We start from the raw sequence: 57,671 nt of genomic DNA, 5'->3' as shown, positions 1-57,671 counted from the left end.
CTGAAGCTCGCCTTTCCCCTGGATGTGCACGCGGACCGTGCCGCATCCGAGATCCAGTTCGGTCACATCTACCGGGCCACGCACGCGAACACGTCGTGGGATGCGGCGCGCTTCGAGACCTGCGCCCACCGCTGGGTGCACGTCGCGGAGCCGGGCTTCGGTGTGGCGGTTGCCAACGACTCCACCTACGGTCATGACATCACCCGGCGCAGCCTGCCCGGCGGTGGCACCACGACCACCGTGCGCGAGTCGTTGCTGCGCGCTCCCACCTTCCCCGACCCGGCTGCGGATCAGGGCGTGCACGTGCTGCGCACCTCGGTCGGCATCACGCCGGATGTGCTCGGTGCCGCGCAATTGGGCTACCGCATCAACCTGCCCCTCCGCGAGGTGGCCGCATCCGCGGGTGCGGGTTCCGCGGCGGAACCGATCGTGGTCAGCGAGTGCCCGTCGATCGTGGTGGAGGCGGTGAAGCTCGCCGAGGACCGGTCCGGCGATCTGATCGTGCGTCTGTACGAGGCGAGCGGTGGGCGGGGACGCGGCGCAGTGCGGTTCGGGTTCCCGGTGACGAGCGTGGTCGAGGCCGATCTGCTGGAGCGGCCCGTCGACGCCGTCGCCGTGCAGTCCACCACCGACGACGGGGTGGAGCTGATGCTCCGGGCCTTCCAGCTCGTCACGCTTCGCGTGTCGCGGGCCGAGAGGGGGTAGCGCTGCGCGGTTCGCCCGGCCGGGCGCGTCGCCCGGCTGAGCGAATCCGGGCTTCGGGATTACCGGATTCAGTTCGGCGCGGCCGTCACGCTTCGGAGCGGAAGAAGTCGATGGCGGCCGTGCGGAAGTCGCGCGATGTGGGTGCGTTGAAGTGATTGCGCCCGGGTATCTCGAAGAAGGTGCCGGTCGGGGTCGCATCCGCCAGGTCCCGTGACGCTTCGAGGATGCGATCCTCGCTTCCCGTGGCGAAGAGCACCGGTTGAGTGGGCGCGTTCGCGGCGCTCGGCTGCGGCCCGTCGCGCATGCCCTCGACCAGCGCGACGAGTGCCTCGAGGTCATTGCTCGGCAGGCTTCGGGCCATGGTGAGGAAAGCGCCGGTGAGTCGGTCGCCCACTTCGGCGCCGTCGCGGAGGTGGGCCTTCGCCTCCTCCACCGAGAAGCGCTTGAGCGGGTCTCCGTCGGGGATGCCCCCGAGCACCGCGCGGGAGATCCGGTGCGGGGCGATGTGGGCGATCCGCCAGCCGACCCGGGCGCCGAGCGAGTAGCCCACGTAGCGCACCTCGTCGAGCAGGTAGGCGTCGAGCACCTGCAGCACGTCGGAGGCGAGGATCGCCATCGAGTAGGCGTCGGGGGAGTGCGGCTTGTCGCTCTCGCCGTGGCCCCGTTGGTCGATCGCGATCACCCGGTAGCCGGCGCGGGTGAGGTCGCGGGTCCAGCCCGTCGAGTGCCAGTTGGCGAGTGCGGTGGAGGCGAAGCCGTGCACCGCGAGCACGGTCGGAGCGCCGGGATCACCGAACTCGTAGGTGGCGATCTGCAATCCGTCGGTCGAGTAGACGGCACGGGATTCGGGTGCGGAGGCGGCGGGAAGCATCCCGCCATTATGGCGATGTCGCGCGGAGCCTGTATTCGCCCGCGGCTGCGGAGTAACGTGTGCCGCACATGAGGACGAGGAGGTCCCCGCATGCCGTTCTTCATCATCGAGCGGAACTTCGCCGAAGAGGTGCAGGTGCCGCTGGAAGCCGCTGAGGACATCAACCTGATCAATGACGAGGAGAACGTGCGCTGGTTGTACTCGTTCCTTTCGCTGGATCATCGGAAGACCTACTGCTTGTACGAAGCCCCGTCGGTCGAAGCGATCCGGGCGGCGGCGGACCACGCCGGTATCCCCGCCGATTCGATCACCGAGGTAGCGGGACGGGTGCTGCCGTCCGGCACCCTGGCGGCGCTGGGGTAACCGCTCGACGTCGGGCAGCGGGCATCTAGGCCAGTCCGCGCTCCCGCGCGTAGGCGGCTGCCCGGGTGCGGTTCGCCGCCCCCGTCTTGGCGAGGATGCTGCGCACGTGGTTCGCGGCGGTGTGCTCGCTCACGGAGAGGCGGCGCGCGATCTCCCGGTTGCTCATCCCGGCCGCGACCAGGCGGATCACCTCCGCCTCCCGTGCCGTGAGCCCGTCGGGGAACGACCCCGCGGACAGACCCGCCGCATCGAGCGACCGCAACACTCGGACCAGCCCGGCCGGAGCCGCAATCGCGCGGGCGCGATCCGCGTACGCGGCGGCACGGTGCGACGCCGGCTCCCGGCGGTGCAGATGCACCGCCGTCGCGGCCAGGGTATGCGCCACGTGCAGTGCAGCATCGCTGCGCTCATCGAGCTCGAGGGCGGCGTCGAAGCGCTCGAGCGCGTTCTCCGTGCCGCACAGGGAATCGATCTGCCCGAGGTACCTGTCGGCGCTGCCGAAGAGCGCGATGTAGTAGCCGGAGAGGAGATTGAGACCGCTGTACTCCGCCATCCACGGTCGCAGTCGCGCCGCGGTCTCGGCGTCGGAGAGCCATAGGGCAGCCTCCACCAGGAAGACCAGCCGAGCGGGCCAGTCGGCCGACTCGTGTGCCCCCGGTTCATCGTGCTCGAGGAGCCAGTGCAGTACGCGCCGGGCGGGATCCACCATGCCCAACTCCGTGTAGAGCGCCAATAGACCGGGGGCCCACCGTGTCGTCGGGGATTCCGACCCCGACACCAGAGCACGGATCGATTCCAGTCGCCCCGATTCGCGCCGCACCATGAAGCTCTGAAGGCTGTTCGCGCCGGACGTGGCATCCGACTTGAAGGTCGCCTCGGCCGCCTGCACCCGTGCGATGGCGCTGCGCGCGTCGTCGAGGCGCCCCGCGGCGAACACCCGCCCGTAGCGCACGCACTCGATCCAGTAGTCCCAGTACGACCCCCACCGCCGACGGACTTCGACGAGGTCCCGTTCGCCCTGATCCCGTCCGTTCCGATCTCCGACGATGTAGTACGCCGCGCTCCGGAAGTTCGCGGACGCACCGAAGGCCTCCGCGCCGGTCGGTCGCGCGAGATCGGCCAGTTCCTCAGCGCGCCGGATGCGCTCGACCAGCCCCACGGGTCGGAGCGAGTGGCATACGCTCGCGCGCAGCACCCGGGCGAGAACGCGATCGTCCCCGATCCGCCTCGCCGACTCGATGGCCGCGGCTACCAGAGCCTCCGCGTCGCGCGCGGCGCCCGTGAACGCCGTGGCGCGGGACAGGGCGGCGATCGCCTCGAGGTAGAGCGGGTCGGAGTCATCCACCGGCACCCCGGCGAGGGCGTTCGTGAGCGCTTCGACCGCCGGCTTCCCCGGCAGCCCGGGGCGCCACGATGCCTCCTCGAAACCGATCGCCGCGGCGAGGCGCTGGCGCTCGTTCCCGAACTGCATCACCAGTTCGTTGAGTCGCCGCGCCCGGGCGAAGTCGGCGGTGAAGGTCCAGCTCCGGGCCGCTCGCAGGCGAAGGGCATCCCGTTCGGTCGGATCCCCGGTTATATCGGCGGCGCGCTCGAACAGGTCCCCGGCGTCCTCGTACGCGAGCCTGCCTTCGGCGATCTCCGCGGATCGCGTCAGATAGGTGACGGCCGCATCCGAGAAGCCGAGCGCGCGCGCTGACACGTAGTGGTGGGCGAGGCGTTGGGCGAGACGTGGCGCGGTCGGGAACATGGTCTCGAGCGTCTGGGCGATTCGCGCATGCAACCGAATGGTCTCGGCGCCGGGGATCGTGTCGAGGAATGCCTGACGCGCGATGGCATGGGGGAACCGATGCAGTTCGCCGCCCGCACGAGGCGCGTCGACCAAGCCGGCATCGGTCGCGGTGTCGATCGCCCCGAGAGCGGCTGATTCGTCGAGCTCCGTGACTGCGAGAACCTCTCGAAGATCGAATCTCTGGCCGAGCAGTGCCGCGAGCTGCAGAACCGAGATTGCGTGGCCATCCAGCGCGTCGATGCGCGAGCGCATGACGTCCCGGATCGACGCCGGAACCTCCAGGATGCGACTCGGCTCGTCGCCGGAGGGGGAGCGCCCGAGGTCGACGACCAGACGCCACGTCTCCCGCAGCAAGAAGGGATTGCCTCCGGTCAACGCGTGCAACACCTTCGCCGGGCCGGCCGCCGCGGCCATGTCGATGTCCGAGCAGCGGGAGACGTAGTCGGCTATGTCGGTCGGGCTCAGGGGGCCGAGCTCCATCCGGCGCACGCCTTCGAATCGGCGGAGATCGGTGAGCGCGTCCGACAATGCGTCCGATCGGTCGGGTGGAGTGTGGCGGAACGTACCGAGCACCAGCATCCGCGAGTCCTGCGCGGCCGCGATCAGCCTCGTCAGCAATCGTGTCGCCGTCACGTCCGCCCAGTGCAGATCCTCGATGATGAGCACCATCGGATGGATCCGAGCGGCGGCTCGAATGACATCGTTCACCGCGTCGTAGAGGCGGCTCGGACCGTTCCCTTCCAGCGCTGCTGCGCCGTGTCGCGCGAAGGCGCGCTCGAGCAGGATCAGGGACTCCTCGAGGTCGGGATCCGCGTCACCAGCGCGCATGATGTCGACCAGGCGACGGATCGGGTCATCGAACGGCTCGAACGGCTCGCCGTACTCGGGGGTGCAGGAGCCGAAGAGCACGAGGGCCCCGCACGCGTGCAACGCCGTTCCCACCGTGCTGACCAGCCGGGACTTTCCCACGCCGGGTTCGCCGCTGATGAAGACCGCTCGACTGGCCCCGGCGAGCACATCCGCCCATGCGGACTCGAGTTCGGCCTTCTCGTGCCGTCGCGCAACGAAGGGTGGCTGGCCCGAGCGGGACCACCTCGGGGGCAGAGCTGGAGCGGACCATTCCCGCATCCCTTCACGGTAGTGCCGCACGGACTAGTTGAGAAGAACTCAGGGATAGTCAATTCGCGTCATGCGGTGGCGTGGCACGGGCGATCACGCTGTCGTACAGAGCCGCAAATTTCTCCTCGGACCGGATGGGTGGGCGCCGCCCTTCCGAGCATGCGGCCGATGTCGGCGCCGGGATACCGATCGAGGAAACCTCATGAAACTCGTACGGAAACGGTCCATATCGGCGGCTCTCACCGTGGGGTTCGCCGCTGCGCTCGCGGTCTCACCGGCGTCCACGGTGACGGCGGCACCGCGCCTGGTGACCGATCAACGTCAGCTCGTACCGGCGTATTTCTCCCCGGCCGGCCCGCGCTGGGCGAACATGTGTCAGCGGCTGAGCATGAAGCCCGGACCGTCGACGGCGATCATGAACCCGGCATCCGGACCCGGTGACGCCGTCGACGTCGACTACCGGAACGCCATCGACACGTGTCACGCTCTCGGACAACGGGTGATCGGTTACGTGACGACCGACTACACAGGGGTGTCGCTCGACCGGGTGAAAGATCAGATCGACGCGTACTACTCGTTCTACCCGGAGATCGATGGGATCTTCCTCGACGCCATGAGCAACACTCTCGATCGAGGAACGGACTACAGGTTCGACGCGAAGACCCTCACCGTGAGGGAGTACTACCGCCTCCTGCGCGATCACATCACATCGAAGCCGAAGGCCGCATCTTGGTCGTCGTCGTCGTCGTCGACCACTGCGTCGACCACCGACCGGCCGCTGAAGAACTACATCGTCGGCAATGCGGGGGCCGGAGCCGGTGCCGGTGGGTCAGCCCCGTGGCAACTGTCGATGCCCGTCGTGGACAACCTGGTCGTGTTCGAGGGCTCCATGTCGGAGTACCGCGACTGGACTCCGCCCGATTGGCTGTGGGACTACCCGGCGGCGAAGATCAGCCAACTCGTCTACGGCGCGGCGCCCATCCAGTTGGGTCCGACGTCCTTTGGGGTGGCTCGCGATCTGTCGCGCCAACGCAACGCCGGACACGTGTACATCACCGCGGACACTTTGCCGAACCCGTACGACACCCTGACGACCTACTGGCCGAAGCCGGTGGCCACCCCGCCGAAGCACATCTGCTGCATGAGAATGCAGTGACCCGGCGGCCCCTCCGACGCGTTCCTGGCCTTGTCGAGGGGACGTGCCCACACGGTCCCCTTCGCCTGTCGAAGGGGCGCACCCCCACGGTCCCTGAGCCCGTCGAAGGGACGCCACCCCACGGTCCCTGAGCTCGTCGAAGGGACGCACCCCACACGGTCCCTGAGCGCGTCGGAGGGACGCCACCCCACGGTCCCTGAGCTCGTCGAAGGGACGCCCCGAACGGTCCCTGAGTCTGTCGGAGGGACGCGACCTCACGGTCGCTGAGCTCGTCGAAGGGACGCGACCTCACGGTCCCTGAGCTCGTGGCAGGGACGCCACCACACGGTCCCAAGCTCGCTGAAGAAGGGTTCCCACACGGTCCCTGAGCCTGTCGAAGGGACGCAACCACTCGGTCCCTGAGCCTGTCGAGGGGACGCAACCACTCGGTCCCTGAGCCCGTCGCAGGAACCCGACCACTCGGTCCCTGAGCCTGTCGAAGGGACATAGGCGCCGTCGACCGCCCCCTCTTCTCCTCCACAAGCTCGACGGCGAAAAGCCCACTGACCGGCTCGAACCTTCGGGCGAAAATGTCGTAGGTGTGTGCGATAGTACGTGCATGAATCCCTCGCCCACGAAGGCCTCGGGCCGGCAGCAATCGTCCATTGATGGTGATCCGGTCGCGCGGATTCGGACGCTTGCGGACGAGTGCGCGAACGCACTCCCGTGCACCACCGTCCCAGATCTTTCCGACGAGGACACGGTGGCGCTGGTGGCCGAGGTCGAGCGTCTCGGCCGTCGCGTCGACGCCTTACGGGTCGTCCTGGCCGGCGAGGTCGCGGACCGGTCCCGGCCCAATCGCGGTGCGCGCGGGCTGGCTGTGTCCCGCGGTTGTCGGACTCCGGCAGACCTGATCGAGCAACTGACGCAGGTGTCCGGCACGACAGCTCGCCGGCGGGTAGTACTGGCCGGTGATGTGCGTCGTGACTCGTTCCCGGGCGGCGACCGCACCGAAGCACGATTCGATCTCGTGGCTCAGGCCGTCGAAGACGGCACTATAGGCATCGACGCGGCCACGGTGATCACCAAGGGACTCACCTCGCTTCTCGCCCACGGGTCTCTCGACGAGTTGGGAAAGGCGAAGACCGAGTTGGTCGCCGCGGCCACCGGCACGGGCCCTGACAGCACGGTGCCGGTGTCGGCGGACTCGGTGCGGGTGATGGTGTGCGTGTGGCAGGCGAAGCTCGACCCGGACGGCCTTGATCCGGCGGAGGACCGGTCGATGGCGGTGCGGGACTTCCGGTTCGGTCCGGAACGCAACGGGCTGCTGCATGGCTCGTTCCGGCTCATGGCGGAAGCCGGGGGTCGGGTGAAGACTCTGTTCGACGCGTACCTGACCCCGACCACCGCGCCCGCATTCATGACCGAAGAAGAACGGGCAACCGCCGAAGCGGAAGGCGGGAAGGATTCCCGGACGCCGGCTCAGCAGCGGCATGACATCTTCGTCGCGATCATCGACGCCATGGCCCGCAGCGGCCAGGCACCCACAATCGGCGGTGCCGCACCCACCGTTCTGGTGTCCGTCCGGGCGGAGGATCTTGCGTCCGGGCAGGGTGCCGGCTGGTCGGATCGGGTGGAGGGTCCGGTGTCGATGCGGACGGTGCGGCAGATGGTGTGCACCGGTGGCATCCAAAAGGTCGTCCTTAGCCAGGAAGGGCGGATCGTGCGCCTGGGGTCACCGGAGCGGTGCTTCACCCCACCGCAACGACGCGCGATCTCCCTCCGAGACGGCGGGTGCATCATTCCCGGCTGCACCATCCCCGCCGGCTGGTGCGAGATCCACCACGTGATCCCTGATAAGGATGGCGGGCCGACGCATCCGGACAATGGTGTGCTGTTGTGCTGGTTCCATCACCGCACCATCGACACTTCCGAGTGGCAGATCCGTATGCGACACGGCGTCCCGGAAGTGAAACCACCACCCTGGATCGAGTACTTCGGCACGTGGCGACCCGCCACCAAGTCCCGCACCCGACTCCTCGACCGGCTCGACGCCCCACCCGAGTAGAAGCCCACAGCGGAGCGTCGTCACGACCGGACCGGTGCGGATCGCGTCCCGTCGACAAGCTCAGGGACCGTGTGAGGTTGCGTTCCCGTCGGGATACGCAGCGGGCGTGGCGATCGCGAGTAACGGTCGCTGAGCCTGTCGAAGCGACGGGACCGCGCAGCAAGCGCCCCTTCGACAAGCTCAGGGACCGTATGCGTGCGTCCCTTGCGGTTGCGTCCCTTCGACAGGCTCAGAAACCGTGTGAGGTGCGTGCTCCTCGACGACTCAGCGGGCGTGGCGATCGCGAGTTACGGTCGCTGAGCCTGTCGAAGCGAAGCGAAGCGACGGGACGGCGCGGCGAGCGTCCCTTCGACAAGCTCAGGGACCGTATCCGCATAGGCCGCCTCGACCACCCCGGGAACGGCCGTCGCCCGAGGAGTTGGGGGCGGGGGTGGCGTGGTGGGGCTCGGGGGTCGGTGGGCATCTATGGGCGGAGCCCCAGCACGCCACCTCCGCACCCCCACACGACCGCAACCGGTCACATCCCTTCGACAAGCTCAGGGACCGTGCGGCTCAGGGACGCACCCCGCCGTCCCTTCGACAAGCTCAGGGACCGTGCGGCTCAGGGACCGTCGGGCGCGTCCCTTCGACAAGCGAGGGGACGGCGGGGTCGCGTCCCTTCGACGGGCTCAGGGACCGTGCGGGGCGGCGCGCATCTCCGCCTTATGGCTGATGGACACCGCGCGATGGTGGGCATACGCTGGCGTGCGCCTATTTCCCGCACCGGCGATATGCCGGATCCCGGGCGACGGTCGAGCCGCGCGAGCAGCGCCCCGTCATCCGCATCGTCATCCACATCCGAGCACCGAATACCGCCGACCACGCTCACCCCAGCACGCACACGCACGCGCACGCGCACGATTCGAGGAACACCGCTCCATGCTCATCTCCCTGGTCCGCCAGTACTCGCGGCCCTACAAGCCGTTCATCGTCGCAGTGGTGGTGCTGCAGCTCGCGGCCACCATCGCGGCGCTCTACCTGCCCAGCCTGAACGCGGAGATCATCGATCGCGGTGTGGCCCGGGGCGACACCGAGCTGATCTGGGACATCGGCATGGTGATGCTCGGCGTGAGCCTCGTGCAGGTGGCGGCGGCCATCGCGGCCGTGTACTTCGGCTCGAAGGCCGCCATGGCCGTGGGCCGCGACGTGCGACGCGCCGTCTTCCACAAGGTGTCGAGCTTTTCGGCGCAGGAGGTGAACGAGTTCGGCGCACCCAGCCTCATCACCCGCGGCACCAATGACGTGCAGCAGGTGCAGATGCTTGTGCTGATGGGCCTCAACTTCATGGTCGCCGCACCGATCATGTGCGTGGGCGGCATCATCATGGCGCTCCGCGAGGACCTCGAACTGTCCTGGCTCGTGTGGGTGTCGGTGCCCGCACTGTTCGTGGTCGTCGGCTTTCTGGTCTGGAAGCTGATGCCGCTGTTCCGCACCATGCAGACCAAGATCGACAACATCAACGGCGTGCTGCGCGAGCAGATCACCGGCATCCGCGTGGTCCGCGCGTTCGTGCGCGAACCGTACGAGGCGCAGCGCTTCGGGAAGGCGAACCGGGAACTCACCGACGTGTCCCTCGCCGTCGGGTCCCTATTCGTGCTGATGTTCCCGCTGATCGGGATGATCCTGCACCTGGCCACGGCCGCCGTGCTGTGGTTCGGCGGCCTCCGGGTCGACGCGGGGGAGATGGAGGTGGGCGCGCTCACCGCCTTCCTGCAGTACCTGCTGCAGATCCTCGTCGCGGTGATGATGGGCACCTTCATGGCGATGATGATCCCGCGCGCATCCGTCTGCGCCGAGCGCATCGGCGAGGTTCTCGGAGTGACTCCGGCGATCTCCGAGCCGGAGCGGCCGGAGCAGCCCACGCGGCAGGCCGGCGTCGTGGAATACCGCAACGTGACCTTCGCCTATCCCGGGGCCGAGGCGCCGGTGCTCGACAACGTGAGCTTCACCGCGCGACCCGGGCAGACCACGGCGATCGTCGGCAGCACCGGGGCGGGGAAGAGCACGCTCATCTCCATGCTGCCCCGACTGTTCGACGTGGGCAGCGGTGAGGTCCTGCTCGACGGCGTGCCCGTGACCCGGATGGCGCACGCCGACATCACCGACCGCGTCGCGTCGGTGCCGCAGCGGCCCTACCTGTTCTCCGGCACCATCGCCCACAATCTGCGCTTCGGCAACCCGGATGCGACGGACGGCGACCTCTGGGAGGCACTCACCGTGGCGCAGGGAGCGGACTTCGTGCGCGCGAAGGACAACGGCCTCGACGCCCCGATCTCGCAGGGCGGGACCAACGTGTCCGGCGGCCAGCGCCAACGGTTGTGCATCGCGCGGGCGCTCGTCGCCAAGCCGCAGGTGTACCTCTTCGACGACTCCTTCTCCGCGCTCGACGTGACCACCGATGCGCGGCTGCGCGCAGCCCTGAAGACCACGACGCAGAACGCCACGGTGATCATCGTGGCCCAGCGCGTGACCACCATCCTCGACGCCGACCAGATCCTCGTCATGGATCACGGACAGATCGTGGCACGCGGCACGCACGACGAATTGCTGGAAACGTCGCCCACCTATCAAGAGATCGTGCAGTCGCAGGCAGCGGCGGAGGAAGTGGCATGAGCACCGACAAGCCGCGCGCGAACAAGGCGGGCACGAGGAAGGAACGAACGCGACGCTCCGGAGCGCAGGTGGCACCGGTCGCGGCGCCGACGCCCGGTGCGGCGGCGGATGCCGAGGCGCAGGTTCTCGACGAGGAGTTCACCCCCACGGAGGCCGACGGCGACATGTTCGGCGGCGTGCCGGCCAAGAAGGCCAAGCACTTCTGGCCGTCGGCCAAGCGGCTCTTCGGGCTGCTCGCCCCGGAAAAAGCCGCCATCTCAGTTGTCCTGGTCATGGTGGTCGTCGCCGTCGTGCTGAACGTGATCGCCCCGCGCGTGCTCGGCAACGCCATGGACGTGATCTTCAATGGCATCATCAGCCGCGACCTGCCGTCGGGCCTTACCCAGGAGCAGGTCATCGACCGCCTTCGCGCGCAAGGTCAGGACCAGTTCGCCGACCTGCTGACGGGCATGGAGTTCATCCCCGGAGCGGGCATCGACTTCGGGGTGCTCGGCCGACTGATCCTCGTCGTTCTCGGCATGTACCTCGTGTCGTCGTTGTTCATGTGGCTGCAGGGCTACGTGCTCAACAAGATCGTCATGCGAGTGGTGTTCACCCTCCGCCGCGCGACCGAGGAGAAGCTCAACCGACTTCCGCTCGGCTACTTCGACACGCGCCAGCGCGGGGACATGCTCTCCCGCGTGACCAACGACGTGGACAACGTGCAGCAGGCCCTGCAGCAGGCGTTCGCGCAGCTCATCATGTCGGCGCTCAGCCTTATCGGCATCACCGTGATGATGTTCATCGTGTCGTGGCAGCTCGCGCTGATCGCGCTGATCGCACTGCCCCTCTCCGCGATCGGTGCTGGGATCATCGGCGTCCGCAGCCAAAAGCTGTTCGCCGCGCAGTGGAAGAACACCGGACAGCTGAACGGCCACATCGAGGAGTCGTTCAGCGGCTACGACCTCGTGCGCGTCTTCGGCCGCGAGAAGGAGTCGCTCGCCCAGTTCGACGAGAAGAACGAGGAGTTGTACCGGGCTTCGTTCGGCGCGCAGTTCGTGTCGGGCATGATCATGCCCGTCATGCAGTTCATCTCCTATCTGTCCTACGTGGGCATCGCCGTGGTCGGCGGGCTCCGCGTGGCGTCCGGGTCGATGACCCTCGGCGACGCGACCGCGTTCATCCAGTACTCCCGCGAGTTCAATCAGCCGCTCAGTCAGATGGCCGGGATGGCCAACATGCTGCAGTCCGGCGTCGCCTCCGCCGAGCGCGTGTTCGAGCTCCTCGACGCCGACGAACAGGACCCCGACACGGCCACCGAGACGCTGCCGGCGAAGACCGACGGTCACGTGGCATTCGAGAACGTGAGCTTCCGGTACACGCCCGACAAGCCGCTCATCGACGACCTCACCTTCGCCGCACGGCCGGGCGAGACCGTGGCCATCGTCGGTCCGACCGGCGCGGGCAAGACCACGCTCGTGAACCTGGTGATGCGCTTCTACGAGCTGAACTCGGGGCGGATCACGGTGGACAACGTGGACATCACGCACCTCAGCCGCGCCGAGCTCCGCTCGAAGGTGGGCATGGTGCTGCAGGATGCCTGGCTGTTCGGCGGATCGATCTACGACAACATCCGCTACGGCAACCTCGATGCCACCGAGGAGCAGGTGATGGAGGCGGCGAAGGCCACCTACGTCGACCGGTTCGTGCGTGCCCTGCCCGACGGCTACGACACGCTGATCGACGAGGACGGCAACAACGTCAGCGCGGGAGAGAAGCAACTCATCACCATCGCCCGGGCGTTCCTGGCAAACCCGTCCCTACTCATCCTCGACGAGGCGACGAGCTCGGTGGACACCCGCACCGAGTTGCTGGTGCAGCACGCCATGGCAGCGCTCCGCACCGACCGCACGAGCTTCGTGATCGCGCACCGGTTGTCCACCATCCGCGACGCCGACATCATCCTCATGATGGAGGACGGGCGGATCGTCGAGCAGGGGTCGCACACCGAACTCCTCGAGGCGCAGGGCGCGTACTACCGGCTGTACATGTCGCAGTTCGCGGCGGCGCGCGTCGAGTAGCGGGGGACGTTCTTAACCTCCCGTTCACCTCGGCAGTCGATCGTACGGAGCGGCCCACCCGAGACGAAAGTTCCATGATCGATTCCCCGCAGAGCATCCTCGATCGTTCGCAGGCGGCACCCTCCGCCCGCACCCTGATCGACATCCTGCGCGAGTCGGCCGAGGCGCATCCCGAGGCATCGGCCATCGAGGACGCGGACGGAGCCCTCAGCTACGGCGAAATGATGGCGCGGGTGGCGCAGGTGGCGACGGAGCTGCGCAAGGCGGGAGTCGGTCGGGGCCACCGCGTCGGCGTCCGGATGCCCTCGGGCACGCGACGGTTGTACCTCGCCATCCTCGGCATTCTCGCCGCGGGGGCCGCCTATGTGCCCGTGGACGCCGACGACCCCGACGAGCGCGCCCGGCTGGTGTTCGGGGAGGCCCGCGTGATCGGCACGATCACCGGTTCCGGGGTGTACACCGCCGCCGACGGCGCCGAACGGCGGCTGTTCGCCGGACCTGCGCCCCACCCTTCGGTAGCCACCCCGCTGGACGGGGCGCCCGACCCCACGGACGACGCCTGGGTGATCTTCACGTCGGGATCCACGGGAACGCCGAAGGGCGTCGCCGTGTCGCACCGATCCGCCGCGGCGTTCGTCGATGCGGAGGCACGACTGTTCCTCAGAGAGGAACCCATCGCCCCCGGTGACCGGGTGCTCGCCGGTCTGTCCGTCGCCTTCGATGCCTCGTGCGAGGAGATGTGGCTCGCGTGGCGGCACGGCGCCTGTCTGGTGCCGGCACCGCGGAGTCTCGTGCGAAGCGGTATGGACCTCGGGCCGTGGCTCACCACGCGCGGCATCACTATCGTCTCGACCGTTCCCACCCTCGCGGCACTGTGGCCGGCGGAGTCGCTCGAGAACGTGCGGATGCTCATCTTCGGTGGTGAGGCGTGCCCGCCCGAGCTCGGGGAGCGGCTGGCCCGCGACGGCCGGGAGGTGTGGAACACCTACGGGCCGACCGAGGCGACGGTGGTCGCGTGCGCCGCCCGCCTGGGTGGCGCCGGCCCGGTGCGGATCGGCCTTCCACTCGACGGCTGGACCCTCGCGGTGGTGGACGAGAACGGCCGCCGCGTCGCCGAGGGGGAGTCCGGTGAGCTCATCATCGGCGGGGTCGGACTGGCTCGGTACCTCGATGCGGCGAAGGATGCGGAGAAGTACGCGCCATTCCCGACCCTCGGCTGGGAGCGCGCGTACCGCAGCGGTGACCTCGTGCGCTACGAGAGCGCCGGTCTGATCTTCTCCGGGCGCGCCGACGACCAGGTGAAGGTCGGCGGCCGACGGATCGAGCTGGGCGAGATCGAATCGGCCCTGCAAGCGTTGCCCGGGGTGTCCGGCGCCGCGGTGGCCGTGCAGACCACGCCCGCCGGCAACCAGGTGCTCGTGGGCTACGTCGTCCCGACGGAACGGGGGGACTGGGACCGCGACGCCGCCGTGGAGCACCTACGGGGAGTACTGCCCGCCGCACTCGTCCCCGTGCTCGCCCGCATCGACGACCTGCCCACGCGCACGTCCGGCAAGGTGGATCGCGCGGCGCTTCCCTGGCCACTGGCGGGAGCCGCTGAGACCGACACCGAACTCCCCGGCCGCCTGCGGCCTCTGGCGGACATGTGGTCGGCTGTGCTCGGCATGCCGGTGACGAGCGCGGACGCGAACTTCTTCGATCTGGGTGGCGGCTCGCTGTCCGCCGCTCAACTCGTCGCACGCATCCGTTCCGTCGACCCCGAGTTCACGGTCGCCCACGTGTACGCGCACCCGCGGCTCGAGGCGATGGCCGACGCCATCGCCGGCCGCACGCCGTCCGCGACCCAGCCGCGCAGCCCCGCGCCCCGCGCCACACCGGTTGCGACCCAGTGGATCCTGACGCTGCTCGGCGTTCCCCTGCTCGCCCTGACCGGGATGCGCTGGCTGGTCTACCTGCTCACCGCCAGCAGCATCCTCGCGCCGCTCGGCGGCTTCGACGCCCTCCCGACGGTACCGATCGGCGTGCTCCTCACGGGCATCCTCCTCTTCGCGACGCCGTTCGGCCGGATGGCGATCTCGGCTCTGGCCGCTCGTCTCCTCCTCCGGCGCCTCGAGCCCGGAAACTACCCGCGCGGAGGCTCCTGGCACCTGCGCATCTGGTTGGCCGAACAGATCGCGCAGCAGATCGGCGCCGTGGGACTCGCCGGTGCCCCATGGATCACCTACTACGCGCGCGCGCTCGGTGCACGCATCGGCGAAGACGTGGACCTGCACACGCTGCCGCCCGTCACGGGCATGCTCCGGATCGGCCGGGGTGCCTCGGTGGAGCCGGAGGTGGACCTCTCTGGGTACTGGATCGACGGCGACACGGTCCGCGTTGGAGCGGTACGCATCGGTGCCGGGTCGACGGTCGGGGCGCGCAGCACCCTGCTGCCCGGAACGAGGATCGGCAAGAACGCCGAGATCGCTCCCGGGTCGGCCGTGTTCGGCCGGGTACCCGCCGGCCAGCGGTGGGCCGGGTCGCCGGCCGTGCGGGTGGGACGCGCCCGGGTGTGGTGGCCCGCCGCCCGCCCGCCGCGGCGCACGCGCTGGGTCTACGGGTACGCCGTCTCCTCGGTGCTCCTCGCCGTGCTGCCGATCGTGGCGTTCGCGGTCGGTGGCGCCCTTCTCGCCGGAGCGGCGCGCGGTGCCGATGACCTCGTGGAGTTCTGGTGGCGTTCCCTCGCCGCCCTTGTCCCGGCCGTCCTCGCCACCGGCGTCGTCCTGGCCGGCTCCGTCGTGATCATCGTTCGCCTCCTCGGTCTCGGCGTGATCGAGGGCATGCATCCGGTGCGCAGCCGCGTCGGCTGGCAACTGTGGACCACCGAGCGCCTGCTCGACCTCGCGCGCAGCGCGCTGTTCCCCCTGTACTCGGGGCTCTTCACCCCCGTGTGGCTGCGGATGCTCGGAGCCACCATCGGCCGGGATGTCGAGGCGTCCACGGTGCTGCTCATCCCGGCCATGACCACGGTGAAGAATGGGGCATTCCTCGCCGACGACACGCTGGTCGCCTCATACGAGCTGGGCGGCGGATGGATGCGCGTGGCCCGCGCCGAGATCGGTGCCCGCGCATTCCTCGGCAACTCGGGCATGGCCGGTCCGGGGCACCGCGTGCCGAAAGACGGTCTCGTGGCGGTGCTGTCGGCGGCACCGCTCAAGTCGAAGGCCGGCTCATCCTGGCTGGGGTCCCCGCCCGTGCGTCTCCGCCGGACGGTCAACGCGGGTGATGCCCGCAGGACGACGAACCCGCCCCCACGGTTGCGGGTGGCGCGCATCCTCTGGGAGCTCGGCCGCGCGATCCCCGTGTTCGTCACCTGCGCCATCGGGCTCGGCGTGCTGCTCGTCCTCGGCGCCATCACGTCGGCATGGGGACTGCTCGCGGCCATCCCCCTCAGCGGCGTCGTGCTGCTCGCCGCCGGGGCCGTCGCGGCGGCCGTCTCCACGGCCGCGAAGTGGGTGCTCATCGGTCGGGTGCGCGTGGGCGAGCATCCGCTCTGGTCGAGCTTCATCTGGCGCAGCGAGGTGTCGGACACCTTCACCGAGATGGTCGCGGCGCCCTGGTTCGCGTCATCGGCGGGCGGCACACCCGCCCTGGTGTGGTGGCTCCGCAGCCTCGGCGCGCGCATCGGCCGCGGCGTGTGGTGCGAGAGCCACTGGCTGCCCGAGGCGGATCTCGTCACCCTCGGCGACGCGGCCACGGTGAACCGCGGGTGCGTCGTGCAGACGCATCTGTTCCATGATCGAATCATGAGTATGGACACCGTCACCCTCGACGCCGGAGCTACGCTCGGCCCGCACAGCGTCATCCTGCCGGCGGCCCGCATCGCCGCCCAGGCTACGGTGGGGCCGGTGTCCCTCGTGATGCGCGGCGAACTCGTGCCGGAGGCCAGCCGCTGGAGCGGCAACCCCATCGGCCCGTGGCGCGAGGTCACCATCGGCGACTACGCATCGAAGGTGCCCGCGACCACGGGCCGTTCGTGACGCCGGAGGCATCCGGAGACGCGTACACCCCCGAGGTCGGTACCGGCGCATACCGGGTCGAGCACTACGACCTCGACCTCGACTACCGGGTGTCGCGGAACCGTCTCTCCGCCACCGCGACGATCACGGCGGTGGCGGTCGTGCAGCTTCGGAAGTTCTCCCTCGATCTCGCCGGGCTGCGCGTCAGTTCGGTGCGCGTGAATGGCGACCCCGCCCCGAAGTACTCCCACCTCGGCTCGACGCTATCCGTGACTCCCCCCGACACCATCGCGGCGGGGGATCGATTCGCCGTCACCGTGGCGTACGCGGGCGCCCCGTCCCCCCGGCGCACGCCGTGGGGTGAGCTGGGCTGGGAGGAGCTCAGCGACGGCGTGCTCGTCGCCTCCCAGCCGTCGGGCTCGTGCACCTGGTTCCCCTGCAACGACCGGCCCGGCGACAAGGCGACCTTCCGCATCCGGGTCACCGTCGACGCCCCGTACACGGTCGTCTGCAGCGGCCATCTGGTCTCCCGCACGAAGGTCTCCGGCCGCCGATCGTGGGTGTACGAGCAGGAGGTCCCCACGTCGCCGTACCTGGCGACCGTGCAGATCGGCCGGTACGCGACGACCACCATGCGGGCGGGATCCGTGATCGCCACGGTCGCGTATCCGCCGGCCCTCGAGGCGCGCGTCCGTTCCGACTTCGCCGTCGTTCCCGGCATGATGGCGTTGTTCGAGCAGCTCTTCGGACCGTACCCGTTCGGCAAGTACCACCTCGTCGTCACGGATGACGCACTAGAGATACCGCTCGAGGCACAGGCGATGGCGGTCTTCGGTTCGAATCACATCGACGGTGCCGGGTCGACGGAGCGGCTGATCGCTCACGAGCTGGCGCACCAGTGGTTCGGCAACAGTGTGGGCCTCACCGAGTGGCGGCACATCTGGCTCAACGAGGGATTCGCCTGCTACGCCGAGTGGCTCTGGTCGGAGCACAGCGGTGGCGCGTCGGCCGATGCGCTCGCCCGCGGCCATCACGCCCGACTCGCCCGGCTCGGTCAGGACATCCGCATCGGGGAGCCTGGAGCGCGCCTCATGTTCGATGACCGCGTCTACAAGCGGGGAGCGCTGACCCTGCATGCCGTGCGTCGCCGGCTCGGCGACCCGGCATTCTTCGACCTGCTGACCCGATGGTGCGATCGGCACCGGCACGGCACCGTCACGACGGCGGACTTCGTGGCGGAATCGGGCCTCGGGTCGGGCTTCTTCCAGCCGTGGCTGTTCTCGGCCGCCATGCCCGCCCTTCCCTGAGCCACGGTCAACGGTCGCGATCGGCGCGTGGAGTCCTCGACCACCACGTCCACGTCGATGATCGGCTTCGCCGCGAGCCCCGGCACCGACGTGGATCCGACGTGGTGCACCTCGAGCGCCCGCGGTCCGAGCGCCGCGGTCAGCAGGCGGCGAAGGCGATCGAACTGCTCCGGCCACGAGGCGTCGTACGGCACCACCCCTCCCACGTGCACCTGGCGGGATGCGAGCCGGAAGCGACGCCGATCGAGCGTGGCGGCGGGATCGTACGGCCGCCAGAGCGGATGCGTGCGCATGCGGGGCAGGGCGCTCAGCGGCCCACGTACGACGCGAGGTGCTCGCCCGTGAGCGTGGACCGGGCGGCCACCAGCTCGGCCGGGGTGCCCTCGAACACGATCCGACCACCGTCGCGGCCGGCGCCCGGCCCGAGGTCGATGAGCCAGTCGGAATGCGCCATCACCGCCTGGTGATGCTCCACGACGATCACCGACTTGCCCGAATCGACGAGCCGGTCGAGAAGACCGAGCAGTTGCTCGACGTCGGCGAGGTGGAGTCCGGTGGTCGGCTCGTCGAGCACGTACACGCCGCCCTTCTCGGCGAGGTGGGTCGCCAGCTTCAGCCGCTGGCGCTCACCACCCGACAGTGTCGTGAGCGGTTGACCCAGACTCAGATACCCGAGGCCGACGTCGGACAGGCGCTGCAGGATGGCGTGCGCTGCCGGGGTCCGCGCGTCACCCGCGCCGAAGAACTCGGTCGCCTCCGTCACCGACATTGCGAGCACCTCGCTGATGTCCCGGCCACCGAGCGTGTACTCGAGGACCGACGCGTCGAACCGCTTGCCCTCGCACACCTCGCAGGGGGAGGCGACACTCGCCATGATCCCGAGGTCGGTGTAGATGACGCCCGCTCCGTTGCAGTTCGGGCAGGCGCCCTCGGAGTTCGAGCTGAACAGTGCCGGCTTCACGCCGTTCGCCTTCGCGAAGGCCTTGCGGATCGGTTCGAGCATGCCGGTGTAGGTGGCCGGGTTGCTCCGGCGCGAACCACGGATCGCGCCCTGGTCGATCGACACCACGCCCGCATCCTCGGGCATCGACCCGTGCACGAGCGAACTCTTGCCCGAGCCGGCGACACCGGTGATCACGACGAGCACTCCCAGGGGAATGTCCACGTCGACGTCCCGCAGGTTGTGGGCGGACGCGCCGCGGATCTGCAGCGTTCCGGTGGGCTCCCGCACCGCGTCCTTCAGCGCCACCCGGTCGTGCAGGTGACGCCCGGTCAGGGTGTCGCTCGCGCGGAGGCCGTCGAGGGTCCCTTCGTAACAGATGGTGCCGCCCGCCGCTCCCGCGCCCGGCCCGAGGTCGACCACGTGATCGGCGATGGCGATCATCTCGGGCTTGTGCTCGACGACGAGCACGGTGTTGCCCTTGTCCCGCAGCCGCAGGAGGAGCTCGTTCATCCGCTGGATGTCGTGGGGGTGGAGTCCGATGGTCGGTTCGTCGAACACGTAGGTGACGTCGGTGAGCGAAGACCCGAGGTGACGGATGAGCTTGGTGCGCTGCGCTTCACCGCCCGACAGCGTGCCGGCCGGGCGGTCGAGCGACAGGTAACCGAGCCCGATTTCGACGAATGAATCGAGAGTGTGCTGCAGCGCGGCGAGAAGCGGTGCCACCGACGGCTCGTGCACCCCCCGCACCCACTCGGCGAGGTCGCTGATCTGCATGGCGCAGGCATCCGCGATGCTGATGCCGGCGATGCGCGACGACCGGGCGCCCTCGTTCAGGCGGGTGCCCTCGCAGTCGGGGCAGGTCGTGAAGGTCACGGCGCGCTCGACGAAGGCGCGGATGTGCGGCTGCATCGCCTCCTTGTCCTTCGACAGGAACGACTTCGAGATCTTCGGGATCAGACCCTCGTAGGTCATGTTCATGGACTGCAACGCGACCTTCGTCGGCTCCTTGTAGAGGAAGTCGTTCAACTCCTTCTTCGTGTAGTCCCGGATCGGCTTCGTCGGATCGAGGAACCCCGACTCGCTGAAGATGCGCACCATCCAGCCGTCCGCCGTGTAGCCCGGAATGGTGAGCGCACCGTCGACGAGAGACTTCGAGTCGTCGTAGAGCTGGGTGAGGTCGATGTCGTTCACCGTTCCCATGCCCTCGCACCGCGGGCACATCCCGCCGGTGATCGAGAAGCTCCGCCGCTCCTTCGTGGTCTTCCCGGCTCGCTCCATCGTCACCGCGCCCGCGCCGCTGATCGACGCCACGTTGAAGGAGAACGCCTGCGGCGGCCCGACGTGCGGCTGCCCGAGCCGGCTGAAGAGGATGCGCAGCATCGCGTTGGCGTCGGTGGCCGTGCCGACCGTGGAGCGGGAGTTGGCGCCCATCCGTTCCTGGTCGATGATGATCGCGGTGGTCAGCCCGCCGAGCACGTCGACATCGGGTCGGGCGAGCGTGGGCATGAAGCCCTGCAGGAAGGCGCTGTAGGTCTCGTTGATCATGCGCTGCGACTCCGCGGCGATCGTGCTGAACACCAGCGAACTCTTGCCGGAGCCGGACACGCCGGTGAACACCGTGAGCCGGCGCTTCGGGATCTCGAGGCTGACGTCCTTGAGATTGTTCTCCCGGGCACCCTGCACGCGGATGACATCGTGAGTGTCGGCGGCGTGCATCCCGGGGAGCCGGGCTTCCGTCGTCGTGGCCGTGCTCATGGGATCTCCATCCGTCCTGCGGGGCTGCCTCAGCGACAGGCCGGTGCAAATCTAGTGGACGCTCCGCGCCGTCCTCTAGAGCCACGGATCACGGGCCCGGCGGAGTCCGTATCATCGGACCTATGCTCGATGCCCGAGCGTCCGCGCCGGGAAGGCTGAGGAGCACACCATGAAGGTCGTCGTCACGGGATCACGCGGCAAGGTCGGGCGCGCGGCCACCCAGGCGCTCGTCGACGCGGGGCACGATGTGCTCGGGGTCGATCTGGTGCCCCCGGTGTTCGACGCCGGGGTCGTGGTGCCCGGTCGGTACAAGCAAGCGGACCTGACCGATGCCGGATCGGCGTTCGCGATCGTGGCCGGTGCCGATGCGGTCGTGCACATCGCCGCCATCCCGCAACCCCTCGGCCACCCCGCCCACGTCGTGATGCACACCAACGTCATGTCGACCTTCAACATGATCGAGGCCGCCGTGCGCTTCGGTGTCAAGCGCTTCGTGAACATCTCGAGCGAGAGCATCGTCGGCAACTTCTTCCCCGAGCGCCCCTTCTCTCCGGACTACGTGCCGGTGGACGAGGAGCACCCGATCTACCCGCAGGACGTGTACGCGCTCTCCAAGGCGTTCGGCGAGCAGATGATGGACGCCGCCGTCCGCCGGTCCGACATCGCGGCTATCACCATCCGGCCGGCCACCGTGCACAACGAGGACAACTACGAGACGAACCTCGGCCCCCTGGTGCGCGACCCCTCGATCGTCAACGGCAACTTCCGGAGCTACATCGACGTCTACGACCTCGCGGACGCCATCGTGCTGGCCACCACGTCCGACCTGCCGGGCCACGAGGTCTTCTACATCGCCAACCCGGACAACGCCGGCGGCCACGATTTCGCGGAGGTCCTCCGCGCGTACTACAGCGACTCCATCGAGTTGCGCGAGCTCGACCGGGTGGACGCCTCCGGCATCTCGACGAGAAAAGCCCGGGAGCTGCTCGGCTGGGAGGCCACCCGCTCGTGGAGCGACTACCTCGACCGGGACGGACGCGCCCTGTCATCCTGAGCACGACCCCTCGACCGAATACGGCCAGAACAGAATAGGACCGACATGCCCAACATCACCGTTCAACTCCTCCGCGGCCGTTCGGTCGAACAGCGCCGGGAGTTCGCACGCCTCGTCACGCAGACCGCCGTGGACGTGCTCGGCGCCCGCCCCCAGGACGTGCGGATGGTGTTCGACGAGATCGACCCCGACATCGTGGCGAACGGCGGTGTACTCGCCAGTGAGGACGACTCCCGTGCGGAGGTCGTCGCCCGCCACGCGGCCGACCCCAGCTGAGCCCCACGGTCCCTGAGCCGCCCACGGTCCCTGAGCCTGTCGAAGGGACGGTGCGGCCCCACGGTCCCTGAGCCTGTCGAAGGGACGGTGCGGCCCCACGGTCCCTGAGCCTGTCGAAGGGACGTTGCCGCCCTCACGGTCCCTGAGCCTGTCGAAGGGACGGTGCGGCCCCACGGTCCCTGAGCCTGTCGAAGGGACGTTGCCGCCCTCACGGTCCCTGAGCCCCATTCGTCAGCGGCCGGGGGTAGAGTCGCCGAGGTGACACGACCAGCCATTGCCACGGTCGGTGAGCTCCGCGCCTCCGGCCATGTTCAGAGAAGTCTCCGCGGCGAGATCCGCGACAACCTGCTGTCCGCGCTTCGCGAGGGGCGCGACCCGTGGCCCGGCCTGCACGGCTTCGACGCCACCGTCATCCCGCAACTGGAACGAGCTCTGCTCGCCGGACACGACATCGTGCTGCTCGGCGAGCGCGGCCAGGGCAAGACCCGCCTGCTGCGCACGATGAACGGCCTGCTCGACGAGTGGTCGCCGGTCATCGAGGGGTCGGAGCTCGGCGAGCACCCCTTCGAGCCCATCACCGCGACGAGCATCCGCCGCGCGGTGCAGTTCGGCGATGACCTCCCGATCACCTGGCGCCACCGCGACGCGCGGTACGCCGAGAAGCTCGCGACCCCGGACACCAGCGTGGCCGACCTGATCGGTGACGTCGATCCGATGAAGGTTGCCGAGGGGCGAAGCCTCGGCGACCCGGAGACGATCCACTTCGGCCTCATCCCGCGGAGCCACCGCGGCATCGTCGCCATCAACGAGCTGCCCGACCTCGCCGAACGCATCCAGGTCGCGATGCTCAACGTGATGGAGGAGCGGGACATCCAGATTCGCGGTTACGTGCTGCGCCTCCCGCTCGACGTGCTGGTCGTGGCCAGTGCAAACCCCGAGGACTACACCAACCGCGGCCGCATTATCACCCCGCTGAAGGACCGCTTCGGGGCCGAGATCCGTACGCACTACCCGACGGAACTGGCCGACGAGGTGGCGATCATCCGGCAGGAGTCCGACCTCGTCGCCGACGTGCCCGACTACCTGGTGGAGATCCTCGCGCGCTTCACTCGGGCCCTGCGCGAATCCAGCGCCGTCGACCAGCGCAGCGGCGTGAGCGCGCGGTTCGCCATCGCGGGAGCCGAGACCATCGCCGCGGCGGCGATCCATCGCGCAACCCGCCAGGGCGAGGAGCATGCGGTGGCCCGCCCGGTGGATCTCGAGACCGCCGTCGACGTGCTGGGGGGCAAGATCGAATTCGAGTCGGGGGAGGAGGGGCGCGAGGACGAGATCCTCGACCACCTGCTGCGCACCGCGACCGCCGAGACCGTTCGTGCTCACCTCCGGGGCGTTGACCTCGCCGCCCTCACCACCGCCATCGAGACCGGCGTGATGATCACCACCGGTGAGCAGGTGACTGCCCGCGAGTTCCTCACCGGACTCCCGCCGCTCGGCGAGTCCGACCTGTACGACGTGGTTTGCGAGCGGCTGGATGCCACGAACGACGGGCAGCGGGCCGGAGCCATCGAGCTGGCCCTCGAGGGCCTCTACCTCATGCGCAAGATCAGCAAGGAGAGCGGCGGAGGCGAAACCATCTATGGCTAGAGCCAATCGCCGGCTCACCCGGGCGTCCCGGTACGGCAGGTATGCGGGCGGACCGGATCCGCTCGCGCCGCCTGTCGACCTGACCGAGGCGCTCGACGCCATCGGCGAGGACGTGATGGCGGGCTCGTCGCCGGAGCGCGCCATGCGGGAGTTCCTGCGCCGCGGCGGCCGTGACCAGGCCGGGCTGGACGACCTGGCCCGGCGGGTGGCGGAGCGTCGACGGGAACTCACCCGCGAGCACAACCTCGACGGCACCCTCCAGGAGATCACCGAGCTGTTGCAGAAGGCCGTGCTGGCCGAGCGCGGCCAACTGGCCCGCGACGTCGACATGGACGACGCCGACCGCATGCTGGCGGAGATGCAACTGGACACCCTCCCGACGTCGCCCGCGGCGGCGGTGCAGGATCTGGCCGGGTATGACTGGCGCAGCACCGAGGCGCGCGCGAACTACGAGCGAATCAAGGATCTGCTCGGCCGCGAGATGCTCGACCAGCGCTTCGCCGGCATGAAGAACGCGCTCGAGAACGCCACGGACGAGGATCGCGCGGCCATCATCGTGATGCTCGGCGACCTCAACGACCTGCTCGAGGCGCACAAGCGCGGCGACGACACCCACGAGCAATTCGATGAGTTCATGGCCCAGCACGGCGACTACTTCCCCGAGCGGCCGGGGTCCGTGGAGGAGCTGCTCGACTCGCTGGCCGCCCGCGCCGCCGCGGCGCAGCGGATGCGCAACTCGATGACGGAGGAGCAGCGCGCCGAGCTCGACGCGCTGGCGCAGCAGGCGTTTGGTTCCCCCGAGCTCATGCAGTCCCTCGCCGAGCTCGACGGAAACCTCCGCTCGCTCCGCCCGGGCGAGGACTGGGGCGGTGCGGAGTCGATGGACGGCGAGAACGGTCTCGGTCTGGGCGACGGCACCGGCGTCTTCCAGGACATCGCCGAGCTGGACGAGCTCGCGGAACAGCTGTCGCAGTCGTACAGCGGCTCGCGGCTCGACGATCTCGATCTCGATGCCCTCACCCGTCAGCTCGGCGACGACGCGGCTGTCGACGCGCGCACGCTTCAACGGCTGGAGCAGGCGCTCCGTGACTCGGGCACCCTGCGGCGCGGTTCCGATGGTCAGCTCACGCTGACCCCGAAGGCGATGCGTCAACTGGGTAAGTCGCTGTTGCGCGATGTCGCGAAGCGGATGTCGGGCCGCCAGGGCAACCGCGACCTGCGGCAGGCCGGTGCGGCCGGCGAACGCTCCGGCGCCACCCGGGAGTGGGCCTTCGGCGACACCGAGCCGTGGGATGTACCGCGCACCATCACGAATGCGCTGGGCCGGACAGCCGGGCGCAGGGCGGGCGGGGCGGGTGTGCGGATCGAGATCGGCGACGTGGAGATCCAGGAGACGGAGGCGCGCACGCAGGCCTGCGTGGCGCTCCTCGTCGACACCTCGTTCTCGATGGCGATGGATGGGCGCTGGGTGCCTATGAAGCGCACGGCGCTGGCGCTGCACACCCTCATCCGCACGCGCTTCCGCGGCGACGACCTCCAGCTCATCGCTTTCGGGCGCTCCGCCTCCGTCATGGGCATCGAGCAGCTCACCGGGCTCGACGCGGTGTACGAAAAGGGCACCAACCTGCACCACGCGCTGCTGCTCGCCAACCGGCACTTCCGCAAGCATCCCTCCGCCCAGCCGGTGCTCCTCATCGTCACCGACGGGGAACCCACATCGCATCTGGAGTCGAGCGGCGATGTCTTCTTCAGTTACCCGCCGCATCCGGCGACCGTCGCCTATGCGGTGCGGGAACTCGATTCGTCGATGCGGTTGGGCGCACAGACCACGTTCTTCCGTCTCGGCGAGGATCCGGGTCTCGCCCGCTTCGTCGACTCGATCGCGAAGCGGGTAGGCGGCACCGTCGTGTCGCCGGAGCTCGACGAACTCGGTGCCGCGGTGGTCGGGTCCTACCTCGGCTCACGCCAGGGCGCCGGTGGCTTCGGTTCGCCGGGGAGCGGATTCGGGGACATGTTCGGCGGCGGCCGCGGTTACTGGACCGGCTGACCGCGCGGGGGTCGGATCAGAACGGTCGGATCAGAACAGGGGCCAGGGCACCGCGGGCATCTCGCCGCGCGGAGCCGGGAATCGCCCCTCCGACCGCAGACGGTCGCATCGTCCCGCGAGGGCGGCGATCTCCCGGTCGCTGATCAACGCGGAGAGCGCTGTGCCGAGATCCGCGGCCAACCCCTCGCGCACCCGGCCCACCCCCTCGAGCTCCTCTGCGGTGAGGGGCTCGCCCAACCAGCCCCACAGCACGGTGCGCAACTTGTGCTCCACGTGGAAGGTGAGGCCGTGGTCAACACCGTGCCGGTGCCCGTTCGGCATGGGCAGCACGTGGGCGCCCTTCCGGTCGGCGTTGTTCACGACCACATCGAAGACCGCCATGCGGCGGAGTGCCGGAGTGTCCTCGTGGATGAGGGCGACCAGGCGGTCCTCCTCGTCGCTGCCGTCGAAGACGTGGCGCCAGCCCTCGTCGGGCACGGCATCCACCGGCACCAGATCCACCGCGTCCTGCTCGGGGTCGAACTCCTGCCAGAGCTGCACCATCCCCACGCCGAGAGGTCCGTCTCGCAGCCACGTCCGTGGAACCACGTCCCAGCCGAACGCCTCGGACACGAGGTACGCGGCGGCCTCACGGCTGGCGAGGTCGCCATCGGGGAAGTCCCACAGGGGGCGCTCACCCGCGACGGGCTTGTAGACGACCACCGTGTCCCCGATGCGTCCCACGAACGTGGCATTGGAGGCCGTCGTGATGCGACCCACCAGCTCGAGCTCGCCGGTCGTCAGGTCGCCGTCGGCGTCCGTCATCCGACGTCGCCGGACAACGGGCAGGTGTGGCCGTCCGGATCCATGGGGTCGCCGCACCGCGGGCAGAGCGGTCGACCCGATCCGACCACCTCGAGCGTGCGCTTCGCGAACGCTCGAGCGGTGCCGACCGGCATTCGCACCCGCAGCACCTCAGCGGGACCATCGTCATCGTCGTCACCCAGATAGTCCGTGTCGTCGTCATCGTCGACTATCGGGTACGCCTCGACCACGACCTGCGCGGTGGACGGATCCCAGCCGAGGCTCATGGCACCGGTGCGGAACTGCGTGTCGAGCGGCTGTTCGAGCGGGTCGTTGTCAACGAGTTCGACCGGTGTCGTGGCCGGGATGCTGAACGCGTTGCTCTCGTTGGTCATGAGCTCGTTGAGGATCTCGTCGATCTTCACCGCAAGAACGGCCGACTGCTCCTTCTCGAGGGCGACGCTGATGATCTGGGCCCGGTTGCGCACCTGCAGGTAGAACGCACGAGACCCGGGCGAGCCGACGGTGCCGACGACGACCCGGTCGGGCCAGGAGAAATCATGGACGATGGTGGGCATGATTCCAGTCTAGGAACGCGGTGGAACCGGTGCCTGAGTGCCCGCCCCGCCGCCGACGGGCGCGTCGCCCGTGCTCGGCGCGGCTCGGAGCCAGGACAGGTCGCCGGAGTCGGTGTTGGTGGCGTGAACATTGGGCCGGCCGGCGCCGTACCGCACGATCGAGACCGACGCGGGACCCACGGTGATGCGCTGGAACAGGTCGAGGTGCATGCCGAGCGCGTCGGCCAGGATCGACTTGATGATGTCGCCGTGGCTCACCGCCGCCCAGACCGCTCCCGGCCCGTGCTCGGCCTCAAAAACCGCGTCGTGCCGCCGGATCGCGGCGACCGACCGGGCCTGCATGGTCGCGAGCGACTCACCGCCCGGGAACACCGCCGCGGAGGGCTGGGATTGCACCACCGACCACAGGCTCTCCTTCGCCAGTTCGGCGAGGGTGCGTCCCTGCCACTCGCCGTAATCGCACTCGGTTATTCCGTTCTCGATCGGCGTCACCGGCACGCCCTGCGCATCGTGATCCTGCCGGTCGAGGATGAATCGCGACGTCTGACGGCAGCGTTCGAGCGGGCTCGACACCACGCCGACCAGCGGCACGGCAGCGAGCCGCTCGGCGGTGTGCGCGGCCTGGTCGCGACCGACCTTGTCGAGCCGCACTCCCGCCGCTCGGCCCGCCAGCACGCCGGTGGCATTGGCGGTGGTACGTCCGTGTCGCACGAGCAGAACTGTGGCCATGCCGACAAGCCTAGACACCGGGTAGGGATGACTCCGCATGTTAAGGATCCTTGACATCCGGTGTAGAGGATCCTTAACATCATTCCTATGGGACCCCGGATCACCGACACCAACGGGACGAGTCCGGTGCGGGAGCGCCGCCGAGAACGGCGCCTGACCCAGGCCGAGCTGGCCGACCAGGTGGGCGTCAGCAGGCACACGATCATGGCCGTCGAGCAGGGCGACTACGCCCCCTCGGTGTACCTCGCGCTGCGCATCGCCCGGGTACTGGGCGGAACCGTCGAGGAGCTCTTTTCGAACGAGACAGGAGACGAGAAGTGACGAACAAGCGGAACAGGTTGGACCGGGTAGCGGAGCGGGTCATGGACCTCGACAGCCCGGCATACGGCGACGAACGGGAACGCGCCGTGTTCATGGAATCCAACGCCTTCGGCCTCACGACCGGGCTCTACTTCGGCCTCGCGGCTGCGCTCGTCGCCGCCGCCTTCGGGCACGTGCTCCTCCCGGTCCTGTTGCTCGCCACGACGATCGTTCCCTCAATGGCAGCCTCCTGGTACGCGAAGCGGCGGCAGGTGAACATGAGGCGGCTCGCCGAGGATGCCGGTGCGCGATCGACGCTCGTGGGGATCATCGTCTTCGGAGCCGCGATGGTGCTCACGTTCGCCGCGATGACCTACACGGTCTTCTCCGGCCAGCCCCTGCTGTCCACGCCGTCGTTCGAGGTGGTTCCGGGGGACGGATTCTTCGGCGGGATGGCGCAGGGAGCGGTGATCGGGGGAATGCTCGGCGGACTCGCCGCGATCGTCGGAGGTGTGCACAGCTACCGGCGGGCGAACCTCCGCCGTGGAACGACCTGATGGGGCGGTAGGTTGCTCTTCAGTCGGGATGCCGGCGCGAGCAGACTGGGGTGGTGAGCGGAACAGCCCCCTGGGTACTGCACGTGGACCTCGACCAGTTCATCGCCGCCGTCGAGGTGCTGCGGCATCCGGAACTCGCGGGCAGACCGGTGATCGTCGGCGGTCGTGGCGATCCGACCGAACGCGCGGTGGTGTCCACCGCCTCGTACGAGGCGCGGGCGTTCGGCGTCGGCTCCGGGATGCCGCTCCGCATCGCGGCTCGGAAGGTGCCGGATGCGGTGCTGCTTCCGGTCGACGCGGAGGCGTACACCGCCGCATCCGACGAGGTGATGGCGACGCTTCGCGCCCGACCGGGGGCGACGGTGCAGGTGCTCGGCTGGGACGAAGCGTTCCTCGGCATCCGGACCGACGATCCCGAGGCGTACGCCAGGGAAGTGCAACGGGCGGTGGTCGAGGCGACGCAGTTGCACTGCAGCGTCGGCATCGGCGACACGCTCGTCCGGGCGAAGGTGGCGACCGGCTTCGGCAAGCCGGCAGGCGTGTTCCGGCTGACCGCCGACAACTGGCTGGACGTGATGGGGCCACGGCCGACCATCGACCTCTGGGGCGTCGGCACCAAGATCTCCCGTCGGCTGGCGTCGCTGGGCATCACCACCGTGGCCGAACTCGCGGCGGTCGATCCGCAGACTCTGGTACCGGAGTTCGGACCGAAGATGGGGCCATGGTACGCGGAGCTGGGCCGGGGTGACGGCGCTCGCGAGGTGGACGCCACGCCCTGGGTGGCCCGAGGCCACAGCCGCGAGACGACCTTCCAGCAGAACCTCACCGAGGCGAGCGAGGTGGAGGAGGCGGTGCGCGACCTCGTCGACCGCGTGCTGGAGGATGTGACGGCGGAGGGGCGTCCGGTCATCGGTCTCACGCTCAAGGTGCGGTACGCCCCGTTTCTCACCAAGACCTTCGCCCGGAAGATCCCGCAAACCGCCGACCGGGACGAGGTGCTGGCCCAGGCTCTGGCCCTCGTCGGCAAGCTCGACCCCGACCGGCAGATCCGGCTCCTCGGCTTCCGGGCCGAGATGACCATGCCCGACGACGCGCGCATCGGGCACACGCCCACCCGCGGCGGGTGGTGACCGCACGTCACGGGCACGTCACAGGTTGCGCAGAGCCGTGATCGCGTCGTCCGATGCGTCGCCGAACGGCTCGAGGATCAGGTCGATCGCCCCGCGTTCGATCTCGGGCGCCAGCTGCCGGGCGGCCGTGCCGCTGTGCGCGGTGACCGCGATGGGGGCGGTCGCCCCGTGGCGTCGTAGCGAGCCGGCGAGCACCTTGTTGGTGTCGGGGTCGGCGATGGTGCTGACGATCCAGCGCGCGGATGCGAGCGGCAGCGTCTCCGGGAACTGCGGGTTGTCCGCGTCGCCGTACCGCAGGGCGACGAGGGAGTGCAGGCCGGCGTTGCGGAGCTCGAGCCGGGCGTACGGGTCCCAGTCGATCACGAGCACCGTGTGGCCGGCATCGGTGAACTGCTCGATCAGGCGCCGACCGAAACGGCCGTTGCCGAACAGGATGACGTCGAACCGCTCACCGTCCGGGGGCGGCACGTCATGGGGCCGCCGTCGTTCGAACACGCCGAGCACGGGGCTGAGCAGGTCGAAGAGTTGCTTCGAGTACAGGATCAGATAGGTCGAGCCGCCGATCGTGATCATCCCGACCAACGTGACGAGTCCGACGGTGTCGGCGTCGAGATGCCCGAGGTCACGTCCGAGCGCCACGAGGATGAGGGAGAACTCGCTGATCTGCGCCACGGCCAGGCCCGCGAGGAACGACACGCGCTTCGGGTAGCCCATCACGCCCATGATGACGAGCACGATCAGCGGGTTCCCGATGAGCACGAACAGGGAGAACGCGATCGCCGCCGGCACCTGGCTTCCCACGGCGGAGAAGTCCAGTTGCGATCCGAGCACGATGAAGAAGAACAGCAGGAGGAAGTCGCGGAGCCCGGTGAGCGACGACGCGATCGACTCCCGGAAGCGAGTGGATGCCAGAGCGAATCCCGCGAGGAAGGCGCCCACCTCCACCGAGAAGCCGAGCCACTCCGTGAGGGCCGCCACCGAGACGGCCCAGGCCACGCTGCACACGATGAGCAGTTCCTGCGACGTGGCGACGAGCTCGAGTGCCCGGGGGAGTACCCACTTCATCATCGCGGACATGCCGACGATCAGACCCGTGCCGCCGAGCACAATCACCCACACCGAGTCGAGACCCGTGCCGCCGCGCTCTCCACCCAGGCTCGACAGTGCGATCATCACGATGATGACGACGACGTCCTGCACGATCAGGAAACCCAGGGCGATGCGCCCGTGGAGCTCCTCGAGTTCCCGTTTGTCGGAGAGCAGCTTGACGATGATGATGGTGGAGGAGAAGGTGAGCGCCACCGCCACATACAGCGCCTCGATGGCGGGCATCCCGAACCACAACGCCAGGCCGTAGCCGACGAGCGAGGTGAACACCACCTGCCCGAGCCCGGTGATCAGGGCCACGCCCCCGATGCTCCGCACGAGATGCAGGTCGAGCTTCAGACCCACCAGGAACAACAGGATCGCGATGCCGATCTCGGCGAGCAGGTCGAGCTCGCCCGCGTCCTCGACCCAGCCGAGGAAGGACGGGCCCACCAGGATGCCGACCAGGATGAAGGCGACGATCAGCGGTTGGCGTGCGCGGTTGGCCGCGAAGGCCACGAGAGCGGCCACCGCCAGGACGGCCGCTGTCGTTCCGAACGGATCCATGGCCGTCGCGGCTAGAGCCGGAGTTCCGTTTCGCCTCTCGAGTGCGAACCATCCGCCGATCCGAGCGAGAACTGCGCACGTGGGGAGATGAACAGGAGCTCGACGCCCTCGGCGTGCGTCAACGGCACGAGGTCGGACTCGTTCTTCTTGAGCACGGCCAGCGCCCGCGTGAGGAAGGCCTCCGCCATCTCCGTGGTGACCCGGTACGAATGGCCGTCATAGGCGATCGTCACCGTCGACGGCACGGCAGGGATTCGGGCCGCGGGAACCCCGGCCGCCGAGGGTGCCGCCCCCGTGCTGCTGGTATCCATCCGTCCGCTCCCTCGGCCCCGACCGCCGGTGACGTTCTAGTCCCTCACCGTTCTCATTCTCGCGGAGTTCGGCACCGATGTGCAGGCCCAAAGTCCTTCGATTCTGGTTGCAGTGGGCGATGAACGAGTGCCTCGCGGCCATCGGCATCCATTCCGCCGAGAATCGCGCTCGGGCTCTCGACATCGGGGAACGCCTCGGAGTGCTGAAGGACTATCCCACCCCGCCGGGGTGCACGTCGCCCTATGCGCCCATCTGGATCACCGAGATCGTCCGTCGCCGATCGACCACTCAACGGCCTGCCGGTGCGGCGAGTGCAGGGGCGGTGGGTGCACCGCTGAGCGCTTCGACCGCCAGTTCCGCGAGGCGGTGGTCCCGGTGCTCTTCGTGAGCGGTGATGGTCACCACGGCGTTCCGGGTCTCGTCGATGATGACGTACTGGCCGTACCGGCCGTCGAGGCGCCAACAGTCGCCCGGTCCCTCCCAGACGGTCATGCCGTACCGGGCGAAAGGAGCGCCGCCTCCGGTCTCGACCCAGGTGCCGTGCATCCGCGCGATCCACGCGGAGTCGACCAGCTGTCGGCCCTCCCACCGGCCCCCGTCCCGCAGCACCCGCCCGATGCGCGCGAGTTCGCCGGTGCGCAACTCGAGTCCGCTTCCGGCCATGATGTGCCCGCGCGGGCACCGGTGCCATTGAGGATTGTGGATGCTCAACGGGTCGAACAGCCGTGGCAGCAACCAGTCCCGCACGTCGCCTACCACGGACGCGAGCATCCGCATCGCCACGTAGGTGCTGGCGTCGGAGTATTGGAACACGGTCCCCGGCCCTCGGCTCGGTCGGCGCATCATTTCCTGCGCGAGGTCCGGCCACGGCACGGGTTCGTCGGCGAACCAGGCGAAGTCGATGCCGCTCGACATCGTCAGCAGGTTCTGAAGAGTGACCGCGTCGGCTCCCGGGCCGAATGACAGAGCGGGCAGGAGTTCCTTCGCCGTCGAGTCGAGGGAGATGAGCCCCTCACCGATGGCCATGCCCGTGGCGAGCGCGCACACGCCCTTCGACACGGAGTAGATGTTCTCGCGGTCGTCGCTTCGCCATCGGTGCTGCGCCTCGTCATCGCCGATGGAGACGTGCACTCCGTAAATGCCGAGCTGTTCGGCATTCACGGCATCCACGAACCGATGCAGCACGGATGACGCGTCGCTCATGCTCTCAGTGTCCCGTACCCACGTCACTGCAGGCGTGGCTTGTCGCCGTGATCCAGTTCGCACGTCGCGATGACCACCCGGAGTTCGCTCCGACCGGCGGGCGCCATGTCCACCAGTGCGAGCTGTCCGAGCGTGTACCGGTTGCCCGAGTTCGCCCGTGCCGTGGAGGTGACGGTGACGTGCGGCCGGTAGCCGGCCAGCGCGAACTGAGGAACGTCGATCGCGATGTCCGCGTGCAGCGCGAGAGCAACGAGAAGGTCTGCGTGGAGGCGATGGAGTGACGGCGCGTTCGTGATGAGGTCGACAAGGATGGTGAAGTCGGGTCCGAACAACGCTGCCTCGCCGATGGTGACCGACACCGGTCTCCGACGGCGAGCGACCGATCGCACGGCGCGGATCACGTCCGCGCGATCCGCAGGCGTCGAAAAGTTGGGCACGACCGTTTACATGAAGTGGCCAGTCGTCGACGGAGAATCCGTCGCCCGCGCACAACGGTTCAAGCGGAAGAACGACGACGTAGCGCGGCACGGCACAACCGTAGGGCAACGAATCACCCGCGACTCTCGATGCGCGTACCTACGCCCACGGAGCGAGTGCGGCACGCACCGCTTCGCCGATCCCTTCAGCGTGCCGCCCGCACCGATCCACCAGTACTGCCGACATGCCCGCACTCTCCGCTCCGGCGACATCGTGTTCGGCGTGGTCTCCCACGAAGAGGCACTCGGCGGGTGGGATGCCCATGTGGTCCGCCAGCGCGGAAAAGGCTCCGACGTCGGGCTTCGCGAGGCCGATCCGTTCCGAGGTGCACACGACGTTGACGAGGTCATACAGACCCGTGACGCGGAGCTTGTCGACCTGTTGCTCGTGCGATCCGTTGGTCAGGATGCCGGTGCGGTATCCGTCCCGTCGGAGCGCTCGCAGAAGGGTGGCGCTGTCATCGAACGGTCGCCATGCGTCTCGGTACGCGTGCGCGTATTGCTCGAACAGCGCATCAAGTGAATCGGGATCGTCGGGGACTGCTGCCCCAAGCGGAGGCAACACGATGAGCAGTCGGCGGCGACGCTGCTCGCGGAAGCTGATCGACCCCGCACGCCACAGCTCGAACTGTTCCTCTTCGGCCGTGAACCAGGAGCGACGCGCCTCATCGGACGGCGCGATACCCAAAGACCGGAAGAAGCCATCAATGCCGATCCGTGCCGAACCTCGGTGATCGAACAGGGTGCCGTCGAGATCGAATCCGACTCCGCGAATCATCCTCATGGTCCTATCCCAACTCTTCACCTACGGAATAAGGTGAGCGACATGATCGGCGCCGTGAACCCACTACTGCCGGCGGACTACGACATCGCCTGGACTGCCACCGCCATCGTGCCCCTCGTTCTTATGGTGTTCGCGATCGTGTCGATCAGCCGGCTTCTGGCGGCGTTCACGCCCGCGCTCGTACTGGGGTGGACACTACTGGTCGTACTGGTGCCCGTCATCGGTCCCCTCGCGTGGTTTCTCATCGGACGGCGCAGTGTTCTCGCCGATCGCTGGTCGCACCGCGTCCCATGATTGAGCCGAGGCAACTCACCCACGGCCCAACAGCGCCCACTCCCTATGCGCTAGCCGACGGCTCGCGGCGGGTCTGCTTGCCCGCATCTCGGCCATTCTCCGCCTCGAACACGCTCCGCTCTCTCCCGTAACGGCGCAGCCGGACGATGCCGGCTCCGACGAGCACGATCGCCATGACGACCTGTGCCCAGTTCCAGCCCGATTGCGTCCCAACGCCGAGGGCAGCAGCGGAAATACGAACGAAAGCGATCCAAACACGATGAGCGCGACGCCCTCGTGGCGGATGCGGTCGAGCGCGAATCGACTTTGGATCAGGGATGCCATGGTGGCGACCATACCGCGTCCGGTGGACGGCCGAATCCGGCCGGCGAAGACGGAGGCGAGGCGTTTCCGCCCGCGCGTTCCGGCGCTCAGCGCCGGGCGGACGGTTGCACGCCGGGATCGGGCGACGTCCTCGCAAGAGGTCCGGCCAGCCACAACTCGACCTCCCGGCGAGAGCGCAGCCGCACGATGACGAGGTCCGGATGCGCGGCTTCGAGCGCGGGCACGGCATGCCTGTACTTCCGCCTCGTGCTGATCGCCCACCGCACGATGTGCTCGGGGTCGGAGAAGAAGGTGCGGAGCGGGCGCTCGACGTTGCCGTTCCACAACTCCTCGTTTCGCCACCGGCGCCGCAGAGTGCGGAGAACGACGCGGGGAAGTGTGGTGCGGAAGAAGGGGACGTCGAGCCACACGAGCATGTCCGCCCGTGCGGCAAGCAGGGGACGCGCCGACCCGTACTGCCATTCGGTGGTCCAGGTCTCAGCCGCACTCATCTCGCGCACATCATCGAGAAAGCCGGCCCGCGGTGTCCAGTCGGCACCATGGAAGAGGGCGTCGATCTCGGTGTGCGGCGCGTCGACCGCCTCGGCGATCCGAGCGGCCAGAGTCGTCTTTCCCGACCCGGACACACCTGCCACGAGGATGCGCCGCGGCCTGCCGGGTAACGGGTCGTCGAAGCGGAGCATGGGAACGAGTGTAGGCAGCGGCATCGTGTTGGACCGGCCGCCGAAGCGCTGAGGAGTGCTCAGTGATCAGCTGCACTCGGGGACGACGCGTCCCCTGAAGGGACGGAAAGACTCGGGACCAGCTCTCGTAGGTTCCGCATCCGGGCCGGAAACTCGGAGGGCACATCCCCGGGAAGATCATCGACCGAGAACCACCGCACGTCCTCGCTCTCATCGCTGGAGGAAACGGCGGTGTCCGTGGAAACGACCGCGACGAATCCGATGTCCCAGTGCACCGCGCAGGTGAAGCCGCCGTGCAGCTCGTGACGGTCGAGATCGGCGATCCGCTCGGACAGCAGCTCGAGCCCACCGATGCCCGACTCCTCCCGGGCCTCCCGCCGAGCAGCCTCGGCCACCGTCGCGTCACGCTCCTCGATGTGTCCGCCGAACTGCACCCAGAAGCGTCCCTTCCGGTGGAAGCACAGCAGCACCTGCCTCAGGTCGGGGGAGAACACGAAACACGACGCCGTGACATGCTCGTCGCCCAAGCTCCGGCGGTGAGCGGCACCGCCGCGCGCGGACACGAACGCCAGGTAGTCCTCGCGGAGGGGCGATACGGGCGCATTCTCGAGGGCGGCGACGAGGTCTTCGGTTCGCATGCCTCCAGTCTGAGCGGTCGACGGGACGAACGGCACACGGGCGGGCGAGACGGGAGCGGTGTGGCGGCAGTCCGGACGGATAAGCGCCGTCCGGCCCTCCCCGCACGCGCCTCCCCGCATAGTGGAGGGATGCAGATCTACTCCGCGTCCCCTCTCGTTCGTGCTCGGCAGGCGACGTCAGACGTCCTGGCTCTTGCCGCCATCGCGCTGTTCACCGCCCTGGGTGTCGCGACGTCGACCCTGGTGTCGGCTCTCGCCGACTTGGGCAAAGGCATCGAGGTCGCGGGCGAGGGCTTCCGCAGCACCATGACGGACGCGGCGTCCAGCATCGACGACATCCCCCTCGTCGGTCGCGGCGCGAGTGCGCCCTTCGACGACGCGAGTCGCGCGGGGGCGGCACTCGTCGCCGCCGGGCAGGAGCAGCAACAACTCGTGGCCGACCTCGCCCTCATCGCGGGCGTGCTCGTCGCGGTCGTGCCGATCGCGCTCATCGTGCGGTTCTGGTTGCGCAATCGCGTGCGTTTCGTACGCAGGGCGACGGCGGCTCGCGCCCTCGCCGCCTCCACGGGCGGTATGCACCTCCTCGCGCTCCGGGCGCTTTCCACCGGTCGGGATGCCGACCTCCTCGGCATCAGCGCCGATCCGGTGGGGGACTGGCGCCGCGGTGACGCCCCCGTCGTGCAGCGCCTCGCCGATCTCGAGTTGCGTTCCGCCGGGGTCAGTCGCCCGGGAACGGCTCAGGCGGGCGCCGCGCCCGGTCGCCGAGCGAGATAGAGCCACGACCGACCCGGCGCATAGGCGAGGTCGCGCACCTCCACCAGCTCGAGCCCCGCATGCACGATCGAGTCTTCGATCGCTGCACGGGAACGGAACCGCAGAGTCGAGGTGGATTCGATCCGCTCTCCATCGGCGTGGAAGATCGTGGGGGAGTCGAACGTCACGAATTCGCCGTCGACGCTGGTCACCTGCACCCAGTCCTCGACGTCGCCGACCCCGGGTACCGACACGACCTGCCCGCTGGCCTCTTTCGTCCAGCCCTCCCAAGCGCGCACCTCCGGTCGCCTCGCCTCGAAGATGAGCGTCCCACCGGGACGCAGTGCGTGTGAGATCGCGACGAGAGTCGCGGCCCAGTCGTCATCGTCCAGAAAGACCTGCGCAACGTTGGCGGTCATCGTCGCCGCATCCACCTGCAGGGCAGGAAGGTCCTCGGCGGTGCCGACGATCCAGGTGACCGCGTCGGCACCGGGCTTGCCGCGTGCCACCGCCACGGACGCACGGGCAGGATCGACCCCCACGACGGCGATCCCGCGTCCGGCGAGCAGCACTCCGAACGTGCCGGTGCCGCATCCCACATCGAGCAGGGTCCGCGCGCCGAGCTCGTCGACGATGATGCGGGCGTACTCGTCGAGATCGGTGCGGTCGGGGTCGAGCGGATCGTAGACGGCCGCCACTCTCGGGTGGTCGAAGATGGCGTCGGGCACGACCTCAGTCTCCCGCATACGGCGAGCCGACCTCAGCCCTTCACCGCCCCCGCCGTGAGGCCCTGCACGATCCACCGGCTGGCGAAGGCGAACAGAACCATGGTCGGGATGACCGTGAGCACCGCAGCGGCGGACATCGGTCCCCAGTCGATGTTGAAGCTGCTGATGAAGCCGTTGATCGCCGTGGGGATGGTCTTGTTCGAGTCGCGGTTCATGAGCGTGACCGAGAGGAACAGCTCGTTCCAGCAGTTGACGAAGTTGAAGATGAACGCCGCGACGATCCCGGGCTTCATGACGGGCACGAGGATGCGGAACAGTGCGCCGATCCTCGAGCAGCCGTCGATCATGGCGGCTTCCTCGAGCGCGTCGGGGACGTTGGCGAAGAAGCCGCGCAACATGATCGTGCTGAAGGGGATGCACACGGCAATGTAGATGAGGATCAAGCCGAAGCGGTTGTCGACGAGGTCCAACTGCGTCATCAGCAGGTAGAGCGGCCCGAGCGCGATGAACGACGGGATCATCTGCGTGACGAAGAAGGCGGTCATCAGGGCGCCCTTGGAGCGGAACTCGAACCGGGAGAGAACGTAGCCGGACAGCAGGGCGATCAGCGTTGCCACGGTGGCGGCAACGGTGCTGACGATGATGCTGTTCAGCACGTACACGCCGAACTGGGACTTCGCGAACAGTCCGATGTAGTTCTCGAGGGAGAACTCGGTGGGCCAGTAGGTGAGGGGCCGGCTGAAGATCGAGCCGGGGGCCTTGAAGGAGGTGACGGTGATCCAGTAGAGCGGGAACAGGGTGATCAGCAGCCACAGGCCGAGGAACCCGAAGCGGACGATTCGGGCCGATCGCGTTTCGGTGTCGATCATCGGGTTTTCGACCCTTTCTCCCGCATGGCGAGGAGGTAGAAGACGGTGAACACGAGCAGCACCGCGATGACGATCAGACCGAGTGCGGAGGCACGACCGTAGTCACCGCGCTGCGTGGTCTGGATCATCCACGTGGTGACGATGTGCGTGCGGTCGGCGGGGCCGCCTCCGGTCATGCCGTAGATGATGTCGGGGAAGTTGAAGATCCAGATCACCCGCAGCAGCACCGTGAGGGCGAGGGTCACGCTGATGTACGGGATCACGATCGAGAACAGAGTGCGCGCGCGGCCGGCGCCGTCGAGGGCGGCCGCTTCGAGCATCTCGTCGGGGACGGACTGCAGGGCGGCGAGGATCATGATCGCGAAGAAGGTCACTCCGTACCAGATGTTGGCGATGAGCACCGCGACCATGGCCGTCGCCGGATCGGCGAGCCAGTTGATGGGCTGATCGATCAGCCCCGTCTTCGCCAGCAGATCGTTGATGACGCCGAACTCGCTGTTGAACATCCAGCGGAACAGGATGCCGATGAGGAACCCGGAGATCGCCCACGGGAAGAACACGAGAGCCTGGTAGACGCCCCGGAAGCGGAACCGGCGGCGGAGCCAGAGGGCGAGCGCGAATCCGATGACGAACTGGGGGACCAGCGAGGCGACGACCCACACCACCGAGTTGCGCAGCACCGTGTAGAAGACGGGATCCGCGAGGATGTCCCGGAAGTTGCCGAGTCCGACCCAGGAGGTGTCGGTGAGGTTGTTCAGGTTGTAGTTGCGGAACGCCATCTGCCCGCCCGCGAACAGCGGGTAGTAGATGAACACGGCGACGAAGATGAGGGCCGGCGCCATGAACGCCAGCAGGCCGAGTCCCTTGCGTACGGTGAAGATGCGACGTTGCGACGAGCCGAGCGTGCCACCCGGCCCGCCCGAGCGCCCGCCCCCGACGGGGCGGGGTGGGGGCGCGGACGCCCCCGCCCCGCCGGGTCCCGCCGCGGGGGCGATGCGGGTGTCGCCTACGCTCATTCGGCCCACTTCTCCATCCAGTACTCGTCCCAGCTGGCGAGCAGTTCTTCGCTGGTCATGTCGCCGACGAGCACGCGCTGCACCTCGGAGTCGGCCTTCTGCGTCCACTCGGTCCACCACTCGACCGAGCGGGGCTGGATCACGGAGATGTACGTGTCGGGGTTCTCCGTCATGGTGACGTAGCTGGCCCAGGCGCCGGTGCTGTAGAACTCGTCCTCGGCGGCACTGGTCAGGATCGGCACGAGGCTGTTCTCCTTGGTGAACCGGGTCGATGCGTCCCCGGAGGAGAGGAACTTGATCAGCTCGGCCGCCTCCTCCTTGTGCTCACTGGACTCGGCGGTGCCCCATCCGGACGTCGCGACGGCCTGCACGGCCTTACCGGTCGGGCCCTTCACGAGGGGCGCCGTGTCCCACTGGTCCTCGGTGATGGCCGTCGAGCTTCCGATGGCACTGATGACCTCGGGGTCCTGCAGCAGGAACGCGGTCGATCCGTTGGAGAAGCCTTCGACCATCTCCGGGTAGCCCCACGCGACGCTCGACGGCGGCGAAGCCTTCGCGAAGAGCTCGAAGTACATGTCCGCGGCGTCCTGCGCCTCGGGGGCGGAGAAGATCGACGAGCCGTCGGTCAGCTTGAATCCGTTCGAGGTGTCGATGTCGTCGGCCACGTACGCCTCGATCGCCGTGGCGAGGTTGCCGTTCCCGTTGGTGCCCCCGCGGAACGCGTAGCCGTAGTTGCCGTCACCGGACTCCTGGATCGCTGTCGCCTGCTCGAGCATCTCCGCCCAGGTCTCGGGCGGCCCATCGAAGCCGGCGGCCTCGACCAGATCCGTGCGGTAGAAGACGCTCAGACCGTAGAAGCCGTACGGGATGTAATAGGTCTGGCCATCGTCGTTGGTCGCGTAGTCGACCGCGTTGGCCGTCATGTCCTCCCATCCCTCCCAGCCGTCGAGGACCTCGGTCATGTCGCTGATCCAGCCGTTCGCGCTGAACGGTCCGACGGTGATGTCGCGCACCTCGAGCACGTCGATTCCGTTGCCGGCCTGCAGCATCTGCTGGATCTTCTGGTCTGCCTGGTCGGTGGGCGGAGAGATCAGCTCGACGGTGACGCCGGGGTTCTCCGTCTCGAAGTCGGCGAGCAACTCCTTGAGCAGCGCGGTCCGGGTCGGGTTGGTCAGGCTCTCGACCATCTGCAGGCGCACGTCGCCGTCACCGCCTCCGGATGAGCTCGAGCAGCCGGAGGCGAGCAGCATGGTGGCAAGGCCGACACTGACGGCGGTGGTCATTCTGGTGATCTTCACGGGGTTCCTTCGAGTGGGGACGGGGGCGGGACGGTGACGTTCATGGTTCTCATGAGGCTTGTGCCCAGTTCCAGAGGACGGGCACGCAGCGCTCGGCGAAGTCCTCGTAGTCGGCCGGGGTGTTGTACGCGTGGGTCGAGAGGCGGAGGTAGCCGATGCCGTCGAACGCCGTGAAGGCGCACTCGACGCCCAGATCCTGCAGCACACGATCGCGGAGGTCGTTCCCGGCGCCGTGCCCGATGGACAGGGGCGCGGGCAGGCGCACGAGCCGGAGCGCGCCCACGGGCATGCCCACGTCGACGCGATGGTCCTCGCCGGTGAAGGCGCTGAACGCGTCGGCGATCACGTCGACCGCGTAGTCGGCGAGGTCGGACATGTAGGCGCGGACGGTGTCCCATCCCCAGGTGTCCTCGACGAAGGCGAGTGACGTGGGTGCGGCGAGCCAGCTGGTGAGATCGAGCGTGCCCTGATTGTCGAACCGCTCCGGGAACGGGTCGGTGGCACCCCACGAGTCGATCAGCGGATTCAACTCCGGCACGAGTGGGCCGCGCGCGACGAGCACTCCGGTGCCGCGGGGCGCGCAGCTGAACTTGTGCAGGTTGCCGACCCAGAAGTCTGCTTCGAGATCGCGAAGCGGGTCGGCGAGCAGTCCCGGTGCGTGGGCGGCGTCCACGAGCACCGGCACACCGCGCTCGTGCGCCGCGCGCGAGAGGGCCGCGACCGGGAACTGGCGGGCGGTGGGCGAGGTGACCTGGTCGACGACGATGAGCGCCGTGCGGTCGGTGATGCCGTCGGTGAGCGCGGCGAGTGACGCGTCCGCATCGGCGTCCAGCGGCACGGCGACGGTTCGCACCGTTCCGCCCCACCGGCGGGCGAGGCGCTCGGCGCCCATGGTGACTGCACCGTAACCGTGGTCGGTGACGAGGATCTCGGCACCGTGGCCTACGGGCAGGCTGGAGTAGACGACGCTCGCACCGGCGCTGGCGTTAGGGACGAACGCCGTGTCTGCAGAATCGGTTCCGAGGAACGCGGCGGCGTGCTGGCGTGCGTCGGCGATGACGTGCGGCAGGGCCGGGAACCACGCCACCGGTGCCGCCTCCATGAGGACCCGGAGCCGCTGTTGCTCGGCCTGCGCGACTCGGGGAACAGCACCGAAGGAGCCGTGGTTGAGATGCCCGAGCGTCGGGTCCAGAGTCCACGCGTCGGCGGCGGGAGCGCCGTCATCGAGCAGCAGCGGTGCCGGTGCGCTGACCGTGCCGCCCGTGCCGCCGACCGCGTCGGCCGACCGCCCCATGGTGGTTCGCGTAACCGTCACTCGCATCCGCCCTTTCGTGTTCCGCACTGAACGCTACAAAGTCATCAGACGACTTAGGTTTCGCCGATGTTACTACGGGAATAATTCGGATGACAAGAGCGATCCTGTCCGATGACTTACGGGGCTAGAAACGCGCCGCGTCGGTAAGCTGTCATCAGCCGGGAGAAGGGTCGCCATGTCCGCAGTCGAGGAGGCATTCCACGGCCTGCGCCGCATGATCAGCTCGGGGCGCCTCGGGCCCGGACAGCGCTTCCCACCCGAGGCCGACCTCTGTGCCGAACTCGGGGTGTCGCGCAGTTCCCTCCGTGAGGCCGTGCGGATGCTCTCGGCGTTGGGTGCCGCGGAGTCGCGGCACGGGTCGGGGGTGTACGTCTCGGCGTTGCGTCCCGAAGACATCATCGGGAGCCTCGCGCTCACCGTCGATTTGCTTCCCCTGTCCGGTCTGCTCGACATGTACGAGTTGCGCCGTGTGCTCGAGTCGCACGCGGCGGCTCAGGCGGCGGCGCGGTCCACCGATGACATCAATGATCGGCTGGATGCGCTTCTCGATGCGCTGGAGGCGTGCGATGACATCGAGGAGTCGGCGCAGCTCGACTCGGAGTTCCACGAGACCATCGCAACCGCGAGCGGCAACCCGACGATGGTGGCGCTCCTCGGCGTCTTCCGCGCCCGCAGCCGTTCCTACCAGATGTTCGGGATGCCGGACGGCAGGTCCATCAAGCGCACGAGCGATCAGGCGCACCGGTCTATCGCACATGCGATCCGGGTGCACGACCCCGTGGCCGCGTCATCCGCTGCCGCCTCGCACGTGGCGCAGACCGAGACCTGGTTGAGGTTCTACCGACCGCAGCCGACCGGCGGTTCGCACTCCACCATCGGCGACGGCTCCGGTGGCGATGTGGATGACGGCAACGTCGACGGCGGCAGCTCCGAAGCGTCAGGAGCCGTCGGATCCTGAGTACCGCGGATCCGTCCGGAGATGGATGAGACCCGCTTCCGTGCTCCGGAATCCGCACGCATCGAAGTAGAACGGTGCGAGGTCGGGTGTGAAGTCCACGTGCAGCCACTCGCATCCGGCGTCCGCTGCAGCCGCCGCCGCGCGGTGCACCAGCTCCCGGCCGATACCGGAATGCTGGTGGTCGCCCCGCGTTTTCGTGTCGATGAGGAACGCGTGATCACCACCGTCCCAGGCGACGTTCACGAAGCCCACCAGCAGGCGGTGCGTGTCGCGCGCGCCGACCCAGCCGAGGCTGTGGCGCGAGATCCGCGGCCACCATCCTGGGCTGGGTGAGCCGCCGTGCGACAGGACGAGATCGCACATCTCCTCGTCGGCGATGGGGTCGCGCCAGCGGTAGGTGATCTTTGCGGCCGCGGGGGGCTTCACGGAACGTCACCGCCGGTCCGGTCATTCGAGGGAGCGGCTCGGCCGTGACTGCGACGCGCCTTCGATGGAGGCCCGTCGAGGTCGGGACGGCCCGGAACCGGGGCGCGGAGACCGTCCCTCACTATCGTGATGAAGACGATGACGACCGCCACGTAACCCGCCACACTGAAAAGCGCGGGGGAATAGCCCCATATCAGTGCGCCGATGTTCCCCATAAGGCAGACGAGGAGCACGCCGAGAAGCACCCATCGGCCGACCGATATCCGTTTCCACCACGTCACTCGATCAGTATGCCGCCGAGAAGCGCGGCGGCCATTCTCCAGCGGCTGCTCCGACGCCGGTGTGGCGAGAGGGAGAGCTGCTGTCCGTGGTCACCCCTACGATCAGTACATGTGGCGAAGGCGGGCATCGGCGGTCGGGGTGTCGTACCTCGCTGTTGCTCGTCGCATGCGGTACCCCGAGCGCTCCGCCGGTGGCCGGAACCCTCCATTCGTCCGTGACTGCCGAGGCCCAGTCGCCTGCTGCGCAGAGTATCCGCGAGGAGCCCGTTCCGGACGGCGTTGTCGCAACAGGCTCATTCACCTCGACCGACGGATCTACGAAGGGAGCGGTTGATGTTGTCATCACGGCTGATCTCGGCGAGTTCGCTGTGCGCGAGTTCGCAACGACACAGGAGCGGCTCGGCGTCCGGGCTCCGTTCGGTCGTTCAGCGACAGAGCCGTGTGTGGGCGGCGGTGGATTCGCGTTCCCGGACATCGTCGCAGGTACGCCGAGCGGTCCACTCATCATGCCCCTCTCGTTCGGTCGTGGCGACCCGACGTTCATCACCGAGATCGTTCTGACCACGCCGGCGGCACCGGATGATGCGCAGAGCTGTATCGACCGGGTCACCGCTCGTGCCCCGATCGAGTGAACTTTCGGCCCGCTGCGTCCGTTCCTCGATCCATTGATCGACGCGGGCAGCGGCGGAGGAGCGAACGGGCAGGTCGTCACCGACGAAGCAGGCCGCCCGGTCGCCTACACCGTGGCACCGGGCGATCTGCTCGCCGAAGTCGCCGGACGGTTCGGAATGTACTCCGATGATCTGTTTCACCTCAATCCCGCACGATCTCCTTCGCCCGAGGATCCAGTGCTGTATGTGGGCGAGGCGCTCAACCTCGATCTGCGGAAGCGATGAGCGGCTTCGCCACCGCTGATGGCTACCGCTGAACGAGCACCTGCGAGTTGGTTCCGTCGGTGATCACGAGGTTGCCTGCGGGACCGGCGCCGCGACGGCAGCCGAAGAGCCCGCCGGTGGCGTGTGACGCCGACCGACGGGCTCTGCGGCATGAGTTGGTTCTACTCGTCGAGGTCGACCGAGCCGTCGATGGTGTTCGCGTCGATGTAGGGCATTCCTTCCCATTCGGAGAAGGCATCGTCGTCGAGGTCGACTCCCATGCTCTCCTCCGCGTCGGTGATGATGAAGTTCTCCTCCGCCGTGCCGGTGACCCTCACGTCCGCATCCGGTTCCACGTTGGTTGCCGATCCGTCGTGCAGCACCAGGAGCTCGGTGACGGAGGTGTCGTCAGCCGCAGCGAGAGTGAATGCTTCCGGACTGACCACGTCGTTGACCACCGCCGTCACCGACACGATCCCCCCGAGATAGACCGCGTCGAAATCGTCGTAGAAGGCTTGGTCGTACACGCCGTCGTACTCGAACTCGGAACCGTTCCCCGACTCGTCCGCATCAACGGCTTCGTCCGTGGGTTCTTCGACGGGCTCCTCCTCGTCGAGTTCCTGTACGTCCTCGACGTCGGCGCTGTCCTCGGCACCGGCGGTGTTGCAGCCGGTCAGTCCCAGGGCGAGCACGGGTGCCGCGCCGAGCACGGCGGCGCGGGTGATCCGGGTGTACTTCTTCTTCTCGGGATGCGTGATGGTGTTCATGTGAGCTGTCTCGAATTCTCTCGTCTGCGAAACCGGCGGCACGACGGCTTCGCCCAACAGAGCTGTGTGCGCCGCATTTCCACGGTAGGTAGCTCGCTCGGGTGACACTGCGGCTTGTGACCGGACTGCAACGGTCCAGCTCGAACACACCTCGCCGCGACCGCGTCGTTACACAGGTGGCGCTTGGACAACAGTCCCGGTCAGACACCGATTCAAACTCGCCGGGCCTGAGAGTTCCGTGTGACTCCCGCATCGGTCATCCGCTCGGTGGTAGTGGTCCGAAGGCGGCTGGAATCACCGGTGAAGCGTCAGCCTCACGGCGAGTACGATCCGAGTGTGCAGGCGTCGTCCTCTGTGCTGGTACGCGTCGCGACGCAGCGAGACGTCGACGCATTGGCGTCCGCCTTGGCCGCCGCGTTCCAGACCGATCCGGTGGTCTCCTGGCTCGTCCCGCGGGACGACGAGCGGGAGCGCCGGATGCCCGCCGTCTTCCGGATGCTCGCCCGGCGCTTCCACGTGGTGCACGGTCACTGTTACGTCGCCGACCTCCATGGCCGCACGGTCGGCGGCGCGATGTGGGACCCGCCGGAACGATGGAAGTCGAGTAGAGCCAGTGAGGTGCGTGCGCTTCCCGAACTGATCCGCGTGATGGGCGGCGCCACTGTGCGCAGCCTGACCATGACGACCGCATACGAGAGGGCGCATCCGGAGGAACCGCACTTCTATCTCTCCGATCTGGGGACCCGTCCGGAGCTGCAGGGGAGAGGCGTGGGGACGGCCCTCATGCGGAAGGCCCTCGCCGAGGTCGACGGTCGCGGCATGCCGGCGTACCTCGAGTCGAGCTCGGAGGCCAACGTTCCCTTCTACGAGCGCTTCGGCTTCGGCACCGTCGGCGAAATACGGCTGCCGAACGGCCCGGTGGTGCCGACGATGTGGCGGCCCGCCCGGTCGTGAGTGGCGCGGGCGCACAAAAGAGGGCCGGCCCGGGCTTCTCAGCCCGAACCGACCCTCTTCTCGGCTCCACATTTCTGGAGAGCCACTGTCTCAACACAGTGTGCGCGAAGGGGGACTTGAACCCCCACGCCCTATACGGGCACTAGCACCTCAAGCTAGCGCGTCTGCCATTTCCGCCATCCGCGCGCATCCGATTTCACCTTGCGGATCAACCGACAACCGAGATTAGCACGAAACTCCGACCCCCTTCGCTCGCTCGCCCTCGTCGCGGCGACCGAGCGGATCAGCCGCGCGCACCACCGGCCGGATGCGCCATCCGGAGCGGGTAGCGTGAAGGAATGAGCGATGCGCAGGAGCCCACGGAACTCGACCTCACGGCGGAGATCGCCCGCGACCTGATCCGGTTCGACACCACGAACTACGGCGAGGGCCGGTCGAACGGGGAGACCGAGGCGGCCGAATACGTGGAGGCGCACCTGCGTCGGCTCGGCCTCGAACCGCAGATGTTCGAGGCGGCGCCCGGCCGCACCAGCGTGGTCGCGCGCGTCCCCGGCCGCAATTCGAGCAAGCCCGCGCTCGTGGTGCACGGTCACCTCGACGTGGTGCCGGCCGACCCGGCCAACTGGTCTGTCGACCCCTTCGGCGGCGTCATCAAGGACGGCCTGCTCTGGGGCCGCGGCGCGGTCGACATGAAGAACATGGACGCGATGATCCTCGCGTCGGTCGACGACATCCTCACCTCAGGCCGGCAGCCGGAACGCGAGCTCGTGCTCGGCTTCCTCGCCGACGAGGAGGCGGGCGGCATCGAGGGCTCGCACTACCTGGTGGAGAACCACCCTGAGCTGTTCGACGGCGCGACCGAGGCCATCAGCGAGGTCGGCGGCTACTCGATCGACCTCGACGGCCAGCGCGCCTACCTGTTGCAGACGGGGGAGAAGGCGCTCGTCTGGGTGCGGCTCATCGCCCGCGGCACGGCAGGCCACGGTTCGCAGGTGAACCGCGACAACGCCGTCACCCGCCTCGCCGGCGCGATCGCCCGCATCGGCAGCCAGGAGTGGCCCGTGCACCTCACCGACACCACTCGCTCGCTGCTCGACCGCGTGGCCGCCATCATCGGCATGGATGCGAAGCAGCTCGCCCCCGACGAGATCGCCATCGCCACCGGCACGGCCGCCAAGTTCATCCAGGCGACGCTGCGCACCACCACCAACCCCACGCTGCTGAAGGCCGGGTACAAGCACAACGTCATTCCCGACACGGCGGAGGCGCTCGTCGACATCCGGGTGCTTCCGGGTGAGGAGGATGCCGTGCTCGAGCGGGTGCGCGAACTCGCGGGAGACGGCGTCGAGGTCGTGGTGGTGCACCAGGACGTGGGGCTCGAGAATCCCTTCGGTGGACCGCTCGTCGAGGCCATGGTGCAGAAGCTCAAGCATCACGACCCCGAGGCGGAGGTGCTGCCCTACCTTCTCTCCGGCGGCACCGACAACAAGGCGCTCAGCCTGATCGGCATCACCGGCTACGGCTTCGCACCGCTGCAACTGCCCGCGAGCCTCGACTTCCCATCGATGTTCCACGGTGTGGACGAGCGGGTGCCGCTCGACGCATTAGTCTTTGGCAGGCGGGTGTTGACTGACCTGCTGCTCGACTACTGATCGCTCCAGCGGTCACCGAAGCTGGAGTGTTCATTGGGTTTTATTGAGGCGATCATCCTCGGCCTGGTACAGGGTCTCACCGAGTTCCTCCCCATCTCTTCCAGCGCACACCTCCGAGTCACCGGACTCTTCTTCGAAGGGGCGACCGACCCCGGCGCCACCTTCACCGCGATCACCCAGATCGGGACCGAGGCCGCGGTGCTCCTCTACTTCCGCAAGACCATTGTGCGCATCATCGCCCGCTGGTTCGGCTCGCTCCGCGGCTCCGTGCCGAAGAACGATCCGGATGCGCGCATGGGCTGGCTCATCATCCTCGGCAGCCTGCCCATCGGCGTGCTCGGCTTCGTCTTCCAGGACATCATCCGCGACACGTTCCGCTCGCTCTGGCTGATCGCCATCGTGCTGATCGTCTTCGGGATCCTCCTGGGCATCGCAGACCGGCTGGGACGGCGCACGCGCGACCTCGAGCACCTCACCGTCGGACACGGCGTCGTCTACGGATTCGCGCAGGCGCTCGCACTCATCCCCGGCGTCTCCCGGTCCGGTGCCACCACCACGGCCGGCCTCTTCATGGGCTACTCGCGACCGGCCGCGGCGGAGTACGCGTTCCTGCTCGCCGTGCCCGCCGTCTTCGGCAGCGGCTTCTACGAGCTGCTGCAGAGCTTCGACGAGACCGGGGTGTACGGCCCGCTGGAGACGCTGGTCGCCACCGTCGTGGCGTTCGGCGTGGGTCTCGCCGTCATCGCGTTCCTCATGAACTACATCAAGACGAAGAGCTTCCTGCCCTTCGTCATCTACCGCATCCTGCTCGGCGGAGTGCTGCTCGTGCTGCTCGCCACCGGCGTCATCGCCGCATAGGAGAACCGCATGCACTCGTGGGCATCCCTTCCCGTTCCCTCCCTTCCGGGCGCCAGCACGCCGCCGCTCGTGTTCGACACGGCGGCGCAGCGTCTGTCGCTCGCCGAGTGCTCGGGCGATAACAAGGCGGGCGTGTACGTGTGCGGCATCACGCCGTACGACGCCACGCATCTCGGCCACGCCGCCACCTACATCGCGTTCGATACGCTGCAGCGCGTGTGGCGTGACGCCGGATACGATGTGCGCTACGTGCAGAACGTCACCGACATCGACGATCCGCTCCTCGAGCGCGCCACCGCCACCGGCGTCGACTGGCGCGACCTCGCCGCCGAGCAGACGCAGCTGTTCCGCGACGACATGGAGAGCCTGCGGGTGCTGCCGCCCGACGAGTTCATCGCCGTCAGCGAGGTGATCGACGAGATCGCGGATGCCGTGGAGCAGCTCGTCGACACGGGGTACGCCTACTCCGTGCCCGCACCGAGCGCCGTCGACCCGGATGCGGCGGACGTGTACTTCGACATCGCGCGGGCCGAATCCGGCACTCCCTGGCGCCTCGGCCAGGAGAGCAACTACGACGCCGACACGATGCTGCGCTTCTTCGCCGAGCGCGGCGGAGACCCCGACCGCGAGGGCAAGCGCAACCGCCTCGACCCGCTGCTGTGGCTGGCGGCCCGACCGGGCGAGCCGTCGTGGCCCAGCCGTGTCGGCAGCGGTCGCCCCGGCTGGCACGTCGAGTGCTCCGTCATCGCGTTGCGTCACCTCGGCGACGCCGTCACCGTGCAGGGCGGGGGCTCCGACCTGATCTTCCCCCACCACGAGATGTCGGCCGGGCACGCCTCCGCCCTCACCGGCAAGCACTTCGCCTGCATCTACTCGCACACCGGCATGGTGGCGTATCAGGGCGAGAAGATGAGCAAGTCGCTCGGCAATCTCGTGCTGGTATCGCGCCTGCGGGAGCGCGGAGTCGATCCCCGCGCCATCCGACTCGCCGTGCTCGCGCACCACTACCGGTCGGACTGGGAGTGGACGGATGCGGTGCTCGATGAGGCCATCGCCCGCCTCGCCCGCTGGCAGTCCCTCACGGGGTCGGCGGGCGACGGCGCCGACGGTGCGCTCGGCGCGTATGTCGCCGATGGTGACGCATCCGACCTGCTCGCAGCGGTGCGCAAGCACCTCGGCTTCGATCTCGACACGCCGTCCGCCCTCGATGCGATCGACGACTGGGTGGCGGCGCACCCCGGCACGGCTGCGCCCGTCGCGGTCGACCTCATCGACGCCCTCCTCGGCATCGACCTCGCTCGCTGACCCCGCCCCGCACGAACCCCACCCCAATCCCACCCTCCGTCCCGGCACGTGCCCTCCACTCCCGGTAGGTGATGCGTCGCGGGCCGCGAGTGAGAAACGCGTGCCGCGACAGCGTTAGGCTCGGAGGCTCGACGATGACGACGACGAAGGACCGCCATGCCAGAGCTGCACCCCCGCATTCAGCCCATCTTCGACGAGGTGCTCAGGCGCAACGCCGGTGAGGTCGAGTTCCACCAGGCCGCTCTCGAGGTGTTCGAGTCGCTCGGCCGGGTGATCGCGAAGAACCCTCAGTACGCGGAAGCATCGATCCTCGAGCGCATCTGCGAGCCCGAGCGCCAGATCATCTTCCGGGTGCCGTGGGTGGATGACGCGGGCCGCGTGCAGATCAACCGGGGCTTCCGCGTGGAGTTCAACTCCGCCCTCGGGCCGTTCAAGGGCGGACTGCGGTTCCACCCGTCGGTCTACCTCGGCACGATCAAGTTCCTGGGCTTCGAGCAGGTGTTCAAGAACGCGCTCACCGGGATGCCGATCGGTGGCGGTAAGGGCGGCAGCGACTTCGATCCGAAGGGCCGGTCCACCGCCGAGATCATGCGGTTCTGCCAGTCGTTCATGACGGAGCTGTACCGGCACATCGGCGAGTACACCGACGTGCCGGCCGGAGACATCGGAGTCGGTGGACGCGAGATCGGCTTCCTGTTCGGCCAGTACAAGCGCATCACCAACCGCTACGAGTCGGCCGTGCTCACCGGCAAGGGCATCAATTGGGGCGGTTCGCTCGTCCGCACCGAGGCCACCGGCTACGGCGCGGCGTTCTTCGCGCAGGAGATGCTGAAGACCCGTGAGCAGTCCTTCGACGGATCGCGCGTGCTCGTGTCCGGCTCAGGCAACGTCGCGCTGTACGCCATCGAGAAGGTGCACCAGATGGGCGGGACCGTCGTGGCGTGCTCCGACTCGTCGGGCGTCGTCTACGACGCCGACGGGCTGGATCTCGACCTCCTGCGGCAGGTGAAGGAGGTCGACCGCGGCCGTCTCAGCGACTACGCCGACGCGCGCGGGTCGGCATCCGACTACCGGGCGGACAGCAGCATCTGGAGCATCGCCGACGCGACGCACATCGACGTGGCGCTGCCGTGCGCCACCCAGAACGAGCTGTCGGATGCCGATGCTCGCGTTCTCGTCGACAACGGCGTGGTCGCCGTGGCCGAGGGGGCCAACATGCCGTGCACGCCCGGGGCGGTGCGGATCTTCACCGACGCGTCGGTGCTGTTCGGACCCGGCAAGGCGGCCAACGCGGGCGGCGTGGCCACCAGCGCGCTCGAGATGCAGCAGAACGCGTCGCGCGACTCGTGGACCTTCGCGCACACCGAGGAGCGCCTCGAGGAGATCATGCGGGGCATCCACGAGCGGTGCGTCGAGACCGCGGACGAGTACGGAGAGCCCGGCAACTACGTGCTCGGCGCCAACATCGGCGGCTTCACCCGCGTGGCCGACGCGATGCTCGCCCTCGGTGTCATCTAGCGCGGGGCGCTACTCGCGGGGGCGGCGCGGCTCGTCGGGACGGTCGCCCCGGTCGCCGCGGCCATCCCGTCCGTCGTCGCGACGCAGATACTTCTCGAACTCCTGCGCGATCGCCTCGCCACTCGCCTCGGGGGAGTCCACCGTGTCGCGCGCCTGTTCGAGCTGCTCGATGTACGCGGCCATCTCCTCGTCCTCGCCGGCGAGCGCGTCGATTCCGGTCTCCCAGGCCGCCGCCTCCTCCACCATGGCGGCGCGGGGGATGACCACATCGACCATCTCCTCGAGGCGGTCGATCAACGCGAGCGTGGCCTTGGGCGACGGCGCGTTGTGCACGTAGTGCGGCACGGAGGCCCACACCGAGACGGTCGGGATGCCGATCGCCTCGGCCGCCTCCGCGATCACCGAGAGGATGCCGACCGGCCCCTCATAGGTGCTGCGTTCGATGCCGAGCTCCGTGCGCACCGTGGCGTTCTCGCTGGTGGCGAAGACCGAGATGGGCCGGGTGTGCGGCACGTCGGCGAGCAGGGCTCCCAGCAGCACGATGGCCTGCACGCCCGCGGTCCGCGCGGTATCGAGCACCTCGGCGGTGAAGTTCTTCCACCGTCTCGACGGCTCGGTGCCGAGCAGGAGGTAGATGTTGCCCCCGTTGTCGCCACTGACGGCGAGGTCGGCGTCGGCGGCGAGCGGCAGGCCGGGGGCCTTCGGCTCACGGGGACCGTAGATCGTCGCTCCGGGCCATTCGATGAGGCGTCGTCCATCGTCGTCCTGCACGACCTGCGGCCGGGTGAACTGGAAGTCGAAGTACTCCTGCGGGTCCACCTGCGCCAGGGGAATGAGGTCGAGCAGGTCCTTCAGCGCGCGCACGGCTCCACTCGCCGCTTCGCCCGCGTCGTTCCATCCTTCGAACGCGACGACCATCAGTCGTCCACTCGACAGGCTCGTGCCTTCCGCCAATTCGGGCTCCCACCTTGCTCACAACGGCCACCGCTCGGAAGCCTCTGGTCAAGGATAGGCGTGGCGGGCCCGGATAGACTCAGTCGCCGTGACTAACGAGACTCCCGCCGCCGTCCTGTGGGACATGGACGGCACCATCGTCGACACCGAACCGTACTGGCTGGACGGTGAGCGCGCGATGGTCGAGTCCTTCGGCGGCACCTGGACTCATGCGGATGGCATGAAGCTCGTCGGCAGCGGTCTGTGGGACTCCGCCCGGATACTTCAGGATGCCGGCGTGCGGCTGAGCGCCGACGAGATCGTCGACCGGCTCACCGACGGCGTGCTGCTCCGCCTGCGCGACGAACTGCCCTGGCGGCCGGGCGCCCTGGATCTCCTCACCTCGGTGCGCGACGCCGGCGTGCCCATGGCCCTCGTCACGATGTCGGTGGAGCGGATGGCACGCGCCATCGCCGATGCCATCCCGTTCGACGCGTTCGACGTCATCATCGCCGGGGACATGGTCGACCAGCCGAAGCCGCATCCGGAGGCCTATCTCACCGCCGCGGCTCGCCTCGGCGTCGACCCGACGAAATGCGTGGCCATCGAGGACTCGCAACCCGGCCTCGCCGCGGCCGTTGCGTCCGGTGCCACGGTCGTGGGTGTACCGCACGTGCTGCCACTTCCGCAGAGCGACGCCTACGTGCTCTGGGACACGCTGCAGAACCGCACCGTGCTCGATCTGTCGCGTCTCTCGGTGTCCGCGTGACCGCGGAGGCGACGGGCAGCCGGTTCTCCGGACCGTTCCAGGCCGGCGACCGCGTGCAGCTCACCGGTCCGAAGGGCCGCATGAACACGATCGTGCTCGAGCACGGCAAGGTGTTCCACACCCACCGCGGCGCCATCGAGCACGACGCCATCATCGGCCTCCCCGACGGATCCGTGGTGCAGAACACCGTCGGTGTCGAGCACCTCGCCCTCCGCCCGCTGCTCGCCGACGTGGTCATGTCCATGCCGCGCGGCGCCGCCATCATCTACCCGAAGGATGCGGCGCAGATCCTCGCCCTCGCCGACGTGTTCCCCGGCGCCACCGTCGTGGAGGCCGGTGTCGGCTCCGGCGCGCTGTCGATGTGGCTGCTTCGCGCTCTCGGACCCACCGGGCGCCTGCTGTCGTTCGAGCGACGCGAGGAGTTCGCCGAGGTCGCCCGCGGCAACGTGACGAGCTACTTCGGCAGCACACCGGAGAACTGGTCCATCACCCTCGGCGACCTCACCGACGCCCTGCCCACGGTGACCGAACCCGGCTCCGTGGACCGCGTCGTGCTCGACATGCTCGCGCCCTGGGAGTGCATCGGGCCGGTCGCCGACGCGCTCACCCCCGGCGGCGTGCTGCTCTGCTACGTGGCCACCGTGACCCAGCTCTCGCGGGTGAGCGAGGCGATCCGCAATAGCGACCTCTTCACCGAACCGGACGCTTCGGAGACGATGATTCGCGGCTGGCACGTGGAGGGTCTCGCCGTGCGACCCGACCACCGCATGATCGGGCACACCGGATTCCTCGTCACCGCCCGTCGTCTCGCGCCCGGCGCGATCCTGCCGCAGCTGAAGCGCCGCGCGTCGAAGTCCGACTTCGCCGACGAGGACATCGAGTCGTGGACGCCCGGAGCGCTGGGAGAGCGGGACGTGAGTGCGAAGAGCCTGCGCCGTCGTGTGCGTGCGGCCGGTGCCGCCGCCGAGCTGGCCGCCTCCCGCGGCGAGCCCGCCGCTGCTGATGCGGACGCAGACGCGGACGACGCCGGCGCTCGCTGAGCTCGTCCCATACGGTCGCTGAGCCCGTCCCAAACGGTCCCTGAGCTTGTCCCCTTACGGTCCCTGAGCTTGTCGAAGGGGCGTTCGCACGGTTCCGTCCCTTCGACAGGCTCAGGGACCGTGGGGGTGCATCCCTTCGACGGGCTCAGGGACCGTCAAGGGTGCGTCCCTTCGGCGGGCGCAGGGACCGTCAAGGGTGGGGACGGCGCACGGTGCGGAGCCGCCGGGAGTAATCGTCACTAAGATTGTCGGAGCCCGACGCGGCATCGCCGCGACCGGACCGACCCACGTTCTTTTGTCGAAACGAGGACCCGTGCGCACGACTGCCGCGCTCATCACCAGTGCCGGACTCCTACTGGGTCTGACGGCCTGCAGCACGCCCGGCAGCACCGTCGAGCCCACCTGCGACGTGACCTCCGGCAACGCGTCCGAGGCCATCGCCGCGACCGGCGCCGCTGGCGACTCCCTCGACGACCTGTCCTTCCCCACGCCGCTCGTGGCGAGCAGCACCCAGGTCTCCATCCTGGAAGACGGCGCCGGTGAGTCGGTCTCGATGCTCACCCCCATGTTCGCGAACTTCGCCGTCTACAACGGCCGCACCGGCGAGGTCATCCAGCCGTACGGTCCGATTGGCGTCGACCAAAGCACCGGCGAGCCCCAACTCATCACCCTTCAGGCGCTCACCGGTATCGCGGGCTTCCAGGAGGCCATGCAGTGCGCCACCGAGGGATCCCGCGTCGCTGTCGCCGTTCCGCCCGAGGATGCCTTCGGCGAGACCGGGAGCAGCCAGCTCGGCGTCGGCGCCGACGACACCCTCGTGTTCGTGGCCGACGTGATCGAGACGTTCCCGAGCCGTGCTACCGGTGATCCGCGCCCCGCCCGCGCGGGCTTCCCGTCCGTCGTCACCGACCACGACGGCGTGCCCGGCATCACCATTCCGCCGAGCGCGGCGCCCGACGAATACCGCGAGACGCTGCTGCGCGAGGGCGACGGAGTCGAGGTCAGCGAGGGTGACACCGTCATGGTGCACTACACCGGCGTGCTCTGGGACTCCGGCGAGGTCTTCGACTCCAGCTGGACGCGGGGCACCCCCGTCAGCTTCCCCGCGCAGGAGGGCAGTGCCGAGCAGCAGGGCGTGGTCAAAGGCTTCGCGGATGCGCTCATCGGCGCTCAGGTCGGCGACCAGGTGCTCGCCGTGCTGCCGCCCGACGTCGCCTACGGCGACGAGGCATCCGGATCGATCCCCGCCGGGTCCACTCTCGTCTTCGTGATCGACGTGCTCGGCGTGACCGATTAGGTCGCACCGCAGCACGAGCACCGTCCGTTCGAGGAGCCGATCGTGACCGACCAGAAGTCCGCGCCCCGCGTGCCGGTGGAGGAGCGCCTCTTCAGCCTGGTGCTCGCTCTGCTCGCCACCCAGTCCGGCCTCACGAAGAACGAGGTGCTCTCCACCGTTCAGGGTTACCGGCAGAAGTACCGCATGGGCGGTGACAACGCCAACCTCGAGCGGCAGTTCGAACGCGACAAAGACGACATCCGCGAACTCGGCGTGCCGTTGGAGACGATCGAGGACCCGGGGCAGACCGGTAACAACCACATCCTGCGCTACCGCATCCCACGCGGCAGCTACGAGTTGCCGCTCGACATCACGTTCTCCGGAGCCGAGACCACGCTGCTCAACCTCGCCGCGATGGTGTGGCGGGAGGGGTCGCTGAGCGCGGAGTCCCGGCGAGCCCTCATGAAGCTGCGCTCCCTCGGGGTGGAGTCCGACGAACCCATGATCGGCTACGCGCCGCGCCTCCGCGTGCGGGAGTCCGCGTTCGACCCGCTGAGCATCGCGCTCGAGCGCCGCCACATCGTGCGCTTCGGTTACCTGAAGCCGGGCAACGCGGAGGCGCGCCTGCGGACGCTCGCGCCGTTGGCCCTGGTGCAGCATCAGGGCCGCTGGCACGTGCACGGCATCGACCAGGATGCGGAGGAGACCCGCACCTTCCTCCTCTCGCGGATCGTCGGTCCGGTCACCCTCACCGGTGCCAGCTTCGACGACACGGGCAGCGACCACGCGGAGCGCGCACTCCGCGAACTCGATGAGATCTGGGAGAACGGTGTCGGGGTCATCGACGTGGAGCCGGGCACGGATGCCGCCGCTCGCCTCACGCGGCGCAAGGGCAGCGAGGTCACCGGTGAGAACCGGGTCACCCTGCATTACTCGGACCTCAACCTGATCGCCGATGAGCTCGCCGGGTACGGTCCCGAAGTGGTCGTCATCGAACCGGAGTGGCTGCGCGAGGCCGTTCTCGATCGCCTCACCGCCACCGCGGAGGCGCACGGCGCCTCGATCACCGCGGACACCGCCGGGGCCGACGACACCACCGGGATCGACCGTGGCTGAGCGGCAGGCGCCGCTGCAGGCGCAGGACAAACTCACCTTCCTCCTCGCTCTCGTGCCGTACCTCACGGAGCGCGGGCCGGTCAGCGTCGCTGAGGCCGCTGCGCACTTCCGGGTCAGCCCCGAGCAGCTGCGGAAGGCCGTGCGGCTCATCGCGGTGTCGGGAGTGCCGGGCGACACCAGTTCCTACCAGCACGGTGACCTGTTCGACATCGCCTGGGACGACTTCGAGCAGAACGACCAGATCGTGCTCACCCACATGGTGGCCATCGACGACTCGCCGCGCTTCTCCGCGCGCGAGGCGGCCGCGCTCATCGCCGGACTGCAGTACCTGTCGGCGCTGCCGGAGCACGCGGATCGGGAGATCGTCACGTCGTTGATGGCGAAGCTCGCGCGCGGCTCGTCCTCGAATCCGAGCCAGGTCGCCGTCGCCGGATCGGATTCCGACGACGAGCTGCGGATCATCCGCGCCGCGGTCGCCGATGGTCGCCGCGTCGAGTTCGACTACCGCACCGCCCGGGGGGCGAGCGAGCGCCGGCACGTGGATCCGCTGCGGATCGAATCGATCGATCAGGACTGGTACCTCCGCGGTTGGGACCACGACCGCGGTGCGCTCCGCACGTTCCGCCTCGACCGTATCACCCACCTCACCGCTACGACCAAGCCGATCGAGCACCGCCCCGAAGACCTGCCGCTGCCCGACACCCTGTTCGAGCCGTCGGAGGAGGACCTCGTCG

At 68.6% G+C, this 57,671-nt stretch carries 51 protein-coding genes, 1 tRNA gene and 2 pseudogenes (2 of these 54 cut by a window edge); 31 read left to right on the top strand and 23 right to left on the bottom strand.

The genetic code is table 11. The annotated features are described in order from the left end of the window. Positions 1-705, top strand: the end of a protein-coding gene (locus EY822_RS14100) for an alpha-mannosidase (RefSeq protein WP_150309092.1). Its footprint begins 2,385 nt before the window's first position; the window shows 705 of its 3,090 coding nt (coding positions 2,386-3,090); its start codon lies off the left edge, out of view; its stop codon occupies positions 703-705. A gap of 85 nt (positions 706-790) precedes the next feature. Here the strand turns inward: EY822_RS14100 and EY822_RS14095 are convergent, their stop codons facing one another. Continuing rightward, complete coding sequence (locus EY822_RS14095; RefSeq protein WP_150309091.1) at positions 791-1,576, bottom strand: alpha/beta fold hydrolase; 786 nt, start codon at positions 1,574-1,576, stop codon at positions 791-793. A 90-nt stretch (positions 1,577-1,666) separates the two neighbouring features. On the opposite strand from EY822_RS14095, the gene EY822_RS14090 reads away from it, so the two are divergent. Next, the gene (locus EY822_RS14090; RefSeq protein WP_150309090.1) at positions 1,667-1,939 is read left to right on the top strand and encodes a DUF4242 domain-containing protein; all 273 of its coding nucleotides are present in this window, start codon (positions 1,667-1,669) and stop codon (positions 1,937-1,939) included. 25 nt (positions 1,940-1,964) lie between these two features. Here the strand turns inward: EY822_RS14090 and EY822_RS14085 are convergent, their stop codons facing one another. After that, positions 1,965-4,856: an ATP-binding protein gene (locus tag EY822_RS14085; protein WP_150309089.1), complete on the bottom strand. Its 2,892-nt coding sequence runs from the start codon at positions 4,854-4,856 to the stop codon at positions 1,965-1,967. A gap of 193 nt (positions 4,857-5,049) precedes the next feature. On the opposite strand from EY822_RS14085, the gene EY822_RS14080 reads away from it, so the two are divergent. The 6 genes from EY822_RS14080 (at position 5,050) to EY822_RS14055 (ending at position 18,067) form a co-directional block, all read left to right on the top strand. Beyond that, positions 5,050-6,003, top strand: coding sequence for a spherulation-specific family 4 protein (locus tag EY822_RS14080; RefSeq protein WP_227497363.1), 954 nt, complete (start codon positions 5,050-5,052; stop codon positions 6,001-6,003). A 598-nt stretch (positions 6,004-6,601) separates the two neighbouring features. Next, complete coding sequence (locus tag EY822_RS14075) at positions 6,602-8,050, top strand: HNH endonuclease signature motif containing protein (protein ID WP_150309087.1); 1,449 nt, start codon at positions 6,602-6,604, stop codon at positions 8,048-8,050. Positions 8,051-8,968: 918 nt separating this feature from the next. Next, on the top strand, positions 8,969-10,702 hold the full coding sequence (locus tag EY822_RS14070; protein ID WP_150309086.1) for an ABC transporter ATP-binding protein: 1,734 nt from the start codon (positions 8,969-8,971) through the stop codon (positions 10,700-10,702). Beyond that, the gene (locus EY822_RS14065; RefSeq protein WP_406610380.1) at positions 10,699-12,762 is read left to right on the top strand and encodes an ABC transporter ATP-binding protein; all 2,064 of its coding nucleotides are present in this window, start codon (positions 10,699-10,701) and stop codon (positions 12,760-12,762) included. The genes EY822_RS14070 and EY822_RS14065 overlap by 4 nt, the downstream gene beginning before the upstream one ends. 74 nt (positions 12,763-12,836) lie before the next feature. Continuing rightward, positions 12,837-16,781: a Pls/PosA family non-ribosomal peptide synthetase gene (locus EY822_RS14060; RefSeq protein ID WP_150309085.1), complete on the top strand. Its 3,945-nt coding sequence runs from the start codon at positions 12,837-12,839 to the stop codon at positions 16,779-16,781. Further along, positions 16,778-18,067 (top strand): M1 family metallopeptidase, encoded by a 1,290-nt coding sequence (locus EY822_RS14055; RefSeq protein ID WP_150309084.1) that lies wholly within the window; start codon positions 16,778-16,780, stop codon positions 18,065-18,067. Before EY822_RS14060 ends, EY822_RS14055 begins: the two co-directional genes overlap by 4 nt. 32 nt (positions 18,068-18,099) lie before the next feature. Here the strand turns inward: EY822_RS14055 and EY822_RS15520 are convergent. Continuing rightward, positions 18,100-18,360 (bottom strand): annotated as a pseudogene (locus tag EY822_RS15520) (GrpB family protein); the annotation flags it as partial. A 14-nt stretch (positions 18,361-18,374) separates the two neighbouring features. Beyond that, entirely contained in the window at positions 18,375-20,765 is a 2,391-nt protein-coding gene (locus tag EY822_RS14045) for an ATP-binding cassette domain-containing protein (protein ID WP_150309082.1), read from the bottom strand. 169 nt (positions 20,766-20,934) lie between these two features. Here EY822_RS14045 and EY822_RS14040 point away from each other — a divergent pair, with 169 nt between their 5' ends. The 4 genes from EY822_RS14040 to EY822_RS14025 all read left to right on the top strand — a co-directional run bounded on the left by EY822_RS14040 (position 20,935) and on the right by EY822_RS14025 (position 25,786). Beyond that, entirely contained in the window at positions 20,935-21,819 is an 885-nt protein-coding gene (locus EY822_RS14040) for an NAD-dependent epimerase/dehydratase family protein (protein WP_150309081.1), read from the top strand. A gap of 45 nt (positions 21,820-21,864) precedes the next feature. Next, positions 21,865-22,095 carry a tautomerase family protein gene (locus tag EY822_RS14035; protein WP_150309080.1) on the top strand — a complete coding sequence of 77 codons (231 nt, stop codon included), beginning with the start codon at positions 21,865-21,867 and terminating at the stop codon, positions 22,093-22,095. Between the two features lie 258 nt (positions 22,096-22,353). Continuing rightward, positions 22,354-23,739 (top strand): MoxR family ATPase, encoded by a 1,386-nt coding sequence (locus EY822_RS14030; RefSeq protein ID WP_150309079.1) that lies wholly within the window; start codon positions 22,354-22,356, stop codon positions 23,737-23,739. Beyond that, on the top strand, positions 23,732-25,786 hold the full coding sequence (locus EY822_RS14025) for a vWA domain-containing protein (protein WP_150309078.1): 2,055 nt from the start codon (positions 23,732-23,734) through the stop codon (positions 25,784-25,786). The genes EY822_RS14030 and EY822_RS14025 overlap by 8 nt, the downstream gene beginning before the upstream one ends. Positions 25,787-25,816: 30 nt before the next feature. Here the strand turns inward: EY822_RS14025 and EY822_RS14020 are convergent, their stop codons facing one another. The 3 genes from EY822_RS14020 to EY822_RS14010 are packed head-to-tail and all read right to left on the bottom strand — an operon-like array spanning position 25,817 to position 27,876. Then, a complete protein-coding gene (locus EY822_RS14020; protein WP_150309077.1) occupies positions 25,817-26,590 on the bottom strand; it encodes an SCO1664 family protein in 774 nt (257 codons plus the stop codon). Then, complete coding sequence (locus EY822_RS14015) at positions 26,587-27,147, bottom strand: DUF3090 domain-containing protein (protein ID WP_150309076.1); 561 nt, start codon at positions 27,145-27,147, stop codon at positions 26,587-26,589. The genes EY822_RS14020 and EY822_RS14015 overlap by 4 nt, the downstream gene beginning before the upstream one ends. A 9-nt stretch (positions 27,148-27,156) precedes the next feature. Next, a complete protein-coding gene (locus tag EY822_RS14010) occupies positions 27,157-27,876 on the bottom strand; it encodes a histidine phosphatase family protein (RefSeq protein ID WP_150309075.1) in 720 nt (239 codons plus the stop codon). Between the two features lie 87 nt (positions 27,877-27,963). Between EY822_RS14010 and EY822_RS14005 the strand changes: the two genes are divergently transcribed. From EY822_RS14005 to EY822_RS13995, 3 genes are read left to right on the top strand one after another with little or no spacing between them, the layout of a single operon-like run. Beyond that, positions 27,964-28,197, top strand: a complete 234-nt coding sequence (locus EY822_RS14005) for a helix-turn-helix transcriptional regulator (RefSeq protein WP_150309074.1) — start codon at positions 27,964-27,966, stop codon at positions 28,195-28,197. Then, a complete protein-coding gene (locus EY822_RS14000; protein WP_150309073.1) occupies positions 28,194-28,733 on the top strand; it encodes a hypothetical protein in 540 nt (179 codons plus the stop codon). The genes EY822_RS14005 and EY822_RS14000 overlap by 4 nt, the downstream gene beginning before the upstream one ends. A 53-nt stretch (positions 28,734-28,786) precedes the next feature. Continuing rightward, a complete protein-coding gene (locus tag EY822_RS13995; protein ID WP_150309072.1) occupies positions 28,787-29,863 on the top strand; it encodes a DNA polymerase IV in 1,077 nt (358 codons plus the stop codon). Positions 29,864-29,881: 18 nt separating this feature from the next. Here EY822_RS13995 and EY822_RS13990 read toward each other — a convergent pair whose 3' ends face one another. Beyond that, positions 29,882-31,516, bottom strand: a complete 1,635-nt coding sequence (locus tag EY822_RS13990) for a cation:proton antiporter (protein WP_150309071.1) — start codon at positions 31,514-31,516, stop codon at positions 29,882-29,884. Between the two features lie 11 nt (positions 31,517-31,527). Continuing rightward, a complete protein-coding gene (locus EY822_RS13985) occupies positions 31,528-31,827 on the bottom strand; it encodes a hypothetical protein (protein ID WP_150309070.1) in 300 nt (99 codons plus the stop codon). A 107-nt stretch (positions 31,828-31,934) separates the two neighbouring features. On the opposite strand from EY822_RS13985, the pseudogene EY822_RS13980 reads away from it, so the two are divergent. Beyond that, a pseudogene (locus EY822_RS13980) lies at positions 31,935-32,111 on the top strand (DNA alkylation repair protein); the annotation flags it as partial. Between the two features lie 5 nt (positions 32,112-32,116). On the opposite strand, the gene EY822_RS13975 reads toward EY822_RS13980, so the two are convergent. The 3 genes from EY822_RS13975 to EY822_RS13965 all read right to left on the bottom strand — a co-directional run bounded on the left by EY822_RS13975 (position 32,117) and on the right by EY822_RS13965 (position 34,291). Next, positions 32,117-33,031: a serine hydrolase domain-containing protein gene (locus tag EY822_RS13975; RefSeq protein WP_150309069.1), complete on the bottom strand. Its 915-nt coding sequence runs from the start codon at positions 33,029-33,031 to the stop codon at positions 32,117-32,119. A 23-nt stretch (positions 33,032-33,054) separates the two neighbouring features. Beyond that, positions 33,055-33,468 carry a 2'-5' RNA ligase family protein gene (locus tag EY822_RS13970; protein WP_150309068.1) on the bottom strand — a complete coding sequence of 138 codons (414 nt, stop codon included), beginning with the start codon at positions 33,466-33,468 and terminating at the stop codon, positions 33,055-33,057. A gap of 139 nt (positions 33,469-33,607) precedes the next feature. Further along, positions 33,608-34,291 carry an HAD family hydrolase gene (locus EY822_RS13965; RefSeq protein WP_150309067.1) on the bottom strand — a complete coding sequence of 228 codons (684 nt, stop codon included), beginning with the start codon at positions 34,289-34,291 and terminating at the stop codon, positions 33,608-33,610. A 42-nt stretch (positions 34,292-34,333) separates the two neighbouring features. Here EY822_RS13965 and EY822_RS13960 point away from each other — a divergent pair, with 42 nt between their 5' ends. Beyond that, positions 34,334-34,585, top strand: coding sequence for a PLDc N-terminal domain-containing protein (locus EY822_RS13960; RefSeq protein ID WP_227497362.1), 252 nt, complete (start codon positions 34,334-34,336; stop codon positions 34,583-34,585). Between the two features lie 410 nt (positions 34,586-34,995). Here the strand turns inward: EY822_RS13960 and EY822_RS13955 are convergent, their stop codons facing one another. Further along, positions 34,996-35,592 (bottom strand): P-loop NTPase family protein, encoded by a 597-nt coding sequence (locus EY822_RS13955; protein WP_150309066.1) that lies wholly within the window; start codon positions 35,590-35,592, stop codon positions 34,996-34,998. Between the two features lie 59 nt (positions 35,593-35,651). Further along, a complete protein-coding gene (locus EY822_RS13950) occupies positions 35,652-36,230 on the bottom strand; it encodes an NUDIX hydrolase (RefSeq protein WP_150309065.1) in 579 nt (192 codons plus the stop codon). Positions 36,231-36,359: 129 nt separating this feature from the next. Here EY822_RS13950 and EY822_RS13945 point away from each other — a divergent pair, with 129 nt between their 5' ends. Next, positions 36,360-37,004: a hypothetical protein gene (locus EY822_RS13945; protein WP_150309064.1), complete on the top strand. Its 645-nt coding sequence runs from the start codon at positions 36,360-36,362 to the stop codon at positions 37,002-37,004. Here EY822_RS13945 and EY822_RS13940 read toward each other — a convergent pair. Genes EY822_RS13940 through EY822_RS13920 form a run of 5 tightly spaced genes read right to left on the bottom strand, consistent with a single transcriptional unit; the run spans position 36,968 to position 42,209 of the window. Further along, positions 36,968-37,711, bottom strand: a complete 744-nt coding sequence (locus tag EY822_RS13940) for a class I SAM-dependent methyltransferase (RefSeq protein WP_150309063.1) — start codon at positions 37,709-37,711, stop codon at positions 36,968-36,970. The two genes, EY822_RS13945 and EY822_RS13940, sit on opposite strands and share 37 nt — an antisense overlap. A gap of 32 nt (positions 37,712-37,743) precedes the next feature. Next, a complete protein-coding gene (locus EY822_RS13935; protein WP_150309062.1) occupies positions 37,744-38,580 on the bottom strand; it encodes a carbohydrate ABC transporter permease in 837 nt (278 codons plus the stop codon). Further along, positions 38,577-39,596, bottom strand: coding sequence for a carbohydrate ABC transporter permease (locus EY822_RS13930; protein ID WP_150309061.1), 1,020 nt, complete (start codon positions 39,594-39,596; stop codon positions 38,577-38,579). Before EY822_RS13930 ends, EY822_RS13935 begins: the two co-directional genes overlap by 4 nt. Continuing rightward, entirely contained in the window at positions 39,593-40,894 is a 1,302-nt protein-coding gene (locus EY822_RS13925; protein ID WP_227497361.1) for an ABC transporter substrate-binding protein, read from the bottom strand. The genes EY822_RS13930 and EY822_RS13925 overlap by 4 nt, the downstream gene beginning before the upstream one ends. A gap of 49 nt (positions 40,895-40,943) precedes the next feature. Further along, a complete protein-coding gene (locus tag EY822_RS13920) occupies positions 40,944-42,209 on the bottom strand; it encodes an aminotransferase class V-fold PLP-dependent enzyme (protein ID WP_227497360.1) in 1,266 nt (421 codons plus the stop codon). Positions 42,210-42,384: 175 nt separating this feature from the next. On the opposite strand from EY822_RS13920, the gene EY822_RS13915 reads away from it, so the two are divergent. Continuing rightward, positions 42,385-43,167 carry a FadR/GntR family transcriptional regulator gene (locus tag EY822_RS13915; RefSeq protein ID WP_150309060.1) on the top strand — a complete coding sequence of 261 codons (783 nt, stop codon included), beginning with the start codon at positions 42,385-42,387 and terminating at the stop codon, positions 43,165-43,167. Here EY822_RS13915 and EY822_RS13910 read toward each other — a convergent pair. Further along, on the bottom strand, positions 43,147-43,593 hold the full coding sequence (locus EY822_RS13910; protein ID WP_227497359.1) for a GNAT family N-acetyltransferase: 447 nt from the start codon (positions 43,591-43,593) through the stop codon (positions 43,147-43,149). The genes EY822_RS13915 and EY822_RS13910 overlap by 21 nt on opposite strands. Positions 43,594-44,089: 496 nt before the next feature. Between EY822_RS13910 and EY822_RS13905 the strand changes: the two genes are divergently transcribed. Both EY822_RS13905 and EY822_RS13900 read left to right on the top strand, forming a co-directional pair. Beyond that, on the top strand, positions 44,090-44,506 hold the full coding sequence (locus EY822_RS13905; protein ID WP_150309059.1) for a hypothetical protein: 417 nt from the start codon (positions 44,090-44,092) through the stop codon (positions 44,504-44,506). Positions 44,507-44,539: 33 nt separating this feature from the next. Beyond that, complete coding sequence (locus EY822_RS13900; RefSeq protein WP_227497358.1) at positions 44,540-44,770, top strand: LysM peptidoglycan-binding domain-containing protein; 231 nt, start codon at positions 44,540-44,542, stop codon at positions 44,768-44,770. Between the two features lie 161 nt (positions 44,771-44,931). Here EY822_RS13900 and EY822_RS13895 read toward each other — a convergent pair whose 3' ends face one another. Beyond that, the gene (locus tag EY822_RS13895) at positions 44,932-45,516 is read right to left on the bottom strand and encodes a hypothetical protein (protein WP_150309057.1); all 585 of its coding nucleotides are present in this window, start codon (positions 45,514-45,516) and stop codon (positions 44,932-44,934) included. 336 nt (positions 45,517-45,852) lie between these two features. Here EY822_RS13895 and EY822_RS13890 point away from each other — a divergent pair, with 336 nt between their 5' ends. Further along, positions 45,853-46,470, top strand: a complete 618-nt coding sequence (locus EY822_RS13890; RefSeq protein WP_150309056.1) for a GNAT family N-acetyltransferase — start codon at positions 45,853-45,855, stop codon at positions 46,468-46,470. A gap of 101 nt (positions 46,471-46,571) precedes the next feature. On the opposite strand, the gene EY822_RS13885 is transcribed toward EY822_RS13890, so the two are convergent. Continuing rightward, a tRNA-Leu gene (locus EY822_RS13885) sits at positions 46,572-46,656 on the bottom strand. 152 nt (positions 46,657-46,808) lie between these two features. Here EY822_RS13885 and EY822_RS13880 point away from each other — a divergent pair. The 4 genes from EY822_RS13880 (at position 46,809) to gdhA (ending at position 51,803) form a co-directional block, all read left to right on the top strand. Next, the gene (locus EY822_RS13880) at positions 46,809-48,122 is read left to right on the top strand and encodes a M20/M25/M40 family metallo-hydrolase (RefSeq protein WP_150309055.1); all 1,314 of its coding nucleotides are present in this window, start codon (positions 46,809-46,811) and stop codon (positions 48,120-48,122) included. 33 nt (positions 48,123-48,155) lie between these two features. Beyond that, entirely contained in the window at positions 48,156-48,980 is an 825-nt protein-coding gene (locus tag EY822_RS13875; RefSeq protein ID WP_150309054.1) for an undecaprenyl-diphosphate phosphatase, read from the top strand. 9 nt (positions 48,981-48,989) lie between these two features. After that, positions 48,990-50,285: a cysteine--1-D-myo-inosityl 2-amino-2-deoxy-alpha-D-glucopyranoside ligase gene (mshC, locus tag EY822_RS13870; RefSeq protein ID WP_150309053.1), complete on the top strand. Its 1,296-nt coding sequence runs from the start codon at positions 48,990-48,992 to the stop codon at positions 50,283-50,285. 156 nt (positions 50,286-50,441) lie between these two features. Next, complete coding sequence (gene gdhA / locus EY822_RS13865) at positions 50,442-51,803, top strand: NADP-specific glutamate dehydrogenase (protein WP_150309052.1); 1,362 nt, start codon at positions 50,442-50,444, stop codon at positions 51,801-51,803. A gap of 9 nt (positions 51,804-51,812) precedes the next feature. On the opposite strand, the gene EY822_RS13860 is transcribed toward gdhA, so the two are convergent. Continuing rightward, positions 51,813-52,721, bottom strand: a complete 909-nt coding sequence (locus tag EY822_RS13860; RefSeq protein ID WP_150309296.1) for a PAC2 family protein — start codon at positions 52,719-52,721, stop codon at positions 51,813-51,815. A 124-nt stretch (positions 52,722-52,845) separates the two neighbouring features. Between EY822_RS13860 and EY822_RS13855 the strand changes: the two genes are divergently transcribed. The 5 genes from EY822_RS13855 to EY822_RS13835 all read left to right on the top strand — a co-directional run. Further along, positions 52,846-53,505 carry an HAD family hydrolase gene (locus EY822_RS13855; RefSeq protein WP_150309051.1) on the top strand — a complete coding sequence of 220 codons (660 nt, stop codon included), beginning with the start codon at positions 52,846-52,848 and terminating at the stop codon, positions 53,503-53,505. Then, complete coding sequence (locus EY822_RS13850; protein ID WP_150309050.1) at positions 53,502-54,545, top strand: tRNA (adenine-N1)-methyltransferase; 1,044 nt, start codon at positions 53,502-53,504, stop codon at positions 54,543-54,545. Before EY822_RS13855 ends, EY822_RS13850 begins: the two co-directional genes overlap by 4 nt. Positions 54,546-54,858: 313 nt before the next feature. Beyond that, positions 54,859-55,842 carry an FKBP-type peptidyl-prolyl cis-trans isomerase gene (locus tag EY822_RS13845; RefSeq protein WP_150309049.1) on the top strand — a complete coding sequence of 328 codons (984 nt, stop codon included), beginning with the start codon at positions 54,859-54,861 and terminating at the stop codon, positions 55,840-55,842. Positions 55,843-55,884: 42 nt separating this feature from the next. Further along, the gene (locus EY822_RS13840; protein WP_150309048.1) at positions 55,885-56,937 is read left to right on the top strand and encodes a helix-turn-helix transcriptional regulator; all 1,053 of its coding nucleotides are present in this window, start codon (positions 55,885-55,887) and stop codon (positions 56,935-56,937) included. Beyond that, positions 56,930-57,671, top strand: partial view of a helix-turn-helix transcriptional regulator gene (locus tag EY822_RS13835; protein ID WP_150309047.1) — the 5' portion only. It continues 242 nt past the right edge of the window; the window shows 742 of its 984 coding nt (coding positions 1-742); its start codon is at positions 56,930-56,932; the stop codon falls past the right edge of the window. Before EY822_RS13840 ends, EY822_RS13835 begins: the two co-directional genes overlap by 8 nt.

Origin of the sequence: Planctomonas psychrotolerans (genome assembly GCF_008642235.1) — a bacterium.
Classification (GTDB): Bacteria; Actinomycetota; Actinomycetes; order Actinomycetales; family Microbacteriaceae; genus Planctomonas; species Planctomonas psychrotolerans.
Note: the sequence above shows the minus strand (reverse complement) of the source record. Positions and strands in the feature narration are given on the sequence as shown.

Bases quoted from the DNA above. Each gene is read 5' to 3' on its own strand.
- EY822_RS14095 (WP_150309091.1), bottom strand. From the start codon at position 1,576: ATGCTTCCCGCCGCCTCCGCACCCGAATCCCGTGCCGTCTACTCGACC.
- EY822_RS14090 (WP_150309090.1), top strand. From the start codon at position 1,667: ATGCCGTTCTTCATCATCGAGCGGAACTTCGCCGAAGAGGTGCAGGTG.
- EY822_RS14085 (WP_150309089.1), bottom strand. From the start codon at position 4,856: ATGCGGGAATGGTCCGCTCCAGCTCTGCCCCCGAGGTGGTCCCGCTCG.
- EY822_RS14080 (WP_227497363.1), top strand. From the start codon at position 5,050: ATGAAACTCGTACGGAAACGGTCCATATCGGCGGCTCTCACCGTGGGG.
- EY822_RS14075 (WP_150309087.1), top strand. From the start codon at position 6,602: ATGAATCCCTCGCCCACGAAGGCCTCGGGCCGGCAGCAATCGTCCATT.
- EY822_RS14070 (WP_150309086.1), top strand. From the start codon at position 8,969: ATGCTCATCTCCCTGGTCCGCCAGTACTCGCGGCCCTACAAGCCGTTC.
- EY822_RS14065 (WP_406610380.1), top strand. From the start codon at position 10,699: ATGAGCACCGACAAGCCGCGCGCGAACAAGGCGGGCACGAGGAAGGAA.
- EY822_RS14060 (WP_150309085.1), top strand. From the start codon at position 12,837: ATGATCGATTCCCCGCAGAGCATCCTCGATCGTTCGCAGGCGGCACCC.
- EY822_RS14045 (WP_150309082.1), bottom strand. From the start codon at position 20,765: ATGAGCACGGCCACGACGACGGAAGCCCGGCTCCCCGGGATGCACGCC.
- EY822_RS14040 (WP_150309081.1), top strand. From the start codon at position 20,935: ATGAAGGTCGTCGTCACGGGATCACGCGGCAAGGTCGGGCGCGCGGCC.
- EY822_RS14035 (WP_150309080.1), top strand. From the start codon at position 21,865: ATGCCCAACATCACCGTTCAACTCCTCCGCGGCCGTTCGGTCGAACAG.
- EY822_RS14025 (WP_150309078.1), top strand. From the start codon at position 23,732: ATGGCTAGAGCCAATCGCCGGCTCACCCGGGCGTCCCGGTACGGCAGG.
- EY822_RS14020 (WP_150309077.1), bottom strand. From the start codon at position 26,590: ATGACGGACGCCGACGGCGACCTGACGACCGGCGAGCTCGAGCTGGTG.
- EY822_RS14015 (WP_150309076.1), bottom strand. From the start codon at position 27,147: ATGCCCACCATCGTCCATGATTTCTCCTGGCCCGACCGGGTCGTCGTC.
- EY822_RS14010 (WP_150309075.1), bottom strand. From the start codon at position 27,876: ATGGCCACAGTTCTGCTCGTGCGACACGGACGTACCACCGCCAATGCC.
- EY822_RS14005 (WP_150309074.1), top strand. From the start codon at position 27,964: ATGGGACCCCGGATCACCGACACCAACGGGACGAGTCCGGTGCGGGAG.
- EY822_RS13990 (WP_150309071.1), bottom strand. From the start codon at position 31,516: ATGGATCCGTTCGGAACGACAGCGGCCGTCCTGGCGGTGGCCGCTCTC.
- EY822_RS13985 (WP_150309070.1), bottom strand. From the start codon at position 31,827: ATGGATACCAGCAGCACGGGGGCGGCACCCTCGGCGGCCGGGGTTCCC.
- EY822_RS13975 (WP_150309069.1), bottom strand. From the start codon at position 33,031: ATGAGCGACGCGTCATCCGTGCTGCATCGGTTCGTGGATGCCGTGAAT.
- EY822_RS13965 (WP_150309067.1), bottom strand. From the start codon at position 34,291: ATGAGGATGATTCGCGGAGTCGGATTCGATCTCGACGGCACCCTGTTC.
- EY822_RS13960 (WP_227497362.1), top strand. From the start codon at position 34,334: ATGATCGGCGCCGTGAACCCACTACTGCCGGCGGACTACGACATCGCC.
- EY822_RS13955 (WP_150309066.1), bottom strand. From the start codon at position 35,592: ATGCTCCGCTTCGACGACCCGTTACCCGGCAGGCCGCGGCGCATCCTC.
- EY822_RS13950 (WP_150309065.1), bottom strand. From the start codon at position 36,230: ATGCGAACCGAAGACCTCGTCGCCGCCCTCGAGAATGCGCCCGTATCG.
- EY822_RS13945 (WP_150309064.1), top strand. From the start codon at position 36,360: ATGCAGATCTACTCCGCGTCCCCTCTCGTTCGTGCTCGGCAGGCGACG.
- EY822_RS13935 (WP_150309062.1), bottom strand. From the start codon at position 38,580: ATGATCGACACCGAAACGCGATCGGCCCGAATCGTCCGCTTCGGGTTC.
- EY822_RS13930 (WP_150309061.1), bottom strand. From the start codon at position 39,596: ATGAGCGTAGGCGACACCCGCATCGCCCCCGCGGCGGGACCCGGCGGG.
- EY822_RS13915 (WP_150309060.1), top strand. From the start codon at position 42,385: ATGTCCGCAGTCGAGGAGGCATTCCACGGCCTGCGCCGCATGATCAGC.
- EY822_RS13895 (WP_150309057.1), bottom strand. From the start codon at position 45,516: ATGAACACCATCACGCATCCCGAGAAGAAGAAGTACACCCGGATCACC.
- EY822_RS13880 (WP_150309055.1), top strand. From the start codon at position 46,809: ATGAGCGATGCGCAGGAGCCCACGGAACTCGACCTCACGGCGGAGATC.
- mshC (WP_150309053.1), top strand. From the start codon at position 48,990: ATGCACTCGTGGGCATCCCTTCCCGTTCCCTCCCTTCCGGGCGCCAGC.
- gdhA (WP_150309052.1), top strand. From the start codon at position 50,442: ATGCCAGAGCTGCACCCCCGCATTCAGCCCATCTTCGACGAGGTGCTC.
- EY822_RS13860 (WP_150309296.1), bottom strand. From the start codon at position 52,721: ATGGTCGTCGCGTTCGAAGGATGGAACGACGCGGGCGAAGCGGCGAGT.